Raw genomic sequence first — 57,671 nt, forward strand, 5'->3', positions numbered from 1 at the left:
ATCTGTCGACCCGCGGCGTGAGGCCCTGCTGGTCGGCAACAGACATGGAGAAAGGACGGCTGCGGGGCGCACGGCAGCTTGAGATGCCGCCAGCGGCCGGAAGGCGTGCGCATGAGCATGCTGCAAAATGCGATGCATCTCCTCGAATGCATCAACAGGGTCAAAACGCATGATGACATGGCGTCGGTCATGCGCCTGATCGCGGAACAGCTGGGTTTCCAATATTTCGCGCTGACGCAACATGTCGATGTGATCGCGGCCGGTGCGAGCGCGATCCACATTCACAATTATCCAGCCCGCTGGGCCGATTTCTATGCGGAAAACGCGCTGGGCGTGACCGATCCCGTCCACCGGGCCTCCCATTTGACCAGCCTGGGCTTCCGCTGGTCGAAGATATCCGCGCTCATTCCGCTGACGTCCGGTGATCGCCGGCAACTCGTGCGCGGGCGCCAGGCCGGTATAGGGGACGGCTTTACCATCCCCTCCAATGTCGGAGGAGAGGCGCCGGGCTCCTGCACCTTCGCCAATTCGGCCGATCGCCCGCTCCGCGAGGACGGACTTGTGCTGGCACAGCTGCTCGGCAATTATGCGTTCGACGCGGCACGGCAGCTCTGGGCGGTGCCGAAACGGCAAGGGGCTGCCACGCTCATCACCGACCGCCAGCGCGACTGCGTACAATGGGCGGCGCGGGGCAAGAGCGACTGGGAGACCAGCCAGATCCTGGGCATCAGCAAGGAAACCGTGACGAGCCATATCAAGGAAGCCTGTGCACGCTACCAGGTCAACAAGCGGATATTGCTCGTCGGCCGGACGCTGGGTGACGGAACCCTGACGATCAGCGACATCGGCGGCTGGCGCCATCCCCATTTCTGGGAATAGCGGCGACTCGCCCTTCGACCCGACCCTTGATCGACCACGACCAAGGGAGTTTGCCCATGTTGCACATAGTGAAAGAACCGTTCCGGCCGGTGCCGGACGCCGTGCTGCGCGCCATGTTCGCGGCGCGCAAATCCGTCTTCGTCGATCTGCTGAAATGGCAGATTCCGGTGCTCGACGGCCGGTTCGAGGTCGACCAGTTCGACGATGAACATGCGCGCTATGTCATCCTGTCTGAGCCCGACGGCACCCATCTGGCCTCGGCCAGGCTTCTGCCGACCATGCGCCCCCATATTCTCGACAGCTTCTACGCCTCCCTGTGCGAAGCCTCGCCGCCGCGTGGCGAGGATGTCTTCGAGATCACCCGCTTCTGCCTCGATCGGAACCTGCGCGCACCCGAGCGGCGGGTGGTCCGCAACCGCCTCGTGACCGCGATCGCGGACCATGCGCTTGCAAACCGCATCAGCCGCTATGTCGCGATCGCCGAGATGAACTGGTTCCAGCAGATCCTTGCCTTTGGTTGGCAATGCAGGCCGCTGGGCGTGCCACGATGGCATGACGGTTCGCTCCTCGTCGCGCTCGAGATCGAGATTGGCGCGGACACGCTCGACCGGCTCGCTGAAGCCGGCATCTATGACCAGGCGCCGATGGCGGCCTGAGGCAGGAGGAGCGATCATGAACTCACTTCTGTCCACCGGCGCTTCGTCCCTGCTTGGGCAATTGTTCGCGCAGGGGTGGTGCATCATTCCGGACGCCTTGCCCGAAAGCATCATCGCGGCGCTGGACGCCGATCTCGCACCAGTCTTTGCGGCGACACCTTTCTGCCAGGGACCATTTTATGGCGAAACGACCAAGCGCTTCGGGCGGCTACTGACCCGGTCGCCCCATGCCGAAGCACTTGTCCGGCATCCGCTCATCACCCGGATCGCCACGCAGATCCTTGACCGCTGGTGCGACTGCATCCAGCTCAATGTGGGACAGGCCATCGCCATCCACCCGAACGCGCCGGCGCAAGCACCGCACCGGGACCAGGATATGTGGCGCGCGCCAAAAGGGGAAATCGAATATCTGGTGAATATCATCTGGCCGCTCACCCCCTTCACTGCCCACAATGGCGCGACGCTGGTCTGGCCACGCAGCCATGGCGCCCAGGCGCTGGAGGCAGAGCCATCCGAGCCGCCGGTCCCTGCCATTATGGACCCTGGGTCTGCCCTTCTTCTGCTGGGCTCGACCCTGCATGGCGCCGGCGCGAACCGGACGGCGGCGGTGAGGCGCGGGATCGTCACCGGCTACTCACTGGGATGGCTCAAACCCTATGAGAATCCCTGGCTCGCCTATCCGCCCGATGTCGCCCGCCGATTTTCACCCGAACTGGCGGCGCTTGCCGGCTATCGCCAGCACCGCCCCAATCTCGGCAATTTCGAGGGGCAGTGCCCATCGGTCCTGCTCACCGGTGAACCGGACCGCGCACTTGCTGCGATCGACGCGTTGCGGCCCGATCAGGAAGCGATGGTGTCGGCCTTTGCGGCACAGCAGAGGTGAGCGACGATGAACGCCGGTCCCACCTCCGAGCGCGTTCAGCAGAGTCTGAGGCGTCTCATCATGGAGCGCAGCTATCGTCCCGGATCCCGCCTCGACCCCACGGAACTCGCCGCGATCCTGGCTTCGAGCACGACGCCGATCCGGGAGGCGCTCAACCATCTTGCCGGCGAAGGTCTGGTCGAAGCGCGGAGCAGTGGCGGATTCCTTGTTCCCCTGATCGACGAGCCGGGCCTCAAGGATCTCTACGCCTGGTCGAGCGACATCATCCAGCTCGCCCTGCGCAGCGCCCGGCGTCCCGTGCTGCAATCGATCGAGCTCGACCCGGACTCGGCATCAACCGCTGAACAGGCAGCACAGCTCCTCCACAGCATCGCCAGCGCCTCCAGCAATCGCGAACATGGCGAAGCGATGGAACGGACCAACGCGCGCCTGCACGTTGCACGGATCGGGGAGGAGGACATGCTGGGCGGCATTGACGAGGAACTCTATGCGCTGGCGCACGGCGCGCGTGCAGGCGACATCAAGCTGCTGCGCCGGACTTCATCGACCTATCATCTTCGCCGCCAGCGCGCCGCGGCCAGACTGCTCCGGGGCGTCTATCGGGACGACTGACGCCCGCGACACGCCGGTAAGCGGGGCAAATTTCCGGGCAGGGGGACTGGACAAGGTTGGTTTGGCGTGATTCACACTGCCGATGACTTCGGGCAACGACATTGGCGGTACAAGAGGCGAGGAGGATATTCGTCGGGTTGTTGCTGCGCTGGTTGAGCGTTGCGACCGTCTGGAAGCGACGAACCAGGATCTGCTGATCGAGAGGGCGGCTGACAAGCTGGAGATCCAGGCATTACGGGACGAGATTGCGCGATTGAAGGGCGATCCGCCGCGTCCCCGCTTCAAGTCGAAGCCATCGGGGATGGAGAAGTCGACGTCACCGACACCGGGGAAGAAGCGGAGCAAGCGGAGGCGTGGGGCGGTGCAATCGAAGCTCACCGTCAGCCGGGATGTGACGCTGAAAGCGGCAGTTCCTGATGGCTCACGTTTCAAGGGTTACGAAGACGTCTTGGTGCAGGATCTTCGGCTTGAAGTTGACGTCATCCGCTATCGTCGCGAGATTTGGCGGGGTCCTGATGGTAAGCGGATCGCAGCAGAGTTGCCGGCGGGCATTTTGGGAGGCTTTGGCCCCGAGCTACGGCGCTTTATCACGGCGGGTCATTTCCAAGGTCAGATCACCAGCGAACGGCTGTGCTCGATGTTGAACGGGATGGGTTTGGCCATTTCCAAACGCCAGGTCGTACGACTGCTCAGCCGTGGGCTCGACGATCTGGTTGCCGAAGATCGGGCGATTTTAGCCACGGGGATTTCCACGGCGCAATGGATCAATGTCGACGACACTTCCGCTCCGCATGCTCGCAAGAATGGGTATGTCACCCATCTTGGGGATCGGCGCTTCGCGGTGTTTCGCAGCAGCTTTTCCAAATCGCGGCGCAATTTTCTCAATCTTCTTCAGGCGGGCATCAGCCATTTTGTCGTCAACGACGAAGCGCTAGCCAAAATGCGCGAGATGAACCTCGCGTCCGAACCGATTGCCGTGCTGGAAGCCCACGAAGCCAAGCATTTTGAGAGCCCCGAGGCGTGGCAGGCGCATCTTTGCGCGCTGGGCTTTGACAAGTTGAGCGTCACGCCCGATCCCACCAAGGTCGCGACCGAAGGCGCGCTATGGGGCGCCCTTTGCGAACAAGGTCTGCTCGGCGACACAGCTATCGTCTCCGATGGCGCCGGTCAGTTCCGCGTCGGCAGCAACCATGCGTTGTGCTGGGTACATGCAGAAAGGCTGGTCCACAAACTCCATCCCCGCTCGAAGAAAGATCGTGAAGCGCTCGAACTCATCCGCACGTTGATCTGGTGGTTCTACGCCGATCTCAAAGCCTGGCAAAAGCATCCGGATCCCAAACGGGGCCGTGCCCTCAGGGTTCGTTTTGACCGGATCTTTGCCCGCAAAACCGGCTTTGTGATGCTCGATCGGCAATTGGCACGCCTCTACCGCCAGAAAAACGATCTCCTGCGCGTTCTGACACGTCCCGAAATCCCGTTGCATACCAACGGTTCGGAAAACGATATCCGCAGCTTTGTCACCAAGCGCAAAATTTCCGGTGGCACCGTTAGCGAACAAGGACGGATCGCTCGCGACATCATGCTCGGCCTGATCAAAACCTGTGCCAAGCTTGGCGTCTCCTTCTACCAATTCCTCGGTGATCGCTTCGCCGTTCCCGGCGCGCCATCCGTTCCATGGCTGCCGGACCTCGTCAGCGCCGCTCCCGCCTGACCGCCCGGGAGTTTGCCCCGCTTACGACACGCCGCCCGCATGCCATTGACCTTCAACATCTATTTCTCCCGCCTCCTCATATATTCGCGATATCAAATCCGTATAAGTTTCGGATAAGGCCTTGCCGTTCCTACGCTTCTGGGTGCTGCAATTCCCGCAGCAAAGCCAAGGAGTGACTATCATGGAACGTGACAATGACGTGATCGAACTCGGCGCGATCAGCGTGGAAACCAAGGGTCCCGGCGGCCTTACGGGCGATGTCGGCCTTAATGAAATCCAGGCCGGTCTTTCCGACGACTGAAGCGATGGCGCGCAGCTTCATGGCTGCGCGCCATCGTCCTGTTCGAGACAGAGCATGACCGGCTATTCACTTCGCGATGGTCTGAGCTTCTGCCGGACAGAGGGGCGGACCATTTTCCTCGACCTAAATGCAGATCGCTATTTCGGTCTGCGACCCGCCTTGGAACAGGCTTTCTGTTCCCTGATCGACGCCGACCGCATCGATGACCGGCAGTGCGACACATTGCTGGAAGCTGGCATCATCATCCGGTCGCCAGCCAGCAGCAGGCCTGTCCCCTGCCCGCTCGCACATCCGGCCGAGGCCAGGCTCCCGCTGGAGAAAGCCTGCCCATCGCCTGCCCTTGTCGCCAGCGCATTGACCCGCCGGCTCTGGTGGCGCGCGAGACTGAGACAGTTGCCCTTTTCCCGCAACATCCGCGTGATCGAACAACGAAAGCACAGCGTGACACAGCGGGGCGTCCCGATCGACAGGCTTGCCCGTCTCGACCAAGCTTATCGTCGGGCCGCCATGATCCTTTCCGCCCGCGACCAGTGCCTCCCCACCGCGCTGTCGCTGGCGTCATGGCTCATCGCGCTCAGCATCCGGCCGAATCTTGTCCTGGGCGTCAAACTCAACCCTTTCCAGGCCCATAGCTGGATCGAGGTCGACGGCATGATCATGGCCGACGATCCCGATCAGGTCCGCCCGTTCAGCCCGATCAGGATCATCTGATGAAACGCTTTGTCGCCATATTAGCGCCGACGCCGGAACGCAGCCCCATCGCGCCCGCTATCCGCGGCGCACTCTCCCGTACCGAGGGGCTGTCGGTTATGATCGACCGCGACGACATGCTCGTTGCAGGCAGTGACGGACATATCCGGCAACTGGGCGATGATATCGGTATCATCATCGGGCCGATCTTTGCGACCGGCAAAAGCGATCCGGTCACCCTGCCATCCGATTTCGCGCCCGGCGGCGAGCCCGTGGAACTCGATCGTTTCAGCCAGGACCATTGGGGCAATTTCGTTACGATCCTGCGCGATGGCGCGGCAGGCTTCCATGTCCTGCGCTCAGCCTTCGGCCGCCTGCCCTGCTTCCATGCGATGCAGGACGATCAGCTAATCTGCGCGTCCGACACATCCCTGCTGACGCTTGCGGGATGGACGTCCCGCAGGATCGATTGGTCCGGCGTCCTGCGCCGCCTGGCGCTCAAGGATATCCCCTCGCCCTCCACCTGCCTTGCCGGCGTTCAGGAACTGCGCGGAGGCTCGCGTCTCCACCTCACCGCCAAAGGGCTGAGCGTCGCGCAGACATGGAACCCATGGGATCGGGCAGGCAGGCGCCACTGGATCGATGACCGGGACGAGGCCCCGCGCATGGTCCGCCGCGCGGTGTCGACCGCGACCCGCGCCAGCATCATGGGGGCGGATCGCGCCCTGCTCATGCTGTCGGGCGGAATAGATTCCTCCGTGCTGGCCGCTGCGCTCGGCACCCATGGCTGCCCCTTTGCCTGTTTCAATCTCGCCAGCCTCGGCACCGTCGGCGATGAACGGCGTTATGCGCAAATGGTCGCATCCCATATGGGCGCCTCGATCATGGAATCGCAGTGGGACGTCGGCATGGTCGACATTACCCGTTCCCATGCCATCAATCACCCCAACCCCATTGCCCGCAGTTTCATGCAGGGCACGTCCCGCCTGCTGGGCGAGGCGGTCGAAACCAGCGGCGCCGATCTCACGATCGATGGCGGCGGCGGGGACAATGTCTTCTTCTCCCTGCGGTCCATAGCGCCGGTCACCGACGCTTTTCTGCGCGGGGGGAGCCTCAGCGAAGGCTGGTCGACCACCCTGTCGATTGCGGCCATGGCGGACGTGAGCGCGTTCACCGTGCTCGGCCGGGCAGCAGCACGCGCCTTCCGCCGGTCACCCGCCTATCGTTGGCGGCCGATGACCCAATATCTGTCTCCAGAAGTGATGGATGACGAGGCTCTGGTGCCTCGACATCCATGGCTGGAACCACCGTGCGGCGGCGAAACAGGAACGGCCGCCCATATCGCGCTCATTACCGCCGCCCAGGGCTGGGCCGAGGGAAATGATATCAGAAGTCCGGTGCGTCATGTGACGCCATTGGCCTCCCAACCCGTCGTCGAAGCATGCCTGCGGATTCCGAGTTGGTGGTGGTTCCGACACGGTCAGAACCGGATCGTCGCGCGCGATGCCTTTCGCGACCGCCTACCGGCGCCGGTCGTCAATCGCAGGACAAAGGGCACGCCCGACAGCTATATCGCGGAAATCTTCACCGCGAACCGCCCCGTCATCCGCGCCATGCTGCTGGACGGGCATCTGCGTCGAGCCGGGCTGCTCGACATTCCCTTGCTAGAACGTGCCCTGGACAGCGAGGGACCTGTCCAGGGCACACACTATCACCGCATCATGCATCTCGCGGACGTCGAGGCATGGATCGCGGGACAGGTCTAGGATTGGGAGGGCGGCAACCGTTGCTGGCGGAGCTTGCGCCAGATCGCATATTGACCTGCCTTGCGTGGATCGGGATCTTCCCTGTCCTGAAGCCAGTAGAGAAACCAGTCGAGATTGCGCTCGTAGATCGCCAGCCGATGCAGCGGCTGCCACTTATTATGATATTCGTCGGGGAAGACATACATGTCGACCGGCTTGTTCTGTTCCCGCAAAGCAGCGAACACGTCGATCGCCGTCAGATATTCCCTGTCCGCAAGCTGCATCAGCAGCGGCGTATCGATAATCGACGCATTGCGGATCATGGAACCCGGCTGCCAGAACTGCCGATCGTCGGATGTGGCCGGGGGAAAACCCTGCTGCCGCATCTTGCGGGCAAAGGCAGGACCAATGGTCGAATTGACCGTCCATGGTTCGAGACAGCAGGTACTGACTGCGGCGGCGGCGAAGCGGCGGCTGTTGATGAGGGCGAAGCCAACCGTGCTCGACCCATCGCTGAGGCCGCTGATGCCGATGCGATCCGGATCGGCTATGCCCATGTCGATCACGCGCTGGACTCCCGTCATCACCGAGGATTGCATGCTGCGCCGTTCCCCCCAATCCCGGTCATTGTCGGCGAGGAGCTTCTGCCAGTCCTTGTTGAGCGGGTTGATCGCGCCGACATGGGGCGGGCGGTCCACGCTGAGAACGGCGAAGCCCTTCTGCGCGAACAGATGGATGGGATATTCATTGCCGGTCGCGCCCCGGAGAAATCCATTGCTACGATAGGTCGTCACGATGAGCGGCAGCCGTTCATGCCCATCATAATCTGGCGGCAGGACGAGATCGCCAGCAACTTCGAGACCCCGGTCATTCCGCCATTCGAGCCGTTCTACCCTGCCGAACCGGATGGATCGCAATTCCGGATTGGGGTCGTAGAGCAGCTCGGAACGTCCATTATACGGATCGATCCGCACAATCCGCGGCGCTATGGTCGCGCTTTCGCGCAAACAGACGAGCCGGGTGCCCGCCAGGTCACAACCGCTGATGACATCGCTCGTTACCAACACTTTTTTCGGCTCGTCCTTGCCGGGCGCCCAGCGATAGAGTGCCGTCGATCGGGCATTCCATCCCTCGCGGCGAAGGAAGAGCAAGGGGCCACCATGGGGCATCCACCAAAACCCGGCGAACTTGCCGCTACAGGCCTCACCTCGACAGGGGATTTTCACGCCAGTCGCGGATGACACGGCCAGCGCCCAGGGACTGGCCGGATTGGCCGAGACATGCTCGGCCAGGACGGATCGCCCATCATCGGCCTTTGCCGCGAGGGGACGGATTTCATAGCGGATCGGATCGGGCGCCAGCAACGCCCGGTCGCTTTCTTCGCCGGGTCGAGCTTCTCCAGCCGCCGGATCGATGCGAAACAGGGACAAGGCTGTCGTCGCCACCGGCATGGGCTTGTCGCCCATCATCGGCACATAGCGATCGTCGTACCGAAATCCGGTCACAGCCTCACGCGCCAGAGCGGAGCGTTCGGCGAGCTGCCCCGTCCGGCTCGCATAAACAAGCGTCGCGCCGTCGGGCGTCCATGCAAATTGTTCAATGTCGACCGGCGAGCGCGTGAGCGCCCGGGCAGGACCGCCATCAGCGCGGACCGCCCAGAGCTGGGTGATCCCCTGTTCCCGCCGCAGGAAGGCGATCCACCGGCCATCAGGCGACCATGAGGGCGCGAGCACTATGGGAAATCCGGTCGGCAGGATGACGCCGCGATAATCCCCGGCCCCGCTTATGAACTCACCGCCCTGGTCCAGGAGGCGCGGCGTCGCGTCGGGCTGCAGGTCCATGACAGCGAGCCCAATGCAATAGCTGTTGGCCGATGCATCCGCCCTCATGATGATGAAGGCGATCCGTCTGCCATCCGGTGACAGGCCGAGCGGGCTCTCACCGCCAAGCAGCGACCCATCGCCCCGTCCGATATCGCGGACGCCAAGCAGATCTTTCGCGGTGATGGCGCGCGGTTTCGCCATCGTCTCGGGATTTGGCAACAGGTCGCTGCAGTCCGCCCTGGCTTCGGAAGCCAAGCCCAGAAACGCCACGCCCGCAGCCAGCAGCGCAATCGAGGTCCTGCCCATGGCGCTCACCATTTCTTGACCAGCTCGAGCGCGATGAAGCGCCCGACCGCCGAATAGTTGGTCGAGTCATAGGGCGTGTCATAATAAAGGCTGGTGGCAACGACCGAAGGCAGCTGATTGAGGAGATTCTGGATTGAGAGGCCAAGCTCGACACCGCGCAGAATACCCTTTCGCTCGCCAAATCGGTAGCGCGTGCTGATATCGACCGTCGTCATCCCGTCGATGTGCAGTGCCGGCGTTGCGCGCACATCCTTGACGCCGCCGATCGTGCTGAGCGTCGCTGCCACGCTGAAGGCGCCGTCGCTCCAGTTGACCGTTCCCCTGCCGCGCCAGTGCGGTGGGTTGAACAATCTTCCCGCCAGCTGTTCGACCGGACCTGCCAGCGAGATCTGCTGCTCGCTGTCGAGATAGGTGAGATTGGCCGACAGCCCCATTTTCCCATTGGCCAGATCCGTCTGATAGTTGAGCTGGGTATCGATGCCCTGGATCGTCTGGCGCCCGGCATTGATATTGGCGCGATTGACGATCGCGCCGACCTTTGACGGATCATAGGGAACACCTGCGCCGTTCAGAAATTGCGCCGCATGGGCAATCGCCGCGGCAAGCTGCTGGGGCGTCGGCGCGTAGATGATCTGGTTGGCATAGATGGGATCGACAAGCGCTCGCGCTGTCGTTGGGATCGGGTTCACAATGCGATCGACATAGCGGGTATGGAAGTAGCTGAGTTCAAACGACGCGCCCGCCATGCCGGGCGGATGCAGCGCCATTGTGGCCGACCAGCTACGCGCCTTTTCCGGTTTAAGATCGGTGTTGCCCCCGGCCACCAGCAGCGCCGTGGTCCCGGCGGGATAGCCCCGCCCCCCGAAGGTCGTGATGGGATAGAGGACGGCCTGTTCGATCGAATAGAGCTGGATGAAGCTCGGCGCCCGGAAGGAACGCCCCCAGCTTGCTTTGAAGTCGATGAAATCCGCGGGCGCGTAGATCATGCCGAATTTGGGCGTCACGACATCGACCAGGCCGCGATAGCGTTCGTAGCGCAGCGCGGCGCTCAGGCTGAGGCTGCGCATCAGGGGAATAGCCTGCGCTGGCCCTATCAGGGGGAAACTGGCTTCGCCAAAGGCATAGACGCTGTCCTGCGACGGTTTGGCATTGTTGACATTACCGGCACCCCGGTAAATCTCGAAATCATTCGCCCGGATGCCGGCGCCAAGCGCGAGCTTGGCGTCCCCGCCCGGCAAGGCGAACAATGGTCCATCGGCGGAGATTTCACCGGTGATGCTCTGATTATTATAGCGACCCCAGGCTCGGCTTGCGAACTGGTCGTTGAGGAAGGTGTCGCCCTGGAAATAGGTGCGTCCCTTGCCGAAACTTCCCGACAGACTCAGTTCCCACTGGCCCAGGGTCAGCCGCACGGCGCCCGAAAATGCCAGCGTGTAACTATCATAGCTCTGGGTGATCCGACTGACCGCAAGATTGGCGGCGGTGCTCGTGGGATAGGAAAATTCGCCGGTCCGCTGATTATAGAGGCCATCCAGTTCGATGGTGAGATTGTCACTGATATCCTGATGGACGCTTCCCGCCACGGCATGTCGGCTACTGGCCGGCAGCAGGGTCAGATCAGGCCTGATCCGGCCATATTTTCGCTGGTTGGTCATGAGGGCGCTATTCCGGCCATATTCATAGGTGAGGAAGCCACCGCCCCCATTCCAGCGGCGACCGGCCAGCACGCTATATTGCTGCTGGAAATTACCGCCATCGGGCGATCCGCCGACGCGCGCGCGGGTTTCAACGCCGTCATAGTCGCGCCTGAGAATCACATTGACGACGCCGCCGACCGCGTCCGACCCGTAAATGGCCGAAGCGCCATCCGCCACCACCTCTATGCGATCGACGGCGGCAAGCGGGATGGCGGAAATATCGACACCCTGCCGGGCCGAGTCATAGGGCACACGGCGACCGTTCAGCACGGTGAGCGTTGCATCGCTGCCCAGGCCACGCAGATTGACCGACGACCCGCCCCCGACATTGCCGCCGGTACTCGAGGGCACGTTGAAGCCGACACCAGGATTCTGCCCGCCACCAAAGCTTTGCGGCAGGCTGCGGGCGACGTCGCCCAGATCGGCGAGTCCGGTATCTCTGATGGCCTGGTTGTCGAGAACCATGACCGTCGACGGGACCGGCGCGCCGCGAATGCGGCTGCCGGTGACCACGATGCCAACGCCCCCATCCCTCTCCTGCAGGGACAGACTCTCCTTTCGGATGACGATGCTGCCTTCGAGCCGGGTCCAGGAAAGGCCGGTTCCGGCGAGCAGTCGGTCGAGCGCGCCTTCGACCGTATATACGCCGTGGATCGCGGGGCCGTTCATCCCCTCGACAAGGCTGGCATCGACAAGGATCGTCTGACCCGATCGCAGGGACAGTTCACGAACCGATGCGCCGAGCGGCTGGGCAGGCAGCGTGATCGCCATTTCGGCAGCTTGCTGGGCGAGCGCGATCGGCGCGCTGGCTACCAACATGGCGGCAGCGATGCTGCCGGACAGATAATATGCGGTGACTGAAAACCGAGACATTGGACCTTCTCCCCCGTGCCGCCATTCAAGCGGGACAATGGGGAGACGCCGGTTCGCGAAAACACCCGACAGATTTTTTACGGGGCTATGTTTACCTATTTCGCCGGAGCAACCAGCAGGATTGTATCGCTGTCGGGCCGCTCGACCTTCAAATGGAAGCTTGTCGCGACAGCGCGGGCGAATGCTTCTGGATCGCGGACCCGGAAACCGCCCGTCACACGCACCGGCAGGGCAAAGGGCTCCGCCAGACGGACCTGCACCTTATTATAGCGGTTGATCGCCGCCACCGCCTCGGCAAGCGGCGTTCCGTCGAGCGCCAGCATGCCCGACACCCAACGCGCTTCAGCCGGAGAGGCCACACGCTCCGCCATCGAGGCGTCCAGCGTCATGCTCTTGCCCATCGGGAGCGTTCTCGCCTGATCGGACGCCCCATCCAAACCGCGCAGGTCCACCGATCCATCGAGAACGGTCACCACCGGTTTCTCGCCGATCATGTTTACGTCGAACATCGTGCCATGAGCTATGATCTCACCGCCGGCCACCTGCACACGGAACGGGCGCTTCGAGTCTGCCGCGACACGGAACCGCGCTCGTCCCCGCTCGAGATCGAGCCGCCGATCGCCGCCCGACAATTGGACGCGAAGGCGTGTGGCCGTGTCGAGGATGACGGTCGATCCGTCCGAAAGCCCGACGGTGCGGATCTCGCCGACCCCAGTCTCATAGATCGCGGCCTGCGCCGTCATGGAAATGGCCAATGGCCTGCCGGGCCGGACAAGACTGACCGTCACCACGCCCAGCAGTACCGCCGCGCCAAGACCGGCGGCAGCGATATGCGTCTTTTGCCGCATCCAGAAGGGCGCGCGGCCAAGCGACCGGGTCTGCCCGACAGGGCGCTCGCCCAGAAGCGTGCCTAGCTGCCAGTCACGCTTGATCCGGTCATAGGCGATGCGATGACGCGGATCCGCCTCGAGCCAGGTCGTGAACGCGCGCTCTGCCGCAGGATCGGAATGTCCGGCATGGCTCACCAGCCATTTTTCGGCAGCGTCATGAATGGATTGGGGGATCGGCATCCCCTCAGGCTCAGTCATGCGCCCGCAAATGCCGGCCAAGCTGTCTGATCGCCCTGCTCATCTGCTTCTCGACCCCCCTCACGCTCAAACCGGTCCGCTCCGCAATCTCGGCATAGCTATAGCCATCGAGACGGCAAGCGAGGAATATTTCGCGGGTCAGCGGCTTGAGCCGCAGTACGGCCTCTTCGATGCGGGCCAGCCGGTCGCGGGCCTCCAGTGCGGCCACGGGATCGCCGCTCGCCAAAGACAGATCCTCGATTGGAACATGATGATGCTCGCACCTGCGTCCCGCACTTCTGGCTTCATCTCGCAGCACATTGCGCGCGGCATGGCGCAGATAGGCCCGTGGCGCCTGGATCGGCGCAGTTGCGCTCTGCGGCTTACCGGCCATGCGGCTGAAAACCTGCTGTATGACATCTTCCGCCCTGTCATGCCCCGTCCATCGCGAGAGGAAACGCAGCAGCGACGGTCGCTCTTCCCGATAAAGACTGTCCAGCGGATCAGGCTGCACCACCAATCGATCATGCCCCGGAGGCAAGGGATCGCCCTCATCGAGTGGCGAGCGCGATATTTCCGATGCAGGCCACATCATGGCCTGCCTTCGGCATGTTTCCTGGCTTCTGATCCCATCCGCCGCTCCCTCGCATTGACGAGGTCGCGCCGGTAAGAAACCGGGCGTTGAGCCGCGCTTGAGAACGCGTGCCGATGCCTTTGGCCACGAATGGCTTGGACATAACATCGGCCACCCGGCCGCATGTGCGGCGAGTCTATTCTTCCCAAGCGAGGGGCTCAAACCTCGGCGTCTCCCAACGGAAACGCTCTGTCACATTATCGTAATATCAAGCCGATGCAATATGTTAGAGAAGGATCGGTCGGCCCCGTTCCACCTTGTCCGCGTAAACCATGGATGAGAGGCACCTCTGACACTCTCCAGGTTGATGTGCGAGGAGCGGCCAGTCGCCTAGAGCATCGGCCGAGATCACAGCTTTCCCACCATCGGCGGCATGAGAGTCCAATCCGGGCCGATCTGGGCCGATCTGCACCATTCCCTTGGAGGCAGCCTGACAGCGATAATCGTCCATGGCAGCGGATCGCTTCTGCATCCCCCGCGCGAGACTGGTCCGCTGTCTCCGGACATCAGCATGAGCAGGCCAACGTCCCATGAAGAGCTACACGACCCGGCATCAGCTGTTCCTGCCCGAGGAGATGAGCAGGCGGCTCGACTATCTGGCGAAGAATTTGGGACAGGCATGGTCGGAAATCCGGGTCGAGGTACTCCATGCCTGGTTCAACCTGCGGCAGGCACCAAAATTCCGTCGATGCCAGTCGATGCCAGTCGATGCCAGTCGATGCCAGTCGATGCCATCGGCATTCGCCTTACCCAGGTCGAGCGCAACACCGGCTGGATGCCGCGCGATCAGGCAATGCTGCGCCGGCCACCGACGATCCCACAACCCGGAAGCTGAGGAGTTTGCAATGTGTCGTAAACATAGACCGTTCAAGCCCACGGCGCTTCCGAACCCCAACAGCTCGAGTCCATCGCCCTGCGCGTTTCCGAACGGATGCCCGGGCCGTACACGGAACGGCGCGGCGCTCCAGCCAACTATCGGTGGAGCTATACAGGCGGTAACGGCTAACCCGTCGTATTCATGAGGCTGGACGTGAAGGGGTGGCGGGAGTGGCGTAAGACTTTGTCTTGTTGTAGGAAATTGGATGTCTAGACCAACCTGCAACGAGGCAAAAAATGCCACAGGCCACACCCGCCGGGGGCGACGATAGCGCGCCTCTGATTTCGTTTCCAGCGGTCGCGCGCAAGAAAGTCACGGCCGCCTTTGATGGTGGCCGGTTGACCTCGGACGGCGGGGTTTTGCTACTGGCGCAAGCCGAGCGCGAGATGGGTATCTGCCGGCAGCTCGCCACCTGCATTGCCGATCCGCGCGATCCTTCCCGTGTGACCCACAGGCTCGATGACATTCTGCGAGCGCGGGTTTTGGCTATTGCCTGCGGCTACGAGGATGCCGATGATCTCGACGCCCTGCGCGACGACCCAGGCTTTCGCCTGGCGCTGGGCAAACTGTTGGGTTCAGGCGCAGGCCTGGCGAGCCAGCCGACAATGAGCCGCTGGGAGAATGCGCCGACCACGCGCGAATTGGCGCGGATGCTGGTCGCGATGGTCGGCATCTACTGCGCCAGCTACCCCGAGCCGCCCAAGGCGGTGATACTGGACATCGATGATACGTGTGATGTCGTGCATGGCTACCAACAGCTTTCGTTCTGGAACGGCCATCACGGCGAGCGCTGCTTCCTGCCGATCCACATCTATGACACGGCGACGGGACGGCCGGTCGCCATGCTGCTGCGTACCGGCAAGACGCCGTCAGGCGCGGAGGCTGCGGGGCACATTCGACGGCTTGTCCGGCATATCCGTCGGCATTGGCCGCAAACGCACATCACCATCCGCGGCGATGGGCATTATGGCCGGCCAGAGGTCATGGCCTTCTGCGAGGCGCACGGCATCGACTATGTCTTCGGCCTTCCCACCAATGCCGCGCTGCGCGCCAATACAGACATTGTCGCTGCCGCTGATGCCTGCGCCGTCAAGCGCGCCGAGCAAGACCGGGTTGTCCTGCGCAGCTATGCCGAGATCCGCTATGGGGCGAAAAGCTGGAAATGCCAGCGCCGCGTCGTAACCCGGATCGAAGCCAGCATCATGGGCATGGATATCCGCTATGTCGTCACTTCCCTGGCAGAAGGCTCCGCTGAACACATCTACGACAGCCTCTATTGCGCCCGCGGCCAGGCCGAGAACCTGATCAAACAGCACAAGACACAGCTCAGCAGTGATCGCACTTCGTGCCGATCAGCCAACGCAAATCAGATGCGGCTCATTCTGCACACCGCGGCCTACTGGCTAATGTGGCGCATCCAGCAGGTCATCCCCAAGACCACCGCGCTCGCCACCGCCGAGTTCGCAACCCTGCGCCTGCGGCTTCTCAAGATCGCCGCCCGCGTCATCGAAACCGCCTCCCGCGTCCGGGTCGCCTTCGCTTCGGCCTGTCCCGACGCCGCCGTGTTCCGGACCATCGCCACCGCGCTCAGGGCCACCCAGACATAGCCCGCGCGGCCGCGCCGCCGAACCGCAAAGCCCCGTCCCTCAATCCGAAAGCCTATCAGACACTCGCGCTGAAATAGACGCAGCATGATCGCTTGTCCTGATCATAAGCCCGATGGTGCAAAAGGCCAGTGAGCGGCAGAAGGGAGAGCGTCACGAATAAGGCGGGCTAAGGGGGTTGCGTCCACATGTCGATAAGAAGTCGCCCAACGACGACACCCAGCCCAGCCGACGCGGCAGCGCCGCACGGGACGCAAACGGCTGGTGAAACGTCGGCATCATCTGAACGGCGCACGGCTACCCCGCAGCGATCTGCCAAGCCCGCGGTTGACGCGTGCGCCACCGTCTCCCATTCCGATAAAGCACGGGCGCCGCCTCGCTCGCTCGCTGCTGGTCACCACGAGTCCCTCCTTACCCCTCGCGATATCCTCTCACGGCTCAGCATGACCAGCACCGAGCCGACGAAATGGATGCGGCGTACCTTCGACAAATATGGCGTGCCCTACGTCCATGTGTGCGGAAAAATGCGCGCGACAGAAGCGCAATATCAGATGCTATTGGAAAAGATCACATGCTCTCCGTCCGTCGCCGTGGGAAGAACGGCATTTACCATATCCGAGGAACGGTCTCGCTCGGCGACAAGCAAATCGTCGTCAAAGAATTCAGTTCAGGAACGAGTGACACAGATGCTGCGTCGCACCTGATGTCGGAATATGAGACCAGGCTACGCCATCAGTTGATGTTCGGCCCCGCATCAGTCGTTGCGCAGGGCATTATTGCCGACGCCTTCGAAAGCTATCTGACGAAGGCGACCCTGCCTTGCGCCGCCGACATATTGCGTATCGGCAAGCTCAACGCCCAGATCGGCCACCTGTCGCTGCGGGAACCGAAACAGGCGTGGGAGAAGTTCCGGCTTGCCAACCTGCCCGATCATGCTCCCGCCGGTCAGGACCGCTATCGGGCGGTGTTTCAGGCGGCAATCAATGTCCATCATGAATTGCATGATCTTCCGCCGTTCAAGATCAAGGCCATCCCGTTCGACAATGAACGAGTACGCTTCCTGACGAAGGGCGATCGCGACCGGCTGATCTCAGCCTATGCGCCGCATGTTCGGCCGATCATCACCATGCTGGCCTTCCACGGACCGCGCATTCAGACCGCCCTCCAGATGCCGTGGGGCGTCAAGGGCGTGGATATGCAGCAGGAAGTGATCCGGCTCAACCACACAAAAAACGCGATGACCCAGTCGGTCCCAATGCATCCCCGTGTCAAGGAGGTGCTGTCGCCGATCTGGGAGGAGCAGGGCAATCCCCTGAAAGGTTATGTCTTCCTCAACCGCTTCGGCCAGCCCTATCAGGACACCCGCCTCGCACGGATTCCTGGCGGCAATCCACTCAAGAGCCAGCACAAGACGGCGTGCAAGCGTGCGGAGATCGACGACTTCACCATCCATGACTGGCGTCATCACTGGGCGTCGCACTGCGTGATGGCGGGGATCGACCTCATCACCATCATGCACATGGGCGGCTGGAAGTCGCTGCGCATGGTCCAGCGCTATGCCAGCGTGGGCGTTGATCACATGCTGACAGCGATCAACAAGATTGACTGATGCGGCTATGATGGCGTGAGCAAACCATGCCTCGTGGATGTCTCGTTTTGATATTGACGGGTGCCACGAAAAGCTGGCAGAGCGCGTCGGCGACGGGCGGGTACAGCTCAATGGTAGAGCACTAGCCTTCCAAGCTTGTGATGCGGGTTCGATCCCCGCTACCCGATCCAGTCAAAACCTTATGAAAATCATGGCTTTTACTCCCCCAATCATGCCGGGTGAATCTTTTTGTAAGGCATCGCGCAGCGCGGAGCCAGATTGGACGGATGCGGCCTAAATGCCGCTGTTCGCGAAGGGGACGTGTCCCAGCATGATTTCTCATGCCGCGGGTTCCCCTCTCCGATACGGCCGCGGACCACCGTGGACATCAAGCGGCGGATGACTTCGGACTCTCCTTGCGATCGCCAGATAGCTGGCATAGACGATCCGCCCCCCCCGACCTGGCGCAATGGCTACGCCATTTTCCAACTGATGGTTCAGACAGCAGGTTAGCCGCTGACGGGTCTCCGAGGTAGAGACGGAATGTCAATCTGTTGCGCGACTGAAGAGCTGGGCTGAGCAAGAAGGGCGCTCATCGGTTCCACAATCTCCACGGTGGCCTCCCCCTCTATCAACCAACATTCGCCGGGCCGCCAGCTTTCACCGTTGAGCGTTCCGGCACCGGCCAGGGGGATGAACCACGACATTTCTCCGTTGACCTTCCAGCAAGTCTTGGCCTTCCCTTGAACGATATCGAGAGTGAAAGGGGCACCGGCCTCAATCAGTCGCCCTTCAGTCGTCGGAGGTACGACGCGATCGGGCAAGGAGTATGGCTCAGCCACACTGACAGCCACTCCCTGTTCAAGATGCAATTCACGCGGACGTCCATAATCATAAAGCCGATACGTCACGTCATTATTCTGTTGAATTTCCACCAATGCCACACCCCCGCCAATGGCGTGCACTGTTCCAGCGGGTATATAATAAAAGCTGCCGGGCTTAACGAGTTTCCATTCCATGAGTGATTCAATGCTGCCATCCAGCGCCGCAGCACGCAACTCCTCGGGCGTCAGATCCTGATACATGCCAATCCCAAGTCGCGCATCAGGGGCCGCATCCAGCACGTACCAACATTCCGACTTTCCGCCCGCCATTCCACATTGCTGGCCTTGCTCATCGTTGGGATGGACCTGAACAGAGAGATTTTCACTGGTAAAGATATATTTCACCAAAAGAGGGAGGCTGGTCCGCCGTTCGGCAGAAAACCAGACCTCTCCGATGCGACGGCCATCATTAGCAGCAACGTGGGATGGGATATCAGTTCGACCCCAAGGCTTTTCGATCGCATGGGCAACAAGGCGATGTGCCGGCATATACCCCTCAGTCCACTTCCCTTAGATGGCCTTTTATGTATCTGATATTCCGCCTTCATCGCCTTACTGGCGTGGAACAGAAGCTTGTGCAGAAGTAGCTCTGCTTTGGCAATAGCTGCTGCAGATATCCTGCACGAATACTATACCGCTGCTGTGCTCGGCGAAGAGATCAGCGCGGAAGCTTTCCGGCGGCGCTTACGGTGATCACAACGTTTGCCAACAAGATGGCGCGCACCGTGTGGGCACCGATGGCGAAGAACGAGATTTATCGAGCTCCAGTTGTGGCAGAATAACCAGTCATGAGCATGAGGGTGTCGGCAAATGTAGGAAGGTCAGGTGGAAAGCAAGGAATAACGGTCGACGAGACGGGATAGGCAAAACCAGATAGGCTCAAGGTGCCAACCAAGCACGCAGTCCTGATTGGAGCCGATCCGTGAACTCCCATACAGGCCAGCGGTATCAATAAAGCCGCATTAAAAGCCAGCACCCGACTATGCGCCAAGCCTCCCAAAAACCGCTTGCATCCTAAGGGGTGTCCACCGATGACTCTAAGGCGCAACCGTAATCGCCGTCGCGACAGGGAGGATGGCGGAATAGATGACGTTCACGAATTTTTGAATGTCTACCAATGGCGCATTGGAAACATATAGAACATCCTTGTCCTTGATAGGAAATGCCTGAGCAACAAAGAATATTCCTGGATCCTTCACGTCGATCTGGTAAATCACCGGAAGTTTTCCATCAGGTGTCAGACGCGCATTGACACGCATGGTAGGATCAACAGCCTCAGTATTCTCTAAACGAAAAATGAACACCCCGCGCGTATTGGCCCGATTGTCCTGCAGCCCCGCAATTCTACCCAGAGCCTGCGACAAAGTGATGCCGGTCCCCTCGAATGGCAACTCTTCATTACGGCCCGCAGCACCCAGCGCGGTGAAGCTGTAAGGCTGGTACAGCGCGGTCACGACATCGTCGGGCTGCAAGCGGATGTTCTGGCGAGGATCCTTGATGACCCCCTCCAAAGGCATCGAAGCAATCCTTTCGCCGCGAGTGATCTGGACCGTCATTTTATTGATGGGCTGCTTAACACCGCCCACCGTAGCCAGCACATCCAGCAGGCGTTCGCCCCGCGCGGTCAGTGGAACGCGCGCGCTATTCGCGACATCGCCCACCACCGTCACATTGGTCGTGGCGCTGCGGACCGTCCGCACGACAACCTGCGGATCATGCGCCATACCGATCAGTCGTTGCCTTATGGTCTGAGCAACCTGCTGCGGCGTCCGGCCCGCCGCCTGGACATAGCCGATGAACGGAATCGTGACACGACCGTCGCTATCCACCATCTGCTCCGGCAGTGTGGTCCCGCGCGCCGTCGCACCGGACGAAACGATGCGTGGATCACCGCCGCCGGATCCGAACAACGCCGCAGGAGGCGCTTCCCAGACCGCAATGTCGAGTACATCACCCCGACCAATCATCGAACCCACCGGGATACCGTCCCCCATGGTGTCGGCAAAATGGGTGTTTCGTTCGCTGGCGATGACCCGCCGTGCCACCGCATCGGTTACCGGTATGATCTTTATATCGCCGTTGATGGATGTGCTTCCTACGTCGGCCAGCTTGTTCACCGCATGGGTGGAAGGGCCGCCCGCCGGCATGATCGAACAAGCGCTCGTTGCACAAACCGCTGCACCCAATAATGCAAGCCGTGGGGTACTAAAAATAGGATTCATCCCTGATCCAATGACAAACAAGGCTCGGTCTGGCCCTTTTAAACTATATCCAACGTGCTAATGCACGAATAGCCAACGTGGAGCAAGCGTCGGCCAGTCCGCCTTTTACAGCCTCACGCTGCCATGACGCGGCGGTAGACGCCAAGTGTCCGCTCCACACACAGCTCCCAGCTATAGCCGGCCGCGACCCGCCGTCCGTCCGCGATGATCCGGCCACGCAGATCGCTGTCAAGCAGGCCCGCTCTTATCGCACCAGCGAAGCCATCGATATCGTCGGGATCGATCATCAGAGCCGCGCCCCGTGTGATTTCGGGGAGGCAGGAACGATTGGCGGCGATCACCGGCACACCGCTCGCCATCGCTTCCACGGGGGGCAGGCCGAACCCCTCATAGATGGACGGATAGAGGAAGATAGCCGCATTGGCATAGAGGATCGGCAACTGTGCTTCCGGCACATAACCCAGGAACCGGATCTTGCCCCCGGCCCGGTTGATCAGGTCGTGGATTTCCTCATTATGCCAGCCACTGGCGCCCGCGAGCACAAAGGGCACGGATATGTCCCCGCGCTCCGTCGCCAACAGGAAAGCACGGATGGCATTGACAAGCTTCTTGCGCGGTTCAAGCGTGGCCACGGACAAACAATAGCCACCAGACTGAAGCCCGAAACCCTCGAGCACCGCCCGCGCGGCGATGGACCGGTTATGCGGCCCAAAGTCCGGCGAAACGCCTAGGGGGATGGCGGTGACGGCGGTGACGTCGACGCCGAACCGCTCACATAATTCCGTCTTCACAGTCTGGCTGTCGGTAATGATATGCCGCGCCCGACGCAGCGAACTCGGGAAATGCTCGTCAAAATATCGGCGCCGTTCCTCGGGATGCGTTTCGGGGAACAGAAAGACCGACAGGTCATGAACCGTTATCACGCCCCGTTGCGCGCCTTCGGGTAGGAAGAAATTGGGGCCGTGGAGGAGCCGCCGGTCGAATTCGCGCCGTGAGCGCCAGCGCGCCAGCCGTTTCCAGCTCCGCAAAGGATTGCGGATGTGGGGCGCCTCCTCGATCAGGAACGGCGCATAATCCTTCAGCCAGCGCTGGTTACGGAAATAAGCGAGATCAACCACTTCCGGATGGCGGGAAAGATAGGTGCACAGATTGAGCGTGTAACGACCGATCCCCGAAAGCTGCGGTGTGAGGGAATCGATATTGAGCGCGAGCCTCATCCGTCCGCCAGCATCCAGGCAATCGTGTCCTCGACCGGAATCGCATCGACCGGACCAATTACCTGCTCGAGGGCCGCCTTGCTCCCTGCGAGAGTCTTCACTTCGTCGCGACGGACGAGATTGGGATCAATCTCGATCTCGATGCGATGACCCGTCTTCTCTTCGGCCATTGCGATGATATCCCGCAACAGATGTGCTTCGCCCGAGCAAATATTAAACGTACCGCCCAAGGACTCCTCGCATTCAAGAAGCCGAATGTAGCAATCCACCAGCGTACGCACGTCCGAGAAATCACGGGCCACGTCGATGTTTCCTAGGCGGATGGACGGTGCCTTGCTACGAAAATGCTCCACGATCTTGGGCAGCAAAAACTGCTGGGATTGGCCGCGCCCCGTATAGTTGAAAGGCCGGGTCACGATGATCGGCAGCCGCCCGCTATAAATCCGCGCGAGGGACTCGACCGCCTGCTTGCTGATGCCATAATCATTGGCAGGCTGCGACGGCATGTCCTCGCTCAATATGCCTTCCCGCCTATTGCCATAGACGTTTGCGCTGCTCGCCACCAATATTCGGGAGGGCATGACGTCCGCACGCGACAGGAGGTCGAGCAGGTTGCGGGTGCCGATGATGTTCGCCTGGTAAAGCTCCGTCACATCGGCATGCGCCACGAAGGATATCGCCGCGAGATGCACGACCCAGTCGGCACGACAGGTCGTAATCATCTCCTGAAGCGCAGCGACGTCGGTCAAATCGCAGGCGTGGACTTCCACACCATTCTCCAACACGCCCGCCGTCCGGGACAAGCCTATGACATGATGCCGACGCTCAAGAAGCGCCGACGACAGATAACGGCCCGTGAAACCGTCAGCACCAGTGATCAGAACCTTGGCCATTACTCAGGGCTCGTTAGGTAGGGATGCAAAAGAAGGACAGTCAAAGTGCCGCAAAGCTTTCCTCAGAGGCACCCAACCGCTTGAGATCGGCATGCACCATCATAGAGCAAAGCTGCTCAAGCGTCGTGTCGCTGCTCCACCCCAACTCTCGCTTAGCCTTGCCGGGATCACCGATCAGCAGATCCACCTCGGCGGGACGATAGAAGCGTGGGTTGACTCGCATCAAGGTACGACCGGACCGCTGGTCGATGGCGACTTCCCCTTCGGCCGCTCCGGAGAAGCTCACGGAAATTCCGGCAGCCTTGAACGCCATTTCCACAAAGTCGCGAACAGTCTCGGTTCGCCCCGTCGCAAGCACATATGTGTCGGCAACGGGCACCTGCAGCATACGCCACATGCCCTCGACATATTCCTTAGCGAAACCCCAATCGCGCTTCGCATCGATATTACCGAGTTCGAGGCACTCCTGCAGGCCGAGCTTGATCCGCGCTACGGCGCTCGTGATCTTGCGCGTCACGAATTCCGGTCCACGCAGCGGGCTTTCGTGATTGAACAAGATCCCGCTCGCTCCGAAAATATCGAAGCTCTCGCGATAGTTGACCGTGATCCAGTGCGCATAGAGCTTTGCGACGCCATAAGGACTGCGCGGCCAAAAGGGCGTTTCCTCGGATTGAGGCACAGCCTGAACCTTTCCGAACATCTCGGACGTGCTGGCCTGATAGAAGCGAATCGCTGGATTGACGATGCGGATCGCCTCCAGCAGATTCACGGTGCCCACGCCGGTGATTTCCGCTGTAGTGACCGGCTGGTCGAACGAAACGCCGACGAAGCTTTGCGCCGCCAGATTATAGACCTCGGTTGCTTCCGATTTCGCGAGCAAGCGAACGGACGAAGCGAGATCGGTCAGGTCATGTTCGACAAGAACGAGATTGGGATGACCGATGATCCCAAGGTCTTCGATCCTCCAGAAATTGACCGAACTGGTGCGCCGATAAGCGCCGAAGACTCGATAGCCTTTTTCGAGCAGCAATTGGGCGAGATAAGCGCCGTCCTGACCTGATATACCCGTTATGACAGCAGTTTTCATCTTATGCGCTTGCCTTTCGAGTACCAAATATACGTTTCAATCCCAGAGCGGTGGGACGCTCCAACCCACTCACGCTAACCTCACGACCGGATGATATGTATTCGTCCGAGCGCAATATGCTTTTGAGCATATCGCGGCGCGTCGTGCCTTGGTCAAGCAGCAACAGATGATGGTTGTAGCCGGAAGGATCAGCCTTCCGCCCCAATATTCGCTCGTACAGGAAATCGACGAAGGATCCCGGATCCATCGCCTCGAGATCTGCGAGGGCAAATACGGAGGTGGCCTGTGTGACCGCTGCGCCTGCTGCCGACTTATGCGCGATAGAGACCACTTCGGGCACGGGCTGCCGCGTATTTTCCAGATGGCTCAGCCTACGCTCGACATCGAATATCCGACGAAGAAGGTCGCCTTCCGTGATCCGCTCTTCCAGCAGGTGGTAGACATCGGGACTATCGGGCAACGAATGGAGGAAATCGGCGAATCCGCTGGCCCAATTTCGCCAATCCTCCGCCTTGCTGTCATCGACGGACGACTTGCGCGCCTGGATCGCCGCCGTGACGGCTGCCGGCATGTCGCTGTTCCTCTTGAACAGGATAATCCCTTCGACCGCGCCGAAGCTCTTGAGAATCTCGCGGGTGACCGGGATATCGCGCGCCACAACGGGCTTGCCCAAAGCCAGCGCGTGCATGATGGAGAAACCAAAGCCCTCATAGTAGGAGGGCAGCACGACCACGCTACTCTCTGCCATGGCGGCGATCATATCCTCATCGAACACATTGCCTGCCTGAAGATTGATGATGTTCCCACGCTGCTCGCTCCCGTCCCCCAGTACCACGAACTGAAGCGACGGCAGCGCTTCGGCCAATTGCTTGGCCGTTCGCAAGGAGTCCTTATGCTCGAAATGGTTGCCTGCTATGAACACGTGACGGGCACCCGTCCGCGCATTGTTGTAACGCTCCGCATAAGCCGCGACCTTGGTCGGAAGCAATTGTGCGTAAGACTGGCTTTTCGTCGCGACCGGGAAGCTTCGTTCGAAGATCTGCTTCGAGAAGGCGCTGATATACATCAAGCCATTGGCGGTTTTCGCAACGTAATTCCACAGTGAGTCGATTTTCTGCTCGACACGCAGATAGCCACAATCCCAGGATATGACGTCGAGCATCCCATATACATTAATGGGTGCCAGCATTTCCATGATGTTGACGGCATTCAGGTCATAAGGCTGACCGAATGACAAGGCGATGGCATATTTGCTCCGCACTTCCTCCGTACAGGCAAGACGGTCGAACTGCTCGAACCCATGGAAGCTTGCCACGTTCCGGCGGGCGAGCAGGGTGATGTTGAAGCGATCCGTCGCGCACTCATTGAGATGTTCGAGGACGTTGAGGATCAGTTCGTTGGTGCCGTTGAACGCCGGCCCCATCGAGAGCAGATTCACGACGAGATTGAGACGCCCTGCCTCATCGCGAACGAGATTTCCCAGCATTTGCTCCGCGCGATATTTCGCGGATGCCTGATATTGCATGACGAGCGGCAGGAACTCCGGATGGCGCTCCATCATCTTGTTCAAATTGCCGTTGCGGTGCGTCGTGAGGTCGATATCCCGCAGCAGGAACGATGCGGAGCCGGCATGATAGGCGAAAGCATGATTTGCCAACACCGACCGGAATCCGACCTTGTTCGCCCGGAGGACGAGATCGTTCTCCTCCTCATAGCCCACGTCGAAAATCTCATCAAGGCCATGGAAATCATCAAGAATGGCACGCTTTATGAGCATGTAGAAGCCCACCGCGGTGGGCGTGAACGTATAGCGCGGTAGGTGATGGGAGACACTAGCCCATACCGAATGGCACGAGACAGGATCGATCGTGGTGCCGGCCAGAGCGTGAGGGGTTTGGGGAAATGTGCAGATCGAAGCATTGTTAGAACGCGGGCTGACGAACCCGATCTGTTCGTCCAAGAGCGCAACCGCGACCGTCTCGGCCAAGGTGTTCTCGAAGGTGACCGTATCGCTGTTCACCAAAATGGCGTCGGCCCCACGCGTGCGAGCCGTAGCGATACCCTTGTTCACGCTGCGGACGAAACCGACATTCTTCTCGTTGGAGATGAGGACATCGATTTCGCCGGCCCTTTCCGCCGCCGCAAGATATTCCGTAACCGGCCGATCATCGGGAGAGTCGTTGATGACGACAATCCGGGGCTCGAATGCAGCGATCTCCCCAAGATTCCGACGCAAAGAGTCGAGGCAGTCCTTTACCAGAGCAACATTCTTGTAGACCGGAATGATGATATCAATAGGATCACGCATGGCTGACAACCGCCTTTAGGATATCGATCGGGACTGAGAGCTGAGATTGTTACGATCCAGCACAGGCGTAAAAACTATCTCCTCCTGACCAACCATCGGGAGCGGCTTGCGGACAACGATGAGATCGTGAAGCGACGAGCCGATGTTACCGCCCATCCAGCAACCATATTCCACCTTCATGATCGCGAGGCCGGCTTCCCAAGCCATGTTTTCGAGCAATTGCTTGTCAAACGCGATGAACGCCAGCGGATCGCTCTTTTCGCCCCACAGAACCTCGCCATTGTCGACATAGGCCTTGTCGGCAAGCGGGAAGATCGTCTGGCGATGGTCGATCATCTTGCGTGAGAATTCAGTGAGGGTGAAGCAGGTGAACAGGAAATATCCACCAGGTGCGAGCATCGCCTCGACGAGCTTCAGAAGATCCACGAAGTCCTTGCGATCAATGTGCGTGAACACCGAAAATGCATAGGCAATGTTGAAGTAGTTCTTGTAATCCTGCTTAATCTGCGTGAGCGGCTTACGGAACTGATCCCCGATGAACTGGTCATAATGGTCGTTCGCGCCTTCGATTAGGTCGAAGCTGACCCCAGGAAAATGAGGCGCGATATTTTCCTGACAGAAAGAAATGACAGGAGGCATGATATCCATGCCGACGACCTTTGCCGGAGCACCGCCGCGCAGTAACGAAAGCATGCCACGACCGATACCGCATCCGAAATCAAGCACCCGGGACTCAGACGAAACGGGCATCATGCGGCGGATGATGTCGGCGCTTGCATCGCCGACGGCCTCGGGGTCCGATCCGCCGACCCAGTCATTCATTTCCGTCGACCGCATCTTCTCGAAAATTGCAGAAATCACGCTGATATCCCCCATATAAACTTCGGCGATGACGAACAAAACGACCGCATCATTTTCAAAATCGATCTTGCGGCCGCAGACTGAAATGTTGCAGAAACATGACACTTATTGTCCATGAACAAGCCCTTGCGTCTTCGGTTAATCGACCTATCCCGCGCCGCGCAAGCGCTATTCAACACTCGCGACAAATATGTCCCTGCCACACCCCGCATAGTCGAATGGCATTGCATCCCAACCTCCACACGCTATCACGAGCGCCCTGTTCGCTGCAGTCTCGCGAGCGCAGCTTAAATGCTCGTAATGCAATTGGAAAGTTTGATGACGAAGCAGGCTGAGAGGGAATATCTAGCGAAGTTAGGAGATGCCGGCGCCCAACATTCGCTTGGCAAGCCCTTCTCCAACGAGGATTGCGGCCTGACGCTGAGTTCGATCGGCACCGTCATGGCCTTGATGCCCCCTGCCCCGGCCAGCATTCTGGACCTGGGCTGCGGTGGCGGCTGGACCAGCATCTTCTTCGCCAAAAGGGGTTATGACGTCACCGGGCAGGATATCGCTGATGACATGATCGATCTTGCGCGGCGGAACAGCGAGATCAACGCCATTCAGCACAAGGCTCAGTTCGTGCTGGGCGATTATGAGACGCTGGATTTCACCGAAAGCTTCGACTGTGCGGTGTTCTTCGACAGCCTTCACCATGCGGACGATCCGCAACTCGCCATTTCCTGCGCTTATCGCGCCCTCAAGCCGGGCGGCATCCTAATCACCCACGAGCCGGGCGAGGGCCATTCGACCGCCCCCTGGTCGATTCTGGCCATGGAGGAATTCGGTGTGAACGAGCGAGATATGCCGCCGCACCTCATTGCCGATTGCGCCCTTACTGCGGGCTTTCGCCAGTTACGCGTGTTCCCGATGCAGCACGATATCCACGAGGTATTTTACGGCGCGCCGCCACCCCGCCTGTTCAGTCGAAAGGGTCTACGGCTAGCCAGGCGCGTTCTATCCATGCTGTTCACGCCCAACATGCGGTGCGGCTCGATTGTCGTGATGACGAAATAGCGGAACCCTTTGTGATGCCCCCCCCTTTCCCAGACATGCCAGCTTCGCCTCGATATTCCTGCGTGACGGACTATGGGAGCCTTTACGCACAAAACTATTTCGCACATGATACGCAATCGACATCTTTCGACCTCGCCAGCGTGCCGGACATGGTGGCTTCCCTTGCGCAGAAGCATGGGGACGCCCTCCTCGATCTGGGTGGCGGCAATGGGGTATTGGCAACCCTGCTCAGGGATCGCGGACTAAAGGCGTTCACCGTCGATGCGGCCGACCGGGAACAGGAGCATTACGCTCATTATGATCTGGCGAGCCATAATCCGGAAGCGGTGGGTATGCTGCTATCCCGCTTGCACGCATCGTTGGGTTTGAACTGGATCGTCACCTGCCTGGATGTGGCGGAACATATCGACCGGGAACATCTCGCCGACTTCCTGCTCAACCTCCGGCACTTGACGACCCACGATTGCATCATCTCGATCTCGACCCGGCCCAGTTCGATGGGAAACCGGTTCCACTCTTCGGTACTTCCCATCTCGACCTGGCAGAAAATGCTCTCCCTTGCGGGGTTCGAGATCGTGGCCGAGAATCTCTTTGCGGCGGTCAATCAAGGACATCGTTTTCAGGGCGACACGGAGCAGATCGGTGCCGTGGCCCATTGGGAAAGGGTCAACCCCTTCCGCGATGCCAATGCGCATCAGCATTATCTGCTCATCCGGCAGAATGCGGCATCACCCGACGCACAGGGGTTGCGCGATTCCATCGCCGGCCTTCTCGACATTCGTTATCGCAATGTCAAGCGCGGTTCGATCACCGTTCCCTTCCCCCCCACATTTTTCAATGTCAATTTCATCCAGGACTGGTCTTTCGTGCGACCGATCATGGATGTGTATCCCGCCCGGCGCCTGCATCTTCTCTTTCGGAAGGATTGCATCGCACCGCAATATCTTCACCTGCTCCGCAATTATTGTGAGCGCACCGCCACGCCCTATGCCGTGATCGGCAGCGTCATGGAGGGTTCCTCGGTGTTGTCCGACTGGGGTTGCGGTGCGAATTCGCTCTTCATGACAGCCACCGAAGGGCTTCCTTCGCCCACCCATGCGATGAACGCGCTCGTCGCCTGCGAAGCCGGGATAATAGGCGCGACCACCTTATCGCTCCAACATGGCGTAAACATCTCGCAGGCTTTCTCCTCATCATGCGACATCGTCGGCACCTGGGATCGAAAGACCGCGAATAGGCTGCTCGACCGAATGGACGGAGAAGGCCATCCTGCAGTCCATGCCGTCGGCAACTTCAAATTCCTCGACGCATTGATACCGCCCGGCGATGGCGGCCTGTCGGCCCGGCTCGGCAGTTGGACCTGCGCATTCGAGGCGGTGTATCTCATAGGCCTGAATCTTCACTGGAAGATGCATGAACATGGCGAGGCGGCCACCTATGAATGGGTGCGCAGAACGATTCACCGGAACGCCAACTGCCTGTTCATCCTTCGTCCGCATCCGGACGATCATAGCATCTACGCCATGGCGGACCTCCTCCATGCCCCCAATATCCTGCTTCTGGACGATATGACCCTGCTCGCCATGGACGTTTCGATCAGCCGGTTGATGCAGGATGTAGACGGCGTCATCTCCACCAATTCCAGCCTGCACATCGATGCCATGGCTGCCGGAAAGCCGACCGTTATGCTGCCCGCACAACCCGGACTGGCGGAACGGGGCGGACTACTTGACAGCTCATGGCCGACAAGGACTGGCAACGCGCCCGAAACGATCAGCGAAGAGGAGTGGTCGACGGGCAATCTGCCGAACGCGCTCAATATCCCGGCTGAAGTCGATCCCGAATGGTTCGCCCCGAGCGCTGAGGTGCTGCAAACCCTGGCCACACTGGCACCCCACCCCAAGCGCCAGCCCGAGATCGTGGTGCGCGCCACTTCGGCCCTGGTAGTTGCGGGGAACAGACAACTCTCCTTTAATCGTCATCCGCATCAGGACATGACACTTCTTTCGGCAGCGCTCAGCGCCTTTGTCGGTGGCTGACGCGCTTATCAATGCGCATCCGGCCTGATAGAACCGACAGTATCGTCACGGGGAACAAAATGACGCTCTACCATCTTCCTGAGGTCTATCGATCGCGCGATGCGGTTTCCTATTTCTCGGATATCCAACCGACCCAGGGCGCCCCCCTCTATCAGCCGGAAGTCTATGAGGTCGCCGAGTATTTCCTCCGCAAGACGGGTCGATCGACGGTAATCGATTTCGGTTGTGGTATGGCCTCCAAGCTGGTGTGCTTGCCGGCCGCCCACCGCATCGGCGTCGATTTCGGGTCGAATATCGAATATTGCCGAGCTCATCACGAGGGGGCCGGCGAATGGATCGAAGCTGATTTCTCCGATACCGGGTCGATTACCCTTGCGGATCGTGCGGGGCCGGACTGCGTGGTGATCTGCGCCGACGTTGTCGAGCATCTTCTGGACCCCCGTCCTCTCCTGCAGATTTTAGCGGCATGCTATGCCAAGGGTGCAGTCGTGCTGACGAGCACGCCGGATCGCATCCGGGCATGGGGGAAGGATCATAATGGCCCCCCACCAAACCCGTCCCATGTCCGGGAATGGGCGCTTGAGGAATATCGCGGGCTGCTGGAAGACAATGGGCTCCCCTGCGTCTATTCGGGCTACACATTCGACAATGACCGGGATCTACAACTCGAAACGATCATCACCATTCATGACAAGTCCGCTGCGCCGGACATGGCTGGAGACGCCCCGCCGATAACGCGGCCGCTGGCCATATTGGCGCTCTATAACGAGGCGGATTGCATCGAGCAGGTGATCCGAGATTGGGTGGTACAGGGTTGCGATGTCCATGTGATCGACAATTGGTCCAACGATTCTAGCTGGGACATACTGGACCGGATCGCCGCGGAAGCGCCGGAGAGGATCACAGTAGAGCGTTTTCCGGAACATCCCGGCCCGCATTATGAGTGGCGCGACATATTGCGTCATAAGGAAATGATCGCGGCGGCTCATCCGGGGCGCTGGATCATCCATACCGACGCAGACGAATTGAGGCGTTCGTTCTTCCCCGGCGTGCCAATGGATCGCGCCTTGAAAATCGTCCAGGACGCCGGTGCCAACCGTGTCAATTTTACGCTCATCAATTTCCGGCCTACGCCCGAGCATCCCGATCTCTCACTCGACCTAGATGCCACTGGCGGTTTTTTCGAATTCGCATCCAAACCCGATGAATTCGACCAGGCCAAGGCTTGGCTGCAGCCCGGGCAGCAGGTCGATCTGGTTTCCAGCGGTGGGCATGTCGCGAACTTCGAAGGTGCCGTGGAATTTCCCTATCGATTCCTTCTCAAGCATTTCCCAATCCGCTCACCCGATCATGGCCGTCGTAAAGTTATGATGGAAAGAAAGGGGCGTTGGTCGCCCGAAGAACGCGCAATGGGATGGCATATTCAATATGACGGCTATCACGCCGGATCGCGCTACCTCTGGAATGCCGCCGATCTATTCCTCTTCACCGATGCGTTTTGGGAGAACCATGGCCTCGCAGTCATCACCGATATCGCGAAGGATGGCCTGCGTGGTACATCGCGGTCCGATCCGCCATCCGCCCTACCCTCCTTCTCGGTTGAGGAGATTGCCGATCACTTGGCCGTGCTGATTGCCCGGATGGGTTCGATCGAGGCAGGCTGGGAGACAGCCCTACTAGAGCAACAGAAGCACAGGGCCGATGTCGAAGGCATGATCCAGCAGATGCGGGCAGCCCATGAGAGCCAGATTGCCGCGCTGACGGAAGGGCGGACTGCCGAACGCAATGCTTACGATCATGTCGTCGGGATATTGACGCAGCGCATATTTGCCCTGGAGGAAATGCTGGCCACCATTCGCGACGACATGGCCGTCAAGGAACAGACGCTGAATCGGCGCTACAGAACGGCCATCAGGCGCCAGCAATTCTAGATCTGGATGGACGTTAGACTGATTCAAGCTACCTGCGTTCGCTTCGAGCGAAGTCGAGAAGCGGATAGAGCAATGCCCGCGTTTCTCGACTTCGCTCGAAACGAACAGATCAAAGTAAAGTCATCTCGCTCTAGGTAGACAACGAGGGAGGCGGCGGCACCGCGGCTCGCCTCTTCCCGCTATCCGGGTCTATCTGCCACAAGCCTTGAAAGCCAGGCCTGTGCTTCAAAGGACCCACACGGAGAGAACAAGCGTGCCCTCTCCGTGCGCCCTCTCGCTAGTCAGAGACGATAATGCTGGCTGGAATAAGCGAGGTCGCCAAATTGCTTGACCACGCTATGCTCGGGATTGGTCGAGAAATAATAAGGCGCCGCTGTCTGAGGGCAGAAGTGGCCGACCAGGCTCTGGCGTGTCAAATCATCATTCTCCACCGGCGCGCCGCCATGAGCGAGATCTGCATGCCAGATAAGAATGTCGCCCTTCTTGGCATAGAAAGGCACAATGCCGCGATCGCTACGCTTCGCTTGTTCAGCGACGTCCACGCTCCACGCGTTATGAGTATCCGGGCCATCCTGGGACGGATCCCAATGCTTCTTGTTACCGCCAAAATCCCAGTCCGGGCGACGGTGGCTACCCGGCGCATAGACCAATTGGCCGGAACCGGGACGTACATCTTCCAGGGCGATCCAGCAGGCCGCCAGTTCCAGGGGACGGTTAACCACGACATAGGCGGTGTCCTGATGCAGTCCCTGTTGCGACCCCTGATCGAAGCTAAGGCTCTGGAACAACAGGGGATGCGCGTCAAAGATGAGCTTGAAAAAGTTCATGAGCCGTGGAACGGAAAAGAGGTCAAGCGCTTCGCTGAGCGGCACGAAGGAGTCCACGACCCGGCCGCCCTTACGATCCGCAGGCTCGTTCAGATACTGCACGACCTGCTGACCATGCTTCTGGTAAAGCACCTGATCATTGCCTTCCCGAAAGGCCAGTTCAATCTTGCGCTGGAAGGCGTCCACCAGATGGTGCGGCGCTGCCCCTTCGAGGATGACATAACCGTTGTCGACGAAGTCCGTCACCATGCTCGCTTCGGTGGCATCAAGGCCACGAGCGGTGATTTCCTGACGCCAATCCGACCGGTCGATCCATAACCCACCAAATTTTGAATGGTAGGTAGCTTCTTCAATCATTCTCACTTCTCCACGACATATTTTCGAAGACATTCGCGCTGTGAGTCCGAATTCGCCTTCATCATGCCCAAGCGATGAGACGGGCTTGATCACAGAAGCTCAGTTTGCCCGCTCGCCCTCTCATCTTGCTAAGCGTTTGCAAGTTGGGCTTCAATGACATTCATCAACGACAGAGCCGTGTTCGACCAAGACCTCCTATCGACGATCATTTTCTCGCCTGTGCCTTGCCGGACGCTCCCGATAAAGTCGCCGATCGACGCGGCCAGCGCATCCGGACCGTCATCCCGGAAAAAGAAGACATGCTGCGATCCTATTTCCCGAAAGACGGGCAGATCCCGCACCAATACCGGCCTGTGGTGCGCCAGTGCTTCCAAGACCGGCAATCCACAGCCTTCCGCATAGGAGGTCATCAGAACGCCCGCTGCCGCATCATATAATCGATCGAGAAATTCGTCGCTGACATCTTCAAGCCAGCGGAACCCTTGCCCTGATTGAGGATGCGTGCGCAGACGCCGCTGAAACGCCTCCGTCTTCCAGCCCGCCCTGCCCACAATGAGCAGCCGCGGCGCAGCATCACCCTGGCGCTGCCAAAGCCGCTCGAACGCCCTCAGCGCCTTGTCATGCGCCTTACGTGGCTCGATCGTCCCCACCATCAAGATGGTCGGCCGCGATCGGACCTCCTCCAGCAGAGCCTCCGTTCCCGCCGGGAGACCAGAACTAGGCAGCGTTGCCATCATGTCGCCGCCAAGCGGGATAGTCGAGACGAGAGGACGGCCCGCCTGCGTTCCCGATCCCGCGAGCGCCTCCTCCAGTTCCGCCGCCACAGCGTGGGAGATGCAGATGGCTCCATCCACGCGCCGGGCGAGCAGTTTCAACCAGGACCGAAAACGACCGCGGAGCTTCGCCGTGAACCAGCGTCGGTCAAGCAAAGGCAGCAGATCATAAACAATCACGAAGAGGGCAACGTCTTCCTTCTTCCAATGGGCGATCTGACGTTCATGGATGGGAAGGAGATGGATCGCGAGATCGAGCCCCAGAAACACGTCACCGGCACGTGGAACGACAACTCCACTCGCCGATGGCGCCTGCACCGGCAGACTCCGGTTCAGGAAGGCAAGGTCGCAATAGCTATACGGCTCTTTACGCGTCGCGAACACGGGCTGGACCACCATGTCCGCCAGCGTCATTTTTGTCAGTTCAGCGAGCATCGCACGGACCACGCGCTGAATGCCGGTGCGGGAGTCGACACGGCGCAGGACGGACACGTCCACTAGCAGATGCCGGGGCCGCTTTTCTGCGGTATCATCCCTACGCGGCCTGATCTGCCGCAGATAACGAATGCCTCTATACCATCTTAGAAGAGCTAGCATCAGCGGTTCTCAGGCGATTTCCGCACTATAGGACTCAAAAGCCTCATCGACAGAGTCATAACGGTTGAGGTGCCCGTTGGAGAGAACGGCGGCAAGATTGCAATGTTCGCGGATATAGCCCGGATCGTGCGACACAATAATCATCGCCCGGTCCGCCCTCTTCTCGAACAATTCGACAAGGCATTTTTGATGGAAGCGCGCATCGCCGACGGCAACGACTTCGTCGATCAGAAAGCAATCGAATTCGATCAACATGGAGATGGCAAAGGCCAAACGAGCCCGCATACCGGCCGAATAGGATCGGACGGGCTCCCGCAGATAGCGCCCCAGTTCCGCGAAATCATCGACCCTGTCGATCTTGTCCTCAAAGGGCACGTCGTAAACGCGGCAAATGAACCGCAGATTGTCCAACCCGGTCAAGCTGATCTGAAACGCGCCGCCGAACGCCAGCGGCCAGGACACTGACATGTTCCGTTCGACCGTGCCGCTGTCCGGCAGTTCCGCCCCGGAGATCATTCGGATCAGAGTGGATTTCCCCGCGCCGTTGCGGCCCAGCACGCCGAGCTTGTCGCCGCGGTTAACCGTCAGATCAACCCGATCGAGAACACGCTTGCTGCCATGCCGGGTGCGATAACTGCGTGAGACGTCCGTAAGCGTGATCATGAGGGCACGACATTTCGAGTGGCCACACGTACTTCCAGCATCGCCAACAGGCTGAGCACCAGACAGGAACAGACGAGATACGCCACATCATAATGGGGATGGAAGGCCGATCCGAAATATCCTTCGCGTACGATCTCCACGCCATGCACCATGGGAAAGAAGTACAGAATATTCTGGAGCGTCTGAGGCGTTGAATCCACAATGAAGCCTGCTCCCGAAAAGGGGAACAGGAGATAGGCCGCCGGATGCCAGAGCTTGTCTACCAATTCGGACCGCTCCGTGAGTGCACCGAGGAAAATCGCCAGCGCGGCCCCGAACCAGGCGATGGACAGCCAGCCCAGCAGCAGCGTGAGGATATCTTCCGGCAGTTCCGTCCAACCGATGAAATGGAAGAATACGGTCAGGCCGAAGAAAGAAATCGACGCACCCATCATTTCGACGAGCACACGGGAAATGAAAATGTCGATGATCTTGACGTTCCGGTGATGGAGCAGAGCTGCGTTGGGCTCAATCGACGCGATACAGCGCGCGGGCATGTTCCGCCACAACAGCACACTCGAATACCCGGTGATCGCAAAGGCCGTGATCGGAAGATTGCCACCATGGATGGTCTTAGTCGCGGTCCAGATCGCCGTGACGCCGATCGTGAACAGCATGGGTTCGACGAACAGCCACAGAAACCCGATATTATGGCGGCCATAGCGCGTCAGTATCTCGCGCATCAGCAAGGCGCCGATGACGCGGCGCTGCACCGCGAAAGAATGTAGGAGGCTTTCGCCGTTCCGCGCGCCGGCCGGCATCAGTCCCTGTGCTCCCTCGCACCTGCGAGCAGCATGCTGAATATACCCCAGAGGACCAATCCGAGTGCGAGTGTAGCGATGACCCCGCGCAGCCGCTTCGGCTCCAATGGCTCGTCCGGCAGGTTAGGCTGGACGATGCGCTCCACATAGGCCTGCTTACGCCGCGCCTCATTCTGGGCCTCTTCCAGCGAGGCCATGGCGGCAGCGAGTTGCTTGTCCGCAAACTGTGTCTCGAGTTGAAGGCGCTGATATTGCGCGGCGGCGGCGGCCAGAGATCGCTGGCTGCCGGCAACCTTGCCCAGCTCCGATTCCACCTCATGCGACAGCCCCTCTATGCGCGTCTCCAAAACCGGGATTTGCGGGTTGGTCGGCGTGAAGGTACGCAGTTGAAGCAATTCGGTCTTCGTCGAGATCAGTTCGTCCTGCAGCTTCGAGATCATCTGAAGCTGGACGGTGGCCTGCTTCTCAGGATCGACGATGCCTTGGCGGTTGCGATAGCCGGACAACGCGAGCGCGGCCGTACGGGATTTCTCCTTCGCCGCTTCCACCTCTGCGCTTGCGAAGCGAATGAGGTCCTGCCTCCCACGTTCGTTCAGCCGATTGACCGTACCCTCCGCCATTTCAAGCAGTTGCCTGTTATAGTGGAGCGCATCCGTGGCCGTATAAGCACGCACTATAAGTGTGGTGATGGATGATGTGCCGTCATGCTCCACCTTGACCTTCGTTTTGAAATATTTGAACAGATCTTCGAAAGTGGATCCCGTTAACAAAGTGCCGAATCGGTCGAAGAACGAAATATTAGCGTCCGAATAAGCCCGTCGAAAGCTTCCGCCCGTGTTGAGCGCAGCCAACGCATCCCGGGAAACTATATAGTCCTGAGCCGCGAAAATCTCGTCACCTGCGTTGGAGAATCCAGCGCCTTTGAGCAATATACCGAGAGGGCTGGACGCCGGTTTATCCGGACTGCGAACCACAAACCGCGCTTCCGAAATATAGACATCCGATGCGCACAGACCAAAATAAATAATCGAACACGTGGTCGGAATTACAACCAAGAAGATGAAGAGCCAGCCCAGCCCAAACAGTTTTTCTACACTACGCCTTAGAACAGCAAGAAAATACCCGCTATTCTTCGCAGAGTTTTCATTCACGAACTGATCGTTTCTTTCGAGCATGTTATCCTTTGAGGGAAGTCACCCCACAAGCCGACAATGGCCCTGGCGTCATGCGACGGCCCCGCGAATTTTGCAACCGACAAAACTTGAAGTCTGCCCGTCGCCACTATCGTCCAAGGCACCCAATGGGCGGGAAGCCCCATCTACAAACCGGGCATCCCCGCGAACAGAAGGTAGAGAGCACATATATACCGAACCAACATTCGCCCAAGACCAGACCCCGCAGGTCCCTAGCACCCCGCCTAGATCGTCGCCGTAGGCTACGCAGACAAAGCAGAAGGCGAAACGAGGAAGAGTCAAACGGCGTCGCATTCAGGCCGGCCAACAGGCTCGCGATCCCCAATAGCGCGGCACACCCGCACTCGCCAGTCGCGCCTGGCATCCAAAGGCGAGCATGCGATCGGAAAGGCCGGCAGGAATCTCAGCGCGCCATCGGCCTTGCCGAGCCGCCAGGCCAGCACGCGAATCAGCACCAGCCTGGAGGGCAGGAGGGTGGGCACGATCGGCGACGGGTCCGTGCCACACCCATCGCCGCCACGCAGACGGGCAGCATCAGCAGATAGAACTGGCATTCGAACCGCAGCGACCGCAGCACATAGGCGTTGATGCGCCCGGCGTCCGGGTCACCGAGCAACGTATGTCGTGCCACCAGATGATCTGGACCGCTGCAGAACATAGGAAGGTTGCGTCAGGAGTTACGCCGGCACGGAGCATGATGATGAGGCTGATGATCGCGGCCGATGCGGTCATCAGGGGCAGGATACGGAACACCCGCCCTATATGGACCTTCTCCCAAGCTGTCGCGCGCAGGCCCGCCAGGATGCGGGGCTAGAGCAGTGAGCGCAAAGTAGGAATCGCGGACGATTCCTTTTTGCGCGGATTTGTGATTCATGTGCCTGTGGAGGTGAACCATGGGCAGAGCATATTCGGCTGATTTGCGGGAACGGATATCGGCGCACGTAAGGGCGGGACACTCGCGCCGGGCGGCGGCCCGCCATTTCGGTGTGAGCGCGAGTTGCGCAGTGAAGTTGTTGCAGCGAGTGGAACGAACAGGTTCGGCTGCTTCTTCACGAATAGGGCGGCCACGCGGCGCTGGTAAGTTGGCGCCGTATATGGCCCGGTTGACGGGCTGGGTGGATAGGGAACCAGACATCGGCATGTCGGAGCTGTCCAACAAGCTTGCAGCGGAGACGGGCGTAGTTGCCCATCCGGCATCCCTCTCGCGGGTGCTGATCCAGGCTGGCTATCGGGTAAAAAAAAACGCTGCTGGCCAGCGAGTGCGGACGCGATGATGTCGCTCATGCGCGACTGCGATGGCGCCTCGACCGGCAGCCGCAGATGCGCGCAAAGCCTCATCACCTCGTCTTTCTGGATGAGACGGCGACCACCACGAAGATGACCAAGCTTCGTGGCCGGGCGCCAAAAGGAGAGCGTCTCAAGGCCCGCGCTCCGTTCGGTCATTGGAAAACGCAAACCTTCATCGCGGGGCTGCGCTGCGATTGCTTGGTTGCCCCGTGGGTGATCGACCAACCGATGAACCGGCGCCTGTTCGAAACCTATATCGAAACCCAGTTGGCGCCAACGCTCAGCCCCGGCGATGTTGTGATCGCCGACAATCTGTCGAGCCACAAAAGCGAAAAGGTCAAAGCCTGCCTTAAAGAGCGAGGTGCGTGGATCCTTTTCCTCCCCGCTTATTCACCCGATTTGAACCCAATAGAAATGGCCTTCGCTAAATTGAAATCGCACCTGCGACGGATCGGGGCGCGGACCATCGATGAGCTATGGAAGGCTCTCGGACATATCTGCGACCTCTATTCTGCCGAAGAATGTTGGGAATATTTCAAGGCCGCCGGATATGCGTCCAACTAATCGCTCACCGCTCTAGAACACGAGCCCTGTCGGTATGAAGAACAGAGCGACTCCGCCGCTGCCTAGCTGGTTCAGGAAAGCATACGGAGGGACGCCCCATGCGCCGCCCAATATCGTGGCCTGGCACCAGACATAGAAATGATGGATCGTTACCGACAGGACGAGATAGCCCCGCAGCCCGTCTATGCAGCCCAGTCGTTCGTCTGAGGGAGGCGCAGGGGAAGCCCGACGGCACCGAATATTCCGCCACCGGCGTCGCGACGATCCCTACGGCTGCTATGAAGACGATGACGAATTACGGCATTCAACAACCCTCAGACCCGACGAAGAGAAGCGACAGATATTGTGGTGCAGTAAGTTCTACGCGCAATAAGGAGGTCCGCGCAGGACCTGGCTGGGCGATAAAATATCCGCGCGAAGAGATGATTTCGTCCTGAAATACCCGTACAAGCGCGCCGCTGCGTCGAAATCAGCGCCTCGCCGAAAGGATCTGCCGCAGATAAGCGCCATATGTTGATTTGCCCAGCGCCGCCGCCAACCGCTCAAGCTGGGCATCGTCGATGAAGCCTTGCCGCCAGGCCACCTCTTCGGGGCTAGCGATCTTGAAGCCCTGTCGCTTCTCCAGTGTGCGCACGAACTCGGCCGCTTCGATCAGACTGTCCGGCGTTCCCGTATCCAGCCACGCATAGCCGCGCCCCATCACTTCGACTGACAACTGGCCCCGCTGGAGATAAGCCCTGTTCACGTCCGTGATCTCCAATTCACCGCGCGGCGAGGGCTTGAGGGAGGCGGCGATGTCGATCACCTCCTCGTCATAGAAATAAAGGCCGGTCACCGCCCAGTTAGAGCGGGGGTTCTGCGGCTTCTCCTCGATGGAGATCGCTTTCATGTCGGCGTCGAACTCGACCACACCATAGCGCTCCGGGTCGGTGACGTGATAACCGAACACCGTCGCGCCCGTGGGCCGGGCCATGGCCGCAAAGAAGAGGTCGCCGAGGCCGTGGCCGAAATAGATATTGTCCCCAAGGATCAGCGCCGATGGCCCACCCCGAACGAAGTCCGCGCCGATGACATACGCCTGAGCGAGGCCATCGGGGCTCGGCTGTACGGCGTACTGGATTTCCAGTCCCCAGGCCGACCCATTCCCCAACAGTGCCTGAAACGACGGCACATCGCGCGGCGTCGAGATAATGAGGATTTCCCGAATGCCCGCCAGCATCAGGGTCGACAGAGGATAATAGATCATCGGCTTGTCGTAGACAGGCACGAGCTGCTTCGACGTGACGATGGTCATGGGGTGGAGGCGAGTGCCGGAGCCTCCCGCCAGGATGATACCCTTCATTTCTTCTCCTGCGCGATAGGGCCGACCAGTTCGGCGACTATCTCTGCCACCGCGTCTCGCCACGGACGCGGCGTCATACCGAAGTCTCGCGTCAGGCTGGCCGTGCAGAGCCGGGAGTTGGCAGGCCGGCGGGCGATGGTGGGATAGTCTGCTGTCGTGATCGCGGTGACGTCGGCGGAGGGGCCACCGGCGGCACCGGAGAGGGCGAAGATCTCCCGCGCGAGATCGCACCAACTCGCCTCGCCCGCATTGACGAAGTGATAGATACCGGTCGGAGCACCTCTGTCTTTGAGATGCGCGAGCGTGATGGCCTGCAGCGCCCGGGCGATGTCAGCAGCGGATGTCGGGCAACCGGTTTGGTCAGCGACGACGCGTAAGGGACCACCGGCTGCGCCGATCCTGAGCATGGTCTTAAGGAAGTTGCCGCGATGCGCGCTCAGTACCCAGGCGGTGCGCAGCACGACCGAGCGCGGATTGCCCGTCCGGACCGCCAGTTCGCCCGCCAGCTTGCTTGCGCCATAGACACCGGGCGGGTCGACCGGATCGCCCGGCTCGTAAAAGCCTTCACCGTCACCGGAGAAGACGTAATCGGTCGAGACGTGGATGAGCGGGATGCCCGCCCGCGCGGTCGCCTCCGCCAGCCAGGCCGGTCCTTGCGCATTGGCAAGGAAGGCGGCGCCGACCTCGCTCTCCGCCTTGTCGACGGCGGTGTAGGCGGCGCAGTTGATGACAGCCGCCCAGTCGCGGTTAGCAAGGCAAGCAACGCTTGCCTTGCTGCCGAGGTCGAAGGCGACGCGGTCGGGGAAATGCGGCTCTACATCTGCAGGCCAATTGAGGCGGGCCAGTTCCAGCCCGACCTGGCCGGTGCCTCCCGTGATGAGGACCGGACGGCTCACGAAACTGCCTTGAGGCCGAGCCGTGCGGTATCGTAGCGTCCGTTCAGAATGTCCCGCCACCAGCTCTCATTGTCGAGATACCATTGCACCGTTCGGGCGATGCCCTGCTCGAAGCTGGTGCCCGGTTCCCATCCGAGTTCCCGGCGGATTTTGCTCGCGTCGATGGCGTAGCGCTGATCGTGCCCTGGCCGATCGGTCACGAAGGTGATTTGCTCGGCATAGCTCCTGCCGTCGGCTCGAGGTTGTTGGCCGTCCAGCGCCGCGCAAATGGCATGCACGACGTCAATGTTCCGCCGTTCCGCATTGCCGCCGACATTGTAGGTTTCGCCCGGCGTGCCCCTCTCGAACACGGCCCGCAGGGCGCGGGCATGGTCTTCCACGAACAGCCAGTCGCGCACATTGCTGCCGTCGCCGTAAACAGGGAGGGGCGAGCCCGCCAGAGCACGGATAATGATGAGGGGGATCAGCTTCTCGGGAAAGTGATAAGGGCCGTAATTGTTGGAGCAGTTTGTGACGAGCACGGGCACGCCGTAGGTATGGCCCCAAGCCCGCACGAGATGGTCCGACGCGGCCTTGGACGACGAGTAGGGCGAGCGCGGGTCATAAGCTGTCGTCTCGGTGAAATAACCAGTGTCGCCGAGCGAGCCGAACACCTCGTCGGTGGAGATGTGGTGGAAGCGGAACGCATCCTTCTCCGTCCCCTCCAGGCCCTGCCAGTATCCGAGCGCCTGTTGCAGCATCGTATAGGTACCGACGATGTTAGTCTGAATGAACTCGCCCGGCCCGTCGATGGATCGATCAACATGGCTCTCCGCCGCAAGGTGGGCGATCACCTGAGGCCGGAACTCCGCCAGCAGCTTCGCAATCAGCGCGGCGTCCGCGATGTCACCCTGTACGAAGCGGTAGCGAGGATTGTCTGCGACCAGATCGAGCGAGGACATCACACCAGCATAAGTAAGCTTGTCGAGGTTCAGAACCTCATGATCGCTTTCGCCGACCAGATGGCGTACCAGGGCAGAGCCGATGAACCCCGCGCCGCCCGTAACCAGTATGCGCATAAAACTCCCCTGATGAAAAAGTGCTGCCGGACCGTTCAGACCTACGGCGCCTCAATAGGTTCAAGCGGATCGCCCGTATAGGTAAAGGGGCTTTCGAATTGCGCAAGCAACGGCAGAGTCACGTCCTTGTCCGACAGGACCGGGCCGCTTGCGGGCAACGGCCAATCGATACCGATATCAAGGCAATTCCAGCGCACCCCGCCTTCGCAATCCGGAGCGTAAAAGTCCGACACTTTGTAAAGGACTTCGGTGTCGGGCGCGGTTGTAACGAACGCATGGCCGAAACCCACCGGCAGGTAAAGCTGGTGGCCATTTTTCGCCGTTAGTTCCGCGGCCGCGAACTGTCCGTAGGTCGGCGATCCCTTGCGAAGATCAACTGCGTAATCGATAATCGCGCCGCGTAAACAACGGACGAGTTTCGCCTGGGGGTGGGGAGGTATCTGAAAATGAATGCCGCGTATTGTCCCCACAGGCCCGGAAAAGCTATGGTTGTCCTGCACGAACGTGACATCGACACCCTGCTGCGCCCAACGGGTGGCGACATAGGTTTCGGAAAACCAACCACGCGAATCTCCAAAACGCTTCGGCGTGATAAGTTTCACCGGATTGCCCACGATCTGAGTCTTTCGTCTTTGTTGTGCAGTGCACCGGTAGCACATAGATGCATCCGGGCAACGGGTATTCCTCAACTAGGGTCATATGTGGACGGCTCCCCCTGGCAAGACCCTGGCGCGTCAGCAGGACTGCGCATGTCAGCTTCGTGCTGGACGCGCTGGAGCAGGCTATCATGAGCGGCGCCCTGTCCACCGTGACAGCCTCGTTCACCACAACGATCGCGGCAGCCGAGGCGGATTCAACCGGCCGTCGCAACACCTGCTTCATACTGCTGGGGAAGGAACAGGTCGGGGACTTCTGCAGGCGTCTTCCATCCAAGCGTCTTTCGCGGGCGCGTATTCATGGCGTGAGCAACTGCTTCGAGTCGCCTATCGAGTGCCGGCTGAGATCGGCGCCCTTCGAGAAGTACTGGCGGAGCAGACCGTTGGTGTTTTCGTTCGAACCACGCTGCCACGGGCGTTGCGGATCGCAAAAGTAGATTTCCAGTCCGCTAGCGACCCGGAGCTTACGTGCTGGGCCATCTCGGCGCTTTGATCCCACGTTAGCGACTGACGGAGTTTCTCCAGCAGCTGCGCATGTAGGGGACGATGGCCATGCGGACGGCTTCGGCTCCATGACCGGCAAGCGGCGGACCGTTTTTGGTTCCTTGTCCGCGCTGATATCGGTCCTCTCGCGGCAGGTGCAGCAGCATCGTAAATCGCGAACTGCGTTCGACGACGGGCCGATCGCTGAGCTATGCAGACCCAGGATAAGATCACCCTCCCTATGTCCGGGAACAACACGATCTTCCACTTCCGGGGGCCGCTCGCTGATCATAATGATATCACCAACGAAGGATTTTCCACGACCACGCATTCGCTCGCGCGGCACGCGAAGAGCTCGGCCCGAATGCAAGCAAGCCATTAGTTCCCGGCGCAGAGCACCACGTCCCTGGATATACCGGGATTGATAAATTGCCTCGTGACTGATGCGTATGGTGGGATCCTCCGGGTAGTCGATCCCCAGCCGATGGGCGATCTGCTCCGGGCTCCATGCAATCGACCAGCGCCGGCTCTGTCGAAGCACGGCTCGCCGCTTCTTCCATACCACTTCAGAACCGGCAAAGCTGATACCATCTCGGCGGCGTTAGCTTTCAGATAGCTGATCGGTTCGACTTGGGTAGAAAAACGCATAATGCCCCACCAGTCTAAATTCGGACTGAATATAGTCTATAGACGTTAGTCCCCAATCGGAAACAAAAGGGCGGAAGGCGTACAACAAGTGAGTGCGGTGATCTTCTTGACCTTGCATCCCGCCAATGCGACTCTGACCCCAATGAGCGACTTGGGCAAATTTCGGGCACGCGCTGCCGACTTCTTTTCTAATTCTATGTTTTTCCACGTAAAAATCGCCCCCCGCCGCTGCCTTGACATCGCAAGGGTCGCAAGTTCAATCCTTGCCACGCCCACCATGATCAGGCCCGGACCCAATATCGGTTCCGGGCCTTTTCCATATTAAATCCCGAATTCAGATCGGCGCCGCAGGACTGCTCGGCGGTCTGGCCGCGTTGATGCTGCTCAATGGGCCCCTTGCCTGCGGAAGAGCGGCAGGAAGATCATGGACACAACCATCGCGATCACGGCCGCGACCAAAAGATCATCGACCATCCGGTAGATGGCGGTGAAGAATAGCAGCAGAACCGCGGCCACCACGGCGGGCAGGAAAAGACGGGCCAGCCAATCCTCCATCTGTGGAACGATCCGCACCATCCATTCCTTGCGACTGAAAGCACCCCGGTTCATCTGTCCGTCCTTCCGATCTTTGTAGGTTTCATATAGCAACTAAATAATCGGCTTCCAGATGCGAAGTTTGCTACGGATTGTTTCCAATCGTGAGATGAACGGCGATCCCGTTATGACCTATCCCGATGACATGGCTTGCCTAAGGGACAGGACCGATCATAAGGGCCCTATGACGGGCACCCGCCTCCTCGTTGATTTGGCCGAAAACCTTGGGACCGCACCGATGTCCGCACGCATATCACCGCCACCGACGGTTGCTGCATCGGCAAGGGCTGGCTGATCGAGCGGAGCATGCCCCTTGCCGTCGATACGGACATGAACGGACTGCTGGTCCGCCTGCCCTGACACAGGAAGAGACAAGAAGGAACCACCATGGCGCGCGCCGAAATGATTGCCAGCAAGCGGGTCCTGTTCGTGATGGCGGTCGAGGATGAATATGGGCCGCATCTCAAGGCGCGCTTCGATCCCCTGATGATCGGTGTGGGGCCGGTGGAAGCCGCGCTCAACACAGGCCTTGCGCTGCAGAAGCTGGAACTGGAGCGGAGCTTGCCCGATCTCGTCGTTTCGCTGGGCTCGGCGGGATCGCGCATCTGCCCTCTGGGCGAGGTCTATCAGGTCGCCAGCGTCTCCTGGCGCGACATGGATGCTTCGCGCCTGGGGTTTCCGAAAGGCGTCACGCCCTTTTCCAACCACCCTCCCGAAATACCGCTACACACACCGCTGGAACTGCGCACGGCGCGGCTCTCCACCGGCGCGAATATCGTGGGCGGGGAGGATTATGCCGCGATCGACGCCGACATGGTCGACATGGAAACTTTCGCGGTGGTTCGTGCCTGCCAGCGTTTCCGCGTGCCGGTCATGGGCCTGCGCGGCGTTTCCGATGGTCCCGGTGAACTGTCGGACATGCTGGGATGGACGCAATTGCTGTCGTTGCTCGACGAACGGCTGGCGCAAGCCGTGGATCTTCTGGCGGACGCCCTGCAGCAATAGGGCGCCCGGTCAGTGCCCCTCAAAGGCAATGATTGCGACGGAAGAGACACCATCGGCCTCCAACGCCGCCATGCCGCCCAGATCAGGCAAGTCGATGGCGAACAATGCCATCAGCACGGAAGCCCCCTGCTCGCGGATCAGTTGCGCTGCCGCCAGCGCCGTGCCGCCTGTCGCGATCAGATCGTCGACCAAGAGCACCCGCGCGCCCTCCGCAATCTGTCCTTCGTGCAGTTCCAGCCGGTCCGTGCCATATTCCAGCACATAATCGATGCCGACCGTCTTGCCCGGCAGCTTGCCCTTCTTGCGCACCGGCACGAAGCCCGCGCCGAGCGCATGGGCCAGTGCCGCACCCAGGATAAAGCCCCGAGCCTCGATCCCGACGATCAGGTCCGGGTCCAGCGGCCGGGCGACCGCTGCCATGCGCTCGATCAGTTCAGCCAGTCCCTGCCCATCGGCCAACAGGGTTGTGATATCGCGGAACTGGATGCCCGGCTTGGGAAAGTCGGGGATGGTGCGGACCAGGGCCGCTAGGCTGTCAGCGCTCATATAGGCTCTCAAAAGAAAAGGGGGCCCGGTTTCCCGCGCCCCCTCCGATGTTTCCGTACCGACCGCGATCAGGCGGCCTTTTTCTTGTCCGCCCAGATATTCTGGTAAGCCATATAAGCCAAGCCCGTTGCGATCAGCAGGAAGAAGATCGTTGCCAGACCCGCACGGCGGCGGTTTTCCAGCTTGGGTTCGGCGGTCCAGGTCAGGAAGGCCGCGACGTCCTGCGCCATCTGGTCGACGGTCGCCTTGGTGCCGTCGCCATAGGTCACCTGACCATCGGCCGTCAGCGGCGGCGCCATCGCCAGATTCAGGTTGGCGAAATAGGGGTTGTAGTGCAGCCCGTTCGGCGTCTTGGCATCGGGGAATTCCTTGAGCAGCTCGGCCGGCTGGTTCTGGAAGCCCGTGATCAGCGAATAGACATAGGCCGAGCCATGATGGCGCGCCTTGGTCATCAGCGACAGATCCGGCGGGATCGCGTTGTTGTTGGCCGCCGCCGCCGCGACATTGTTCGCGAAGGGCTTGGGGAAATAATCCGCCGGCACCGGCGCGCGAGTCGACATCTCGCCCGTCTTGGGATCGACGTCAGGGGTCTTGATCGCCCAGTTCTTGGCGATCGCCTTGATCTCGGCATCATTATAGCCAATGCCCTTGAGGTCGCGGAACGCCACGAACTTCAGGCTGTGGCAGGCCGAGCAGACCTCCTTGAACACCTGGAACCCGCGCTGCAACTGCGCCTGGTCGAACTTGCCGAAAGGCCCGTCGAACGAGAAGGAAACCTCCTTGGGATTCCGGTGGAATTCATGCTCCACCGTAACCGCCGGCGGCTCGGTGACATAGGCCACCGCACCCACCAGGAAGGAAATCAACAGCCAGCCGGAAAAGAAGAGGCCGACAAGAAATGCGCCAATGCGAACCATGCCTGTCAACTCCCCCTTATTCAGCCGGGACCGCGACGGGTTCGCCGTCGGTCTTGCCATATTTCGCCAGCACTGCCTCGGTAATCGAATTGGGCAGCGGCAGCGGCTTTTCGAAGCGCGAGATCAGCGGCAGGATGATCAGGAAGTGCGCGAAATAATAGGCCGCGGCGACCTGCGAGATCATCACATAGGGTTCCGCTGCCGGTGCGCCACCGCAATAGCCCAGGATCAGCACGTCGATGATCAGGATCCAGAAGAACTTCCGGAAAGTCGGACGATAGCTGCCCGAACGCACTGCCGACGTATCCAGCCAGGGGAGGAAGAAGAGCAGCAGGATCGAGCTGAACATCGCCAGCACGCCCAGCAGCTTCGCCGGCACGAAGAAGAAGTCGACGGTGAAGGCGCGCAGGATCGCGTAGAAGGGCCAGAAATACCATTCCGGCACGATATGCGCGGGTGTCGAGAGCGGGTTCGCCTCGATATAGTTATCCGGGTGACCCAGATAGTTGGGCGCATAGAAGAGCATGATCGCGAACAGGATCAGGAACACGCCCGCCCCGAAACCGTCCTTCGCGGTGTAATAGGGGTGGAAGGGCACAGTGTCCTGCGGCCCCTTCACTTCCACGCCGGTCGGGTTGGACGAGCCCGGAATATGCAGCGCCCAGATATGCAGGATCACGACCGCCGCGATCACGAAGGGCAGCAGGAAGTGCAGCGAGAAGAAGCGGTTGAGCGACGCGTTACCGGGCGCGAAACCACCCAGCAGCCAGGTCTGGATCGGTTCGCCCACCACCGGGATCGCACCGAACAGGCCGGTGATCACCTTGGCGCCCCAATAGCTCATCTGCCCCCAGGGCAGCACATAGCCCATGAAAGCGGTCGCCATCATCAGCAGGAAGATGACGAGGCCAAGCAGCCACACCATCTCACGCGGCGCCTTGTAGGAACCGAAATAGAGGCCGCGGAAGATGTGGAGATAGACCACGATGAAGAAGAAGCTGGCGCCGGTCGCGTGCGCATAGCGCATCAGCCAGCCCGCATTCACGTCGCGCATCGTCTGCTCGACGGTGGCGAAGGCGACGGCGGTGTTGGCGCCGTAATGCATCGCCATGATGACGCCGGTGACGATCTGGATCACCAGCGCCAGACCGGCGAGCACGCCGAAGTTCCAGAAATAATTGAGGTTGCGCGGCACCGGATAGCCAGCGCCCACGGCGTTGTAGACGAGGCGCGGCAATGGCAGCTTCTCGTCGATCCACTGCATCGCGGGATGCTTGGGAGTATATTGTTCAGCCCAGGGAAAGCTCATCTTCTACCCCCTCAACCCACAAGAATGGCAGTATCGGAAGTGAAGCTGTACTTCGGCACTTCCAGGTTCTTGGGGGCAGGCCCCTTACGGATGCGGGCCGCCGTGTCATAGGAAGACCCGTGGCAGGGGCAGAAATAACCGCCGAACTCGCCGCGATTCTCACCCTCGCCCGCGCCCAGCGGCACGCAGCCCAGATGGGTGCAGACGCCCATGGTGATCAACCACTGCTTCTTGCCGTCGACGGTGCGCTGCTCCAGCGTCTGCGGGTCGCGCAGCGTGGACGGGTCGACCTTGTCGGCCTCGGCGATTTCCTTGTCGGTCAGGTGCCGGACGAACAGCGGCTGCGACCGGAAAGTGGTCTTGATCGCCTGCCCCGGCTGGATCGAAGAAAGATCGACTTCGGTCGAAGCGAGCGCCAGCACGTCGGCGCTGGGGTTCATCTGGTCGACCAGCGGCACGACGACCGCGACCGCGCCAACGCCCGCGAAACTCACGGCGGCGATGTTGATGAAATCGCGGCGGCGAACACCTTCGCCTCCCCCTGCGGAGCCGAATGCTCCCTCACTCTCCATATGTTCCACGATCGCCATGCACCTCAACCCTTGCAAGAACGTCCCTGACCCCGCCGCATTACCGTGTTCGGTTATGGTGTCGGGAAGATCCGCAGACGCCCATGCAAATGGATGCCGCCTATCCCCCACCGGCGCGGTTTGAAGGCCTGATAACCGTAGGATGCGCCATTTGCCAAGCAATTTAGACAGGCTAGGAGAATTTGCCGGGCTGTTCTATGGCGCGGGGCATGCGTATCGCCCTTTATCAACCCGAAATTGCCGGCAATGTCGGGGCCATTTTGCGCCTCGCCGCCTGTTTTTCCGTGCCCGTGGACATCATCATGCCGATGGGATTCGCTTTTTCCGACGCGAAGCTGAAGCGCGCGGCGATGGATTATGGCGCGTCCGCCGACGTCACCCGCCACGCCAATTTCGAAGCGTTCGACACCGTCCGCCGGGCCGAGGGACGGCGGCTGATGCTGATGAGCAGCCACGCCTCGCAGCGCCTGCCCGATGTCGAATTTCGCGAGGATGATATCCTTCTGATGGGATCGGAGAGCGCAGGCGTGCCCGTCAACGTGCGCGATCTGGCCGATGTCCGCGTGCGCATTCCGATGGCGCCGGGCTTTCGATCCTTGAACATCGCCGTTTCCACGGGCATCGCGGTTGCCGAAGCCCTTCGCCAGACTGGAAGTTTCCCGCAATGACCCTGACCCTCGATCCGCAACAGCAAGCCGCCCGCCACTGGTTCGAGTCGCTGAGGGACCGGATCTGCGCCGAATTTGAGGCGATCGAGCGCGAGGCGGGATCGGACGCCCGCTTCGACTATATCGCCTGGGACCGCGAAGCGCCCGGCATCGCCCCGGGCGAAGGCGGCGGCGGCGTGCGCGGCGTCATGAAGGGCAAGGTGTTCGAAAAGGTCGGCGTCAATGTCTCGACCGTCGGCGGGACCTTCTCCCCGGAATTCGCCAAGACGATCCATGGCGCCGGGGAAGACCCCAATTTCTTCGCCACCGGCATCAGCCTGGTTGCGCACATGGCCAATCCGCATGTGCCCGCCGTGCACATGAATACGCGCTTTCTGGTAACGTCGAAACGCTGGTTCGGCGGTGGGGCGGACCTTAATCCCCCGCTCCCGCGGGAGGAGGACACCGCCCATTTCCATGCCGTGCTGAAAGCCGCCTGCGACGCCCATGACGCGGACCATTATCCCCGCTTCAAGGCATGGGCCGACGATTATTTCTTCATCCCTCATCGCGGCGTCCACCGCGGCGTGGGCGGCATTTTCTACGACCATCTGGAATGCGCCGATGAGGCCGCATTCGATGCCAATTTCGCCTTCACCCGCGATGTGGGCGATGCCTTCCTCAAGGCCTTCCCGCCGATCGTAAGGCGGCGGATGCAGGAAAGCTGGTCGGAGGCGGACTACGCCCAGATGCTGGAATGGCGCGGCCGCTATGCCGAATTCAATCTGGTGCATGATCGCGGCACGCTCTTCGGCCTCAAGACCGGCGGCAATATCGACGCCATCCTGATGAGCCTGCCGCCCATGGCCGCCTGGAGTTGAGCCTTATATGAGCCTCACCCCTGTCGCAGACGACCAGATCGCCACGATTGTAACCCATCTGGAGATGCGGGAACGGCCCCGGCCTGCCCCCATCCCGCCCGCGCCGCTGCGGCTGGTGCCATGGAAGGCCCCGACGCTGGAAGCCTATCGCACGCTGTTCCGGCGGGTAGGGGAACCGTGGCTCTGGTTCTCCCGACTGGCGATGTGCGATGAGGAGCTGCGCGCGATCATCCAAGACCCCGCCGTGGAAATCTATGCCGTCACCGACCCCCGCGGCGTGGAGGTCGGCCTGCTGGAACTGGATTTCCGGTCGATGCCCGATTGTGAACTGGCCTTTTTCGGACTGATTCCGGAACTCAATGGCAAGGGCTTCGGCAAATGGCTGATGGCACAGGCCAAGGCGCTGGCCTGGCGCAAGGACGTGACCCGCTTCTGGGTGCATAGCTGCACGCTCGACAGCCCGGCGGCGCTGGGTTTCTATCGCAAGTCCGGCTTCATTCCAACCAGGCGTGAGGTGGAGATTTTCGCCGACCCCCGCCTCGCCGGCCTGTTGCCGCGCGACGCCGCGCCGCATGTGCCGTTGCTGGAGCGATTTCCAGGCGATCGCATCGCCGGTTAAGAAATCGCGACCATCGAGGAAATATCAGCGTTCCGACGCCTGCCGGTAGAGGCGGGCGAGCATCACCAGCATATAGACCTGCACCACGGTCGAAACGGCGGCGGCCGCCACCCCGCCGATCAACCGCGCACCGTCTGCACCAGCAATCAGGCGGCCCATGATGCCGAACACCGCCTGCGCAGCGGAACTGGCGATCAGCGAGAGCAGCGAGAGCACGGCGATCAGGCCCAGCAAATGCCAGAAATGGCCCTTGGTCAGCTGCCAGCTCCGCTTCAACGATGCAACCACGCCGTCCTGCCCGTCGATCACCACGGGGTTGAGCAGCACGAGCCGCACGCCGACAAAGGCCAGCACCGCCACCATGGCCGCCCCCAGCAGCGGCGCCAGCAGCGCCGGGGACACAGCGGCGATCACCATTCCCACAAGGGTCAGCACAATCAGGGCCAGTGCGATCGCGCCCCCGGCGACGAAGCTGGTCCCGATCAGCACGGGCAAGCGCGCTAGGCTGAGCCGCAGCGCCTCTCCCACGCTGATGCCCGGACGCAGCGCCAGCGCGAACAGGGCCAGCGACCCGAACCAGATCAACAGCGCCGTCAGCAGCATCGCCAGCACATAGCTGGCGGGGATCGGCGGCAATGCGCCGCGCGGCTGCGATGCGGCCCAGGCCGTCAGTTCGGGCGGCGTCATCTCGCCCAATATGACGCTGGGCAAGGCGATGAACAGCAGGGCGACGGGGAACAGCAGGCTGCTTTCGCGCTGGACGAAGGCGACCGCCTCCTCCCAAGCCTTGCCGATGGACATTGTCGCCATATCTTTACGCCCTGTGATAGTCTGGAAAACGCGCAGGAGACTTGATCGCTCGCCCGCGCCAAGTCAAGGAAGCGCCATGTCATCCCCGCCCCCATCCTCAGCGCCGCAATCCATCGAATGGCGTGTCGACAGCGCGCCCGTCGACTATCCCGCCGCGCTGGCGGACATGGAGGCGCGGGCCGCCGCGATCTTCGAAGGACAGGCCGGCGAACGGGTCTGGCTGCTGGAACATCCGCCGCTCTACACGGCGGGCACCAGTGCCAATCCCGCCGAGCTGCTCGACCCGCGCTTCCCCGTGCACGATGCCGGGCGCGGTGGCCGTTATACCTATCATGGCCCCGGCCAGCGCATCGGCTATCTCAACATCGACCTGCGCGAACGCGGCAAGGACGTGCGCAATTTCGTCCATCATCTGGAAGGCTGGATGATCGACGCGCTGGGCGACCTTGGCATATCCGCCCGCCGCGCGGAGGGCCGCATCGGCATCTGGACCGACGACCGGCAGGGTCAGGAGGCGAAGATCGGCGCGCTCGGCATCCGGGTGCGGCGCTGGGTCACGCTCCACGGTTTTTCGATCAATGTCGATCCCGACCTGTCCCATTTCGGAGGCATCGTACCGTGCGGTCTGGCCGAATATCCCGTGACCAGCATCGCCGCTTTGGGCATAAAAGCGTCAATGGCGGACCTGGACGCAGCGCTGAAGCGTCATTTCCCCGCCTTCCTCAGCCGCCTGCGCCGCTGCCCCTCCGGCGACGGGGCGGGGGTTGAGCAATGCGGTACGGGCCGCTAGGGTCACGGCTTTCGCCAGGTGGGGGGCTACCGGGCATGCTGAAACACGCTTGATGGAGACCCGGATGCGCCTTGACGCGAAGATGGTTTGTACGACGATGATCCTGTCCGGCTGCATGGCCCTGGCGGCCTGCGGCGGCAAGGAAAAGAACAGCACCGCCGTTCCCATGAACCATATGGAGGTGGTCGACGGCACCGCCACCGACGCCATGACCGATCTGGACGGCGTACAGAGCGAAGGCGGCGCCCTGGCGGTGCCCGCAAATCACAGCGACAATGCCGCCACGCCCGCGCCCGCCCCGAAGAAGCCCAAGGACGGCGAGGAAAAGCCGGCGGCAGATACGGAAGTTCTTTCCGATCAATAGGCTGGTGCTCCCATTCAGGCGTGATACAGATGCGCCTGGGCAGGACCGCCAAAACTCAGCCGGACGATATCCAGCAGCCATGTTTCCAGAGAGGATTTCGATGACATTCCGTTCCAACGCGCGCCGCGCCGCTCTGGGGTTGACGGCTCTGGCCATGCCCCTGCTGGCCCAGCCCGCCGCGGCGCAATTCTTCTGGTCGCCGCCCGATTTCTCGACCCCGCCGCTGACCGATGCGGAGGCCGCGACCGCGCTCGGCCTGCCCGGCGCCAATGCGGCGGAGATCAAGGCGGGGCTCGTGTGGAACCTGCGCGCGGCGCTCAATGTCGCGGCGCTGCAATGCCAGTTCGAACCGACCCTGCTGTCGATCAGCAACTATAACGCCATGATCGCCCATCATGACGCCGAACTGGATTCGGCGCAGGCCACGCTGCTCGGCTATTTCCAGCGCACCGTGGGCAAGGGGAAGCCCGGCGAGATGGCGTCGGACCAATATGGTACGCGCATCTATTCAGGCTATTCGACGGTGCAGGCGCAGCGCGGCTTCTGTCAGGCAGCGGCACTGGTCGGGCGGCAGGCGATCTTCGCCCAGCGCGGGACGCTCAATGAAGTCGCCCGCAACGGCCTTGGCTCCATCAAGAAGTCGCTGATCCTCGCGGGCGAACAATTTTATGGCGATCCGGGCCGCAGCTATTCGCTGGCGCTGCCCTCTTTCGACCCCAAATGCTGGAAGAAGGGCAAGCTGCTGCCCGCCTGCCAGACGGCCTGGAACCAGAAAACCGGCGGCCAGCCCTGAACAGGCACTGATGCGCTCCTGTGAAAGCAGGAGCGCGGTTTCTACCGCAACCCCAGATATTTATGGGACTGGAGGCTCAGCCTCCAGCGTGGCCGGTCCATCACCAGATCCACCGCCGCCTGCGCATTGCGCGCCGCATTCGGATCGTCCAGCGGCTGGATCAGCAGATGGTCGAAGGCCCACCCCTCCATAGCCTCGACATCGGCCAGACTGTGTCCCTGCCCCGGTTGCGGCCAGACCAGCTTCAGTTCATTGCCGCTGCGCTGCACCACCTCGCTCCCGGCCTTGGGGCTGATGCAAACCCAATCCAGACCCGGATGCGCGGGCAAGGTGCCGTTGCTCTCGACCGCAATGGCAAAACCCCGCTTATGCAGCGCATCGACCAGCGCATCGTCGATCTGAAGCATCGGCTCCCCACCGGTGAGCACGATATAGCGCCCCTCCCGCCCCTCACCCCAAAAGGCGAGCGCCGCATCGGCCAGACTGTCGGCATCCGCGAACTTGCCGCCGCCATCGCCATCCGTGCCGACGAAATCGGTATCGCAGAACTGGCAGACCGCACTCGCCCGATCCTGCTCCCGCCCGGTCCACAGATTGCATCCGGCAAAGCGCAGGAACACCGCCCGGCGCCCGGCATGAACGCCTTCGCCTTGCAGGGTGAGGAACATTTCCTTGACCGCATAGCTCATGGCGTCAGGGCTTCACCGCATAGATGGTGGGATCGGGCAGCCCCGCCTCCTCAAAGCCCTTGGAGCGCAGGCGGCAACTGTCGCACAGGCCGCAATGCTTGCCGTCGGGCGTCGGGTCGTAACAGGACCAGCTCAACCCCGCGTCCAGCCCCAGCCGATGCGCTTCCCGCACGATATCGGCCTTGCTCATATGCTGGAGCGGCGCGTTGATGTGGATGGGATGCCCCTCGACCCCGGCCTTGGTCGCCAGCGTCGCCATTGTCTGGAAGGCGTCGATAAATTCCGGCCGGCAGTCGGGATAGCCCGAATAATCGAGCGCATTGACCCCGATGAACACGTCGCTCGCCCCCGCCACTTCGGCCAGACCCAGGGTCAGCGACAGGAAGATGGTGTTGCGCGCAGGCACATAGGTGATGGGAATGCCGGGACCGACACCATCCTTGGGTACGGCGATATCGGCGGTCAGCGCCGACCCGCCAAAGGCCGTCAGGTCCAGCGGCAGCACGATATGGGACACCGCGTCGAGCGCCGAGGCAATGCGCCCCGCCGCCTGCAATTCCAGGCGATGCCGCTGATTATAGTCGATCGAGAGCGCGTGCACCCGATAACCGGCCTCGCGCGCCAGCCCGCCCGCAACCATGGAGTCGAGCCCGCCGGACAGCAGGACGACGGCGAATTTTTCGCTATTGGCAACCATGATCGCCGCGCTACGCCTCCCGGCGCGTCAGTGCAAGCGAGTCGGACTTAATGGCAGGCGCCGACCCATCGCCCTTCCAGCGCAAAGTCGAAGGGCGCGCCATTGGCGATCCCCTGCGACGATATCTGCACCAGCCGGGGCGTTTCAACGCGAAGGTCGGTCCGCCCATTGCCCGCCGCGCCGCATTCATAGCTGACGACAAGCCGCTTGGGCGTCTCGTTCACGGTCAGGCTCTTGCAACCCCCGCCCCCATGGCGGCTTTGCAGCAGTTGGTTCAGATGGGCGACGCAGAGCCGGCGGACCACCCCCGTACCCCGCTCGCGCAATTGCCATTCACCCGCTTCCAACCCCTTGGGCAGGTGCGGCGGGGGAGCAGCCGGATGAACGGCCGCGCCCGTCGTCATCATCATCGTCAAGGCAAGGGCAAGCCGTCCCGCCATCATTCCGATCCCCCTGTCGATCGCCTGATCGGCATCCGTCTTGCGCGCCAAATGCGGCAATTTGATAGCAGCATTGGCACGGGCGCGGTGCCTCAGCCCCCCGCGAAGCTGTCGAGCGCGACCGGGAACAGCCGCGAACAGAAGGCGCAATCGACGCCGATGACCCCCTGATCGTCGGCCATCTCCGCCCGCTCCGCCGCCGGGAAGCGGCCAATGACGCTGCGAATATGGCCAAGGTCGCAACGGCACCCCTTGGTAAGCGCTGTCGGATCGGTGACGCGCACCTCATCCTCTTCATGGAACAGCCGCCACACGATGTCGCTCAACGGCAGATCGCCGTCGGTCAGTTCCGCGTCCTTCAGCGTATGGGCCAGCGCCTGAACATGTTCCCATTCCGGATGATCATGGCGGACATGCAACCGCTCGCGTCCCACTTCGCCCTCCGGCAGATGCTGGAGCAGCAGGCCCGCGGCAAGGCACCCCTCGCCCGCGTCATGGCGGGTCGCGATCTGGATGATGCTGGGAATCTGTTCGGACTGGAAGAAATAATGCTCCGCCGCGTCCGCCAGCGATTCGCCCTCGAGCGGCACGATCCCCTGATAGCGCTCGCCGCTCACCGCCTGATCGAAGGTGATGGCGAGATAGCCCTTGCCGAAAAGCCCGAACAAGGTCGGGTCGGGACCCAGTTCGACCAGCCGGTCGGCGTCGAACTTGGCATAGCCGCGCACTTCGCCGCCCTTGTAATCGGCGACCAGCAGGCTGACGACGCCATTTTCGGTCTGCGCCTGAAGCGTCAGTTGCCCGCCCGCATCCTTGAGCGTCGAACCCAGCAGCGCCGCCAGCACCAGCGCGGAGGCAAGCAACCGCTCGATCTGCGGCGGATAGGCATGGGCGGCCAGTACATCGTCAAGGACCGGCCCCAGCCGCACGATCCGCCCACGCACATGGCGCGAGGGGATGGTGAAGCCAAGGGCGTGGTCGATAGGGGCGGTAGAGGTCAAATCAGGCTCCGTGCGACCCGCTGTTCGACGGGCCAGTCATGCAAAGGCGCTTAGATAGGGTCGCCCCATTCAAACTCAACCGAGGCGGCCCAGCGCCCACAGCAGAACCGACTTCTGGGCATGGATGCGGTTTTCCGCCTCGTCCCAGATCACCGACTGCGGGCCGTCGATCACCGCTTCCACCACTTCCTCGCCGCGATGGGCAGGCAGGCAGTGCAGGAATTTGGCGGTCGGCTTGGCCAGCGCCATCAATTCGGGCGTCACCTGATAGGGCATCATCGCCGCCAGCTTCTCCTCGGCATGGGCCTGCCCCATGGAGATCCAGGTGTCGGTGACGACGATATCGGCGCCCGCGACCGCCGCCTGCGGATCGCGGCTGTGGATGATCTGT

At 60.9% G+C, this 57,671-nt stretch carries 54 protein-coding genes and 1 pseudogene (1 of these 55 cut by a window edge); 22 read left to right on the plus strand and 33 right to left on the minus strand.

Annotated elements, in window-relative coordinates:
• Window positions 1-111 precede the first annotated feature (111 nt).
• From HUK73_RS10625 to HUK73_RS10660, 8 genes are all read left to right on the plus strand, one after another.
• Entirely contained in the window at window positions 112-879 is a 768-nt protein-coding gene (locus tag HUK73_RS10625) for a LuxR family transcriptional regulator (RefSeq protein WP_255326245.1), read from the plus strand.
• A 56-nt stretch (window positions 880-935) separates the two neighbouring features.
• Complete coding sequence (locus HUK73_RS10630; protein ID WP_176591874.1) at window positions 936-1,535, plus strand: acyl-homoserine-lactone synthase; 600 nt, start codon at window positions 936-938, stop codon at window positions 1,533-1,535.
• Window positions 1,536-1,551: 16 nt separating this feature from the next.
• A complete protein-coding gene (locus tag HUK73_RS10635) occupies window positions 1,552-2,418 on the plus strand; it encodes a phytanoyl-CoA dioxygenase family protein (RefSeq protein ID WP_255326246.1) in 867 nt (288 codons plus the stop codon).
• Between the two features lie 6 nt (window positions 2,419-2,424).
• On the plus strand, window positions 2,425-3,030 hold the full coding sequence (locus HUK73_RS10640) for a GntR family transcriptional regulator (protein ID WP_255326247.1): 606 nt from the start codon (window positions 2,425-2,427) through the stop codon (window positions 3,028-3,030).
• Between the two features lie 82 nt (window positions 3,031-3,112).
• On the plus strand, window positions 3,113-4,741 hold the full coding sequence (locus tag HUK73_RS10645) for a transposase (RefSeq protein WP_218036409.1): 1,629 nt from the start codon (window positions 3,113-3,115) through the stop codon (window positions 4,739-4,741).
• Window positions 4,742-4,922: 181 nt separating this feature from the next.
• Window positions 4,923-5,042 (plus strand): benenodin family lasso peptide, encoded by a 120-nt coding sequence (locus HUK73_RS10650; RefSeq protein WP_176591877.1) that lies wholly within the window; start codon window positions 4,923-4,925, stop codon window positions 5,040-5,042.
• A gap of 54 nt (window positions 5,043-5,096) precedes the next feature.
• Window positions 5,097-5,753 (plus strand): lasso peptide biosynthesis B2 protein, encoded by a 657-nt coding sequence (locus HUK73_RS10655; protein WP_176591878.1) that lies wholly within the window; start codon window positions 5,097-5,099, stop codon window positions 5,751-5,753.
• Complete coding sequence (locus HUK73_RS10660; RefSeq protein ID WP_176591879.1) at window positions 5,753-7,498, plus strand: asparagine synthetase B family protein; 1,746 nt, start codon at window positions 5,753-5,755, stop codon at window positions 7,496-7,498. Before HUK73_RS10655 ends, HUK73_RS10660 begins: the two co-directional genes overlap by 1 nt.
• On the opposite strand, the gene HUK73_RS10665 is transcribed toward HUK73_RS10660, so the two are convergent.
• From HUK73_RS10665 to HUK73_RS10680, 4 genes are all read right to left on the minus strand, one after another.
• Window positions 7,495-9,606 (minus strand): Atxe2 family lasso peptide isopeptidase, encoded by a 2,112-nt coding sequence (locus tag HUK73_RS10665; protein WP_255326248.1) that lies wholly within the window; start codon window positions 9,604-9,606, stop codon window positions 7,495-7,497. The genes HUK73_RS10660 and HUK73_RS10665 overlap by 4 nt on opposite strands.
• A gap of 5 nt (window positions 9,607-9,611) precedes the next feature.
• Entirely contained in the window at window positions 9,612-12,176 is a 2,565-nt protein-coding gene (locus HUK73_RS10670; RefSeq protein WP_176591881.1) for a TonB-dependent receptor, read from the minus strand.
• 95 nt (window positions 12,177-12,271) lie between these two features.
• Entirely contained in the window at window positions 12,272-13,264 is a 993-nt protein-coding gene (locus tag HUK73_RS10675) for a FecR domain-containing protein (protein ID WP_176591882.1), read from the minus strand.
• Window positions 13,257-13,838: an RNA polymerase sigma factor gene (locus tag HUK73_RS10680; protein ID WP_176591883.1), complete on the minus strand. Its 582-nt coding sequence runs from the start codon at window positions 13,836-13,838 to the stop codon at window positions 13,257-13,259. The genes HUK73_RS10675 and HUK73_RS10680 overlap by 8 nt, the downstream gene beginning before the upstream one ends.
• 1,152 nt (window positions 13,839-14,990) lie before the next feature.
• Here HUK73_RS10680 and HUK73_RS10685 point away from each other — a divergent pair.
• The 3 genes from HUK73_RS10685 to HUK73_RS10690 all read left to right on the plus strand — a co-directional run bounded on the left by HUK73_RS10685 (window position 14,991) and on the right by HUK73_RS10690 (window position 17,967).
• Window positions 14,991-16,361, plus strand: coding sequence for an IS1380 family transposase (locus tag HUK73_RS10685; protein ID WP_176590134.1), 1,371 nt, complete (start codon window positions 14,991-14,993; stop codon window positions 16,359-16,361).
• 440 nt (window positions 16,362-16,801) lie between these two features.
• Complete coding sequence (locus HUK73_RS26740) at window positions 16,802-17,062, plus strand: hypothetical protein (protein WP_255326250.1); 261 nt, start codon at window positions 16,802-16,804, stop codon at window positions 17,060-17,062.
• Window positions 17,062-17,967 (plus strand): site-specific integrase, encoded by a 906-nt coding sequence (locus tag HUK73_RS10690; protein WP_255326251.1) that lies wholly within the window; start codon window positions 17,062-17,064, stop codon window positions 17,965-17,967. Before HUK73_RS26740 ends, HUK73_RS10690 begins: the two co-directional genes overlap by 1 nt.
• A gap of 488 nt (window positions 17,968-18,455) precedes the next feature.
• Here the strand turns inward: HUK73_RS10690 and HUK73_RS10695 are convergent, their stop codons facing one another.
• The 7 genes from HUK73_RS10695 to HUK73_RS10725 form a co-directional block, all read right to left on the minus strand.
• Entirely contained in the window at window positions 18,456-19,319 is an 864-nt protein-coding gene (locus HUK73_RS10695; protein WP_176591885.1) for a class I mannose-6-phosphate isomerase, read from the minus strand.
• Window positions 19,320-19,867: 548 nt separating this feature from the next.
• The gene (locus HUK73_RS10700; RefSeq protein WP_176591886.1) at window positions 19,868-21,052 is read right to left on the minus strand and encodes a polysaccharide biosynthesis/export family protein; all 1,185 of its coding nucleotides are present in this window, start codon (window positions 21,050-21,052) and stop codon (window positions 19,868-19,870) included.
• Between the two features lie 113 nt (window positions 21,053-21,165).
• Window positions 21,166-22,269, minus strand: a complete 1,104-nt coding sequence (locus HUK73_RS10705) for a glycosyltransferase family 1 protein (protein ID WP_176591887.1) — start codon at window positions 22,267-22,269, stop codon at window positions 21,166-21,168.
• Window positions 22,266-23,162, minus strand: coding sequence for a GDP-mannose 4,6-dehydratase (locus HUK73_RS10710; protein WP_176591888.1), 897 nt, complete (start codon window positions 23,160-23,162; stop codon window positions 22,266-22,268). Before HUK73_RS10710 ends, HUK73_RS10705 begins: the two co-directional genes overlap by 4 nt.
• Window positions 23,163-23,202: 40 nt before the next feature.
• On the minus strand, window positions 23,203-24,249 hold the full coding sequence (gmd, locus tag HUK73_RS10715; RefSeq protein ID WP_176591889.1) for a GDP-mannose 4,6-dehydratase: 1,047 nt from the start codon (window positions 24,247-24,249) through the stop codon (window positions 23,203-23,205).
• A gap of 1 nt (window position 24,250) precedes the next feature.
• Entirely contained in the window at window positions 24,251-26,557 is a 2,307-nt protein-coding gene (locus tag HUK73_RS10720) for a glycosyltransferase (RefSeq protein ID WP_176591890.1), read from the minus strand.
• Window positions 26,558-26,572: 15 nt separating this feature from the next.
• Window positions 26,573-27,457 carry a class I SAM-dependent methyltransferase gene (locus tag HUK73_RS10725; RefSeq protein WP_176591891.1) on the minus strand — a complete coding sequence of 295 codons (885 nt, stop codon included), beginning with the start codon at window positions 27,455-27,457 and terminating at the stop codon, window positions 26,573-26,575.
• 279 nt (window positions 27,458-27,736) lie between these two features.
• Here HUK73_RS10725 and HUK73_RS10730 point away from each other — a divergent pair, with 279 nt between their 5' ends.
• From HUK73_RS10730 to HUK73_RS10740, 3 genes are all read left to right on the plus strand, one after another.
• Window positions 27,737-28,474 carry a bifunctional 2-polyprenyl-6-hydroxyphenol methylase/3-demethylubiquinol 3-O-methyltransferase UbiG gene (locus tag HUK73_RS10730; RefSeq protein WP_176591892.1) on the plus strand — a complete coding sequence of 246 codons (738 nt, stop codon included), beginning with the start codon at window positions 27,737-27,739 and terminating at the stop codon, window positions 28,472-28,474.
• 62 nt (window positions 28,475-28,536) lie between these two features.
• Window positions 28,537-30,513, plus strand: coding sequence for a hypothetical protein (locus HUK73_RS27150; protein ID WP_176591893.1), 1,977 nt, complete (start codon window positions 28,537-28,539; stop codon window positions 30,511-30,513).
• A 59-nt stretch (window positions 30,514-30,572) separates the two neighbouring features.
• On the plus strand, window positions 30,573-32,444 hold the full coding sequence (locus HUK73_RS10740; protein ID WP_176591894.1) for a methyltransferase domain-containing protein: 1,872 nt from the start codon (window positions 30,573-30,575) through the stop codon (window positions 32,442-32,444).
• A gap of 281 nt (window positions 32,445-32,725) precedes the next feature.
• Here HUK73_RS10740 and HUK73_RS10745 read toward each other — a convergent pair whose 3' ends face one another.
• The 6 genes from HUK73_RS10745 to HUK73_RS10770 form a co-directional block, all read right to left on the minus strand.
• On the minus strand, window positions 32,726-33,628 hold the full coding sequence (locus HUK73_RS10745) for a phytanoyl-CoA dioxygenase family protein (RefSeq protein WP_176591895.1): 903 nt from the start codon (window positions 33,626-33,628) through the stop codon (window positions 32,726-32,728).
• Window positions 33,629-33,756: 128 nt separating this feature from the next.
• A complete protein-coding gene (locus tag HUK73_RS10750) occupies window positions 33,757-34,893 on the minus strand; it encodes a glycosyltransferase family 1 protein (RefSeq protein WP_218036447.1) in 1,137 nt (378 codons plus the stop codon).
• 114 nt (window positions 34,894-35,007) lie between these two features.
• On the minus strand, window positions 35,008-35,661 hold the full coding sequence (locus HUK73_RS10755; protein ID WP_176591897.1) for an ABC transporter ATP-binding protein: 654 nt from the start codon (window positions 35,659-35,661) through the stop codon (window positions 35,008-35,010).
• The gene (locus HUK73_RS10760; protein ID WP_176591898.1) at window positions 35,658-36,461 is read right to left on the minus strand and encodes an ABC transporter permease; all 804 of its coding nucleotides are present in this window, start codon (window positions 36,459-36,461) and stop codon (window positions 35,658-35,660) included. The genes HUK73_RS10755 and HUK73_RS10760 overlap by 4 nt, the downstream gene beginning before the upstream one ends.
• Window positions 36,461-37,636 (minus strand): hypothetical protein, encoded by a 1,176-nt coding sequence (locus tag HUK73_RS10765; RefSeq protein ID WP_255326252.1) that lies wholly within the window; start codon window positions 37,634-37,636, stop codon window positions 36,461-36,463. The genes HUK73_RS10760 and HUK73_RS10765 overlap by 1 nt, the downstream gene beginning before the upstream one ends.
• A gap of 466 nt (window positions 37,637-38,102) precedes the next feature.
• The gene (locus tag HUK73_RS10770) at window positions 38,103-38,285 is read right to left on the minus strand and encodes a hypothetical protein (RefSeq protein ID WP_176591899.1); all 183 of its coding nucleotides are present in this window, start codon (window positions 38,283-38,285) and stop codon (window positions 38,103-38,105) included.
• A gap of 262 nt (window positions 38,286-38,547) precedes the next feature.
• Between HUK73_RS10770 and HUK73_RS10775 the strand changes: the two genes are divergently transcribed.
• Window positions 38,548-39,505, plus strand: a protein-coding gene (locus HUK73_RS10775; protein ID WP_176591283.1) for an IS630 family transposase whose coding sequence is annotated in 2 segments (ribosomal slippage) — window positions 38,548-38,889 and window positions 38,891-39,505 — 957 coding nt in all. Because the reading frame shifts where the segments join, the coding sequence is not laid out codon by codon here.
• 469 nt (window positions 39,506-39,974) lie between these two features.
• Here HUK73_RS10775 and rfbA read toward each other — a convergent pair.
• The 6 genes and pseudogenes from rfbA to HUK73_RS10800 all read right to left on the minus strand — a co-directional run bounded on the left by rfbA (window position 39,975) and on the right by HUK73_RS10800 (window position 45,197).
• Window positions 39,975-40,847: a glucose-1-phosphate thymidylyltransferase RfbA gene (gene rfbA, locus HUK73_RS10780; protein ID WP_176591900.1), complete on the minus strand. Its 873-nt coding sequence runs from the start codon at window positions 40,845-40,847 to the stop codon at window positions 39,975-39,977.
• On the minus strand, window positions 40,844-41,743 hold the full coding sequence (gene rfbD, locus HUK73_RS10785) for a dTDP-4-dehydrorhamnose reductase (RefSeq protein WP_176591901.1): 900 nt from the start codon (window positions 41,741-41,743) through the stop codon (window positions 40,844-40,846). The genes rfbA and rfbD overlap by 4 nt, the downstream gene beginning before the upstream one ends.
• Window positions 41,740-42,801 (minus strand): dTDP-glucose 4,6-dehydratase, encoded by a 1,062-nt coding sequence (gene rfbB / locus HUK73_RS10790; RefSeq protein ID WP_176591902.1) that lies wholly within the window; start codon window positions 42,799-42,801, stop codon window positions 41,740-41,742. The genes rfbD and rfbB overlap by 4 nt, the downstream gene beginning before the upstream one ends.
• A 41-nt stretch (window positions 42,802-42,842) precedes the next feature.
• On the minus strand, window positions 42,843-43,415 hold the full coding sequence (gene rfbC / locus HUK73_RS10795; protein ID WP_369805478.1) for a dTDP-4-dehydrorhamnose 3,5-epimerase: 573 nt from the start codon (window positions 43,413-43,415) through the stop codon (window positions 42,843-42,845).
• Between the two features lie 239 nt (window positions 43,416-43,654).
• A pseudogene (locus HUK73_RS26750) lies at window positions 43,655-44,529 on the minus strand (IS30 family transposase); the annotation flags it as partial.
• Window positions 44,530-44,972: 443 nt separating this feature from the next.
• Window positions 44,973-45,197, minus strand: a complete 225-nt coding sequence (locus HUK73_RS10800; protein ID WP_255326253.1) for a hypothetical protein — start codon at window positions 45,195-45,197, stop codon at window positions 44,973-44,975.
• A 372-nt stretch (window positions 45,198-45,569) separates the two neighbouring features.
• Between HUK73_RS10800 and HUK73_RS10805 the strand changes: the two genes are divergently transcribed.
• The gene (locus HUK73_RS10805; protein ID WP_255326254.1) at window positions 45,570-46,187 is read left to right on the plus strand and encodes a 5'-methylthioadenosine/S-adenosylhomocysteine nucleosidase; all 618 of its coding nucleotides are present in this window, start codon (window positions 45,570-45,572) and stop codon (window positions 46,185-46,187) included.
• A 9-nt stretch (window positions 46,188-46,196) separates the two neighbouring features.
• On the opposite strand, the gene HUK73_RS10810 is transcribed toward HUK73_RS10805, so the two are convergent.
• The 4 genes from HUK73_RS10810 to petA all read right to left on the minus strand — a co-directional run bounded on the left by HUK73_RS10810 (window position 46,197) and on the right by petA (window position 49,549).
• Window positions 46,197-46,733, minus strand: a complete 537-nt coding sequence (locus HUK73_RS10810) for an adenine phosphoribosyltransferase (protein WP_176591903.1) — start codon at window positions 46,731-46,733, stop codon at window positions 46,197-46,199.
• A gap of 68 nt (window positions 46,734-46,801) precedes the next feature.
• Window positions 46,802-47,650, minus strand: a complete 849-nt coding sequence (locus tag HUK73_RS10815; RefSeq protein WP_176591904.1) for a cytochrome c1 — start codon at window positions 47,648-47,650, stop codon at window positions 46,802-46,804.
• 16 nt (window positions 47,651-47,666) lie between these two features.
• Complete coding sequence (locus tag HUK73_RS10820; protein ID WP_176591905.1) at window positions 47,667-48,959, minus strand: cytochrome b/b6; 1,293 nt, start codon at window positions 48,957-48,959, stop codon at window positions 47,667-47,669.
• 11 nt (window positions 48,960-48,970) lie between these two features.
• Entirely contained in the window at window positions 48,971-49,549 is a 579-nt protein-coding gene (gene petA / locus HUK73_RS10825; RefSeq protein WP_176591906.1) for a ubiquinol-cytochrome c reductase iron-sulfur subunit, read from the minus strand.
• Between the two features lie 197 nt (window positions 49,550-49,746).
• Here petA and HUK73_RS10830 point away from each other — a divergent pair, with 197 nt between their 5' ends.
• The 3 genes from HUK73_RS10830 to HUK73_RS10840 are packed head-to-tail and all read left to right on the plus strand — an operon-like array spanning window position 49,747 to window position 51,696.
• Entirely contained in the window at window positions 49,747-50,217 is a 471-nt protein-coding gene (locus HUK73_RS10830; protein WP_176591907.1) for a tRNA (cytidine(34)-2'-O)-methyltransferase, read from the plus strand.
• Window positions 50,214-51,077 carry an oxygen-dependent coproporphyrinogen oxidase gene (hemF, locus tag HUK73_RS10835; protein ID WP_176591908.1) on the plus strand — a complete coding sequence of 288 codons (864 nt, stop codon included), beginning with the start codon at window positions 50,214-50,216 and terminating at the stop codon, window positions 51,075-51,077. Before HUK73_RS10830 ends, hemF begins: the two co-directional genes overlap by 4 nt.
• 7 nt (window positions 51,078-51,084) lie before the next feature.
• Entirely contained in the window at window positions 51,085-51,696 is a 612-nt protein-coding gene (locus tag HUK73_RS10840) for a GNAT family N-acetyltransferase (protein ID WP_176591909.1), read from the plus strand.
• A gap of 24 nt (window positions 51,697-51,720) precedes the next feature.
• On the opposite strand, the gene HUK73_RS10845 is transcribed toward HUK73_RS10840, so the two are convergent.
• A complete protein-coding gene (locus tag HUK73_RS10845) occupies window positions 51,721-52,506 on the minus strand; it encodes a glycerophosphoryl diester phosphodiesterase membrane domain-containing protein (protein ID WP_176591910.1) in 786 nt (261 codons plus the stop codon).
• Between the two features lie 76 nt (window positions 52,507-52,582).
• Here HUK73_RS10845 and lipB point away from each other — a divergent pair, with 76 nt between their 5' ends.
• From lipB to HUK73_RS10860, 3 genes are all read left to right on the plus strand, one after another.
• Complete coding sequence (lipB, locus tag HUK73_RS10850) at window positions 52,583-53,296, plus strand: lipoyl(octanoyl) transferase LipB (RefSeq protein ID WP_176591911.1); 714 nt, start codon at window positions 52,583-52,585, stop codon at window positions 53,294-53,296.
• Window positions 53,297-53,360: 64 nt separating this feature from the next.
• Window positions 53,361-53,660 carry a hypothetical protein gene (locus HUK73_RS10855; RefSeq protein ID WP_176591912.1) on the plus strand — a complete coding sequence of 100 codons (300 nt, stop codon included), beginning with the start codon at window positions 53,361-53,363 and terminating at the stop codon, window positions 53,658-53,660.
• 100 nt (window positions 53,661-53,760) lie between these two features.
• Entirely contained in the window at window positions 53,761-54,453 is a 693-nt protein-coding gene (locus HUK73_RS10860) for a hypothetical protein (RefSeq protein ID WP_176591913.1), read from the plus strand.
• A 41-nt stretch (window positions 54,454-54,494) separates the two neighbouring features.
• Here HUK73_RS10860 and queE read toward each other — a convergent pair whose 3' ends face one another.
• From queE to argF, 5 genes are all read right to left on the minus strand, one after another.
• Complete coding sequence (gene queE / locus HUK73_RS10865) at window positions 54,495-55,142, minus strand: 7-carboxy-7-deazaguanine synthase (protein ID WP_176591914.1); 648 nt, start codon at window positions 55,140-55,142, stop codon at window positions 54,495-54,497.
• 4 nt (window positions 55,143-55,146) lie between these two features.
• Window positions 55,147-55,839, minus strand: a complete 693-nt coding sequence (queC, locus tag HUK73_RS10870; RefSeq protein ID WP_176591915.1) for a 7-cyano-7-deazaguanine synthase QueC — start codon at window positions 55,837-55,839, stop codon at window positions 55,147-55,149.
• Window positions 55,840-55,886: 47 nt separating this feature from the next.
• Entirely contained in the window at window positions 55,887-56,282 is a 396-nt protein-coding gene (locus HUK73_RS10875; RefSeq protein ID WP_176592924.1) for a DUF3617 family protein, read from the minus strand.
• 89 nt (window positions 56,283-56,371) lie between these two features.
• Entirely contained in the window at window positions 56,372-57,280 is a 909-nt protein-coding gene (locus tag HUK73_RS10880) for an Hsp33 family molecular chaperone HslO (RefSeq protein WP_176591916.1), read from the minus strand.
• Window positions 57,281-57,355: 75 nt separating this feature from the next.
• On the minus strand, window positions 57,356-57,671 hold the 3' end of the coding sequence (argF, locus tag HUK73_RS10885) for an ornithine carbamoyltransferase (protein ID WP_176591917.1). Its footprint extends 614 nt past the window's final position; only the last 316 of its 930 coding nucleotides appear in the window; its start codon lies beyond the right edge, outside the window; it ends in the stop codon at window positions 57,356-57,358.

Source organism: Sphingobium sp. EM0848, assembly GCF_013375555.1.
Taxonomy (GTDB): Bacteria; Pseudomonadota; Alphaproteobacteria; order Sphingomonadales; family Sphingomonadaceae; genus Sphingobium.

Bases quoted from the DNA above. Each gene is read 5' to 3' on its own strand.
- HUK73_RS10820 (WP_176591905.1), bottom strand. From the start codon at position 48,959: ATGAGCTTTCCCTGGGCTGAACAATATACTCCCAAGCATCCCGCGATG.
- HUK73_RS10650 (WP_176591877.1), top strand. From the start codon at position 4,923: ATGGAACGTGACAATGACGTGATCGAACTCGGCGCGATCAGCGTGGAA.
- HUK73_RS10805 (WP_255326254.1), top strand. From the start codon at position 45,570: ATGGCGCGCGCCGAAATGATTGCCAGCAAGCGGGTCCTGTTCGTGATG.
- gmd (WP_176591889.1), bottom strand. From the start codon at position 24,249: ATGAAAACTGCTGTCATAACGGGTATATCAGGTCAGGACGGCGCTTAT.
- HUK73_RS10670 (WP_176591881.1), bottom strand. From the start codon at position 12,176: ATGTCTCGGTTTTCAGTCACCGCATATTATCTGTCCGGCAGCATCGCT.
- HUK73_RS10710 (WP_176591888.1), bottom strand. From the start codon at position 23,162: ATGGCCAAGGTTCTGATCACTGGTGCTGACGGTTTCACGGGCCGTTAT.
- HUK73_RS10760 (WP_176591898.1), bottom strand. From the start codon at position 36,461: ATGCCGGCCGGCGCGCGGAACGGCGAAAGCCTCCTACATTCTTTCGCG.
- HUK73_RS10695 (WP_176591885.1), bottom strand. From the start codon at position 19,319: ATGCCGGCACATCGCCTTGTTGCCCATGCGATCGAAAAGCCTTGGGGT.
- HUK73_RS10745 (WP_176591895.1), bottom strand. From the start codon at position 33,628: ATGATTGAAGAAGCTACCTACCATTCAAAATTTGGTGGGTTATGGATC.
- HUK73_RS10640 (WP_255326247.1), top strand. From the start codon at position 2,425: ATGAACGCCGGTCCCACCTCCGAGCGCGTTCAGCAGAGTCTGAGGCGT.
- HUK73_RS10810 (WP_176591903.1), bottom strand. From the start codon at position 46,733: ATGAGCGCTGACAGCCTAGCGGCCCTGGTCCGCACCATCCCCGACTTT.
- HUK73_RS10675 (WP_176591882.1), bottom strand. From the start codon at position 13,264: ATGACTGAGCCTGAGGGGATGCCGATCCCCCAATCCATTCATGACGCT.
- HUK73_RS10635 (WP_255326246.1), top strand. From the start codon at position 1,552: ATGAACTCACTTCTGTCCACCGGCGCTTCGTCCCTGCTTGGGCAATTG.
- HUK73_RS10660 (WP_176591879.1), top strand. From the start codon at position 5,753: ATGAAACGCTTTGTCGCCATATTAGCGCCGACGCCGGAACGCAGCCCC.
- HUK73_RS10855 (WP_176591912.1), top strand. From the start codon at position 53,361: ATGCGCCTTGACGCGAAGATGGTTTGTACGACGATGATCCTGTCCGGC.
- HUK73_RS26740 (WP_255326250.1), top strand. From the start codon at position 16,802: ATGACCAGCACCGAGCCGACGAAATGGATGCGGCGTACCTTCGACAAA.
- queC (WP_176591915.1), bottom strand. From the start codon at position 55,839: ATGGTTGCCAATAGCGAAAAATTCGCCGTCGTCCTGCTGTCCGGCGGG.
- HUK73_RS10875 (WP_176592924.1), bottom strand. From the start codon at position 56,282: ATGATGGCGGGACGGCTTGCCCTTGCCTTGACGATGATGATGACGACG.
- queE (WP_176591914.1), bottom strand. From the start codon at position 55,142: ATGAGCTATGCGGTCAAGGAAATGTTCCTCACCCTGCAAGGCGAAGGC.
- HUK73_RS10705 (WP_176591887.1), bottom strand. From the start codon at position 22,269: ATGAGGCTCGCGCTCAATATCGATTCCCTCACACCGCAGCTTTCGGGG.
- HUK73_RS10685 (WP_176590134.1), top strand. From the start codon at position 14,991: ATGCCACAGGCCACACCCGCCGGGGGCGACGATAGCGCGCCTCTGATT.
- hemF (WP_176591908.1), top strand. From the start codon at position 50,214: ATGACCCTGACCCTCGATCCGCAACAGCAAGCCGCCCGCCACTGGTTC.
- rfbB (WP_176591902.1), bottom strand. From the start codon at position 42,801: ATGCGCATACTGGTTACGGGCGGCGCGGGGTTCATCGGCTCTGCCCTG.
- HUK73_RS10830 (WP_176591907.1), top strand. From the start codon at position 49,747: ATGGCGCGGGGCATGCGTATCGCCCTTTATCAACCCGAAATTGCCGGC.
- HUK73_RS10625 (WP_255326245.1), top strand. From the start codon at position 112: ATGAGCATGCTGCAAAATGCGATGCATCTCCTCGAATGCATCAACAGG.
- HUK73_RS10740 (WP_176591894.1), top strand. From the start codon at position 30,573: ATGACGCTCTACCATCTTCCTGAGGTCTATCGATCGCGCGATGCGGTT.
- HUK73_RS10730 (WP_176591892.1), top strand. From the start codon at position 27,737: ATGACGAAGCAGGCTGAGAGGGAATATCTAGCGAAGTTAGGAGATGCC.
- HUK73_RS10680 (WP_176591883.1), bottom strand. From the start codon at position 13,838: ATGATGTGGCCTGCATCGGAAATATCGCGCTCGCCACTCGATGAGGGC.
- HUK73_RS10720 (WP_176591890.1), bottom strand. From the start codon at position 26,557: ATGCGTGATCCTATTGATATCATCATTCCGGTCTACAAGAATGTTGCT.
- HUK73_RS10860 (WP_176591913.1), top strand. From the start codon at position 53,761: ATGACATTCCGTTCCAACGCGCGCCGCGCCGCTCTGGGGTTGACGGCT.
- HUK73_RS10765 (WP_255326252.1), bottom strand. From the start codon at position 37,636: ATGCTCGAAAGAAACGATCAGTTCGTGAATGAAAACTCTGCGAAGAAT.
- lipB (WP_176591911.1), top strand. From the start codon at position 52,583: ATGTCATCCCCGCCCCCATCCTCAGCGCCGCAATCCATCGAATGGCGT.
- HUK73_RS10755 (WP_176591897.1), bottom strand. From the start codon at position 35,661: ATGATCACGCTTACGGACGTCTCACGCAGTTATCGCACCCGGCATGGC.
- HUK73_RS10815 (WP_176591904.1), bottom strand. From the start codon at position 47,650: ATGGTTCGCATTGGCGCATTTCTTGTCGGCCTCTTCTTTTCCGGCTGG.
- HUK73_RS10690 (WP_255326251.1), top strand. From the start codon at position 17,062: ATGTCGGAATATGAGACCAGGCTACGCCATCAGTTGATGTTCGGCCCC.
- HUK73_RS10630 (WP_176591874.1), top strand. From the start codon at position 936: ATGTTGCACATAGTGAAAGAACCGTTCCGGCCGGTGCCGGACGCCGTG.
- rfbA (WP_176591900.1), bottom strand. From the start codon at position 40,847: ATGAAGGGTATCATCCTGGCGGGAGGCTCCGGCACTCGCCTCCACCCC.
- HUK73_RS10655 (WP_176591878.1), top strand. From the start codon at position 5,097: ATGACCGGCTATTCACTTCGCGATGGTCTGAGCTTCTGCCGGACAGAG.
- HUK73_RS10700 (WP_176591886.1), bottom strand. From the start codon at position 21,052: ATGAATCCTATTTTTAGTACCCCACGGCTTGCATTATTGGGTGCAGCG.
- HUK73_RS10845 (WP_176591910.1), bottom strand. From the start codon at position 52,506: ATGGCGACAATGTCCATCGGCAAGGCTTGGGAGGAGGCGGTCGCCTTC.
- HUK73_RS10665 (WP_255326248.1), bottom strand. From the start codon at position 9,606: ATGGGCAGGACCTCGATTGCGCTGCTGGCTGCGGGCGTGGCGTTTCTG.
- HUK73_RS10645 (WP_218036409.1), top strand. From the start codon at position 3,113: ATGACTTCGGGCAACGACATTGGCGGTACAAGAGGCGAGGAGGATATT.
- HUK73_RS10840 (WP_176591909.1), top strand. From the start codon at position 51,085: ATGAGCCTCACCCCTGTCGCAGACGACCAGATCGCCACGATTGTAACC.
- HUK73_RS10800 (WP_255326253.1), bottom strand. From the start codon at position 45,197: ATGAACCGGGGTGCTTTCAGTCGCAAGGAATGGATGGTGCGGATCGTT.
- petA (WP_176591906.1), bottom strand. From the start codon at position 49,549: ATGGCGATCGTGGAACATATGGAGAGTGAGGGAGCATTCGGCTCCGCA.